Origin of the sequence: Parashewanella curva (assembly GCF_003675895.1) — a bacterium.
Lineage (GTDB): Bacteria > Pseudomonadota > Gammaproteobacteria > Enterobacterales > Shewanellaceae > Parashewanella > Parashewanella curva.
Genome location: NZ_ML014781.1, coordinates 1 through 54,024, shown reverse-complemented (window position 1 = coordinate 54,024; position 54,024 = coordinate 1). Strand labels below are relative to the sequence as shown.

The window sequence follows — 54,024 nt, the reverse complement described above, 5'->3', positions numbered from 1 at the left end:
TTCATGATAACTCTCTAAATTGAGATAAAGCTGTTTTTAGGGTACTAAAGTCTAAAATGAAAATTTATGAGGAACTGCAAAATTCTTAGAAGTTTTGTGATTTAAAAAACTTTTAGTCGGCTACTTACGTCGCTCATTTCTTCCCCATGGATGGTAGATTCCTCGCTGGAGCGTGTAACTTTAGCCGCTGGTTTTACATGTTATTAACGTTAACAGCTTGACCAGATTGAAGATAGGCTCTGACATCGGTTAAGATACCAACAAGCATTTTTTTATTCTCAGACGGTTCGACTTGTTGCCAATAACGGTCAAATAAATCAAAAAAGCACTGCCATGTTGGTTCTGCAGTATTCTCGATCCATTGTTTAAACAACTTAGCTGGCAATCCCTTTTGAATTGGCTGCTCTCGTGGAATATCTCCAGTATGATTGCTGTAGAACATCCCACTCCCAGTGAATAAAACACACAATTCTTGTAAGTTTGGAATACGTTGCTTTTCTAACAGACCAAGAAAACAGCCAGCATCTTCGGTTGGCTGCACAAGATCTTGTAGTTGCTGCATAGTTACATAGCTATGCAGACTTCCCTGTATCGGTCTTACCCTTACTTTCCTTTCGTCGCTGATTGATACCTGCTTTGGTTGAGCGACAGGTTTATCATTATGAATAAGCTTGAGAGACGATCGGGCCGTTGCTAATATTGTGATTAGCATTTGATTATTCTCAGACGGCTCAACTTGTTGCCAATAGCGGTCAAATAAATCAAAAAAGCACTGCCATGTTGGTTCTGCAGTATTCGCGATCCATTGTTTAAACAACTTAGCTGGCAATCCCTTTTGAATTGGCTGCTCTCGTGGAATATCTCCAGTATGATTGCTGTAGAACATCCCACTCCCAGTGAATAAAACGCACAATTCTTGTAAGTTTGGAATACGTTGCTTTTCTAACAGACCAAGAAAACAGCCAGCATCTTCGGTTGGCTGCACAAAATCTTGTAGTTGCTGCATGGTCACATAAGTGTGTAATCCATCCTTTATGGGGGTTACTTTTTTCAATTTCTCGCAGCTGGCTAAATCTGTTTTTGGTGAAGCCACTAGTCGCACACTTGTATCTGGCTCGATATTAGAATTGCCACTTTTTTCATCTCTGATCCTTTTACAATACCGCAGCATTTCACTGGCTTTATGTTGCCCTAGTGTTTGCCATTCTTTATTTATAAACCTCTCTACAACGCCTAAAAAATACCCCCACGACTTATCTTCTGATAAATCATCATGTATCCACAAACTTAGAATTTCGCGAAATGTACCTTCACAATCAGCTTGAAATCTTGACCTCGTTGCAAGAATTTCATCAACATTTCCCCACCATTTTCTAAAAAAAGTTCCTCACCAAAGCTTGATAACATGTCATCTTCTAACACACATAAGTTAACGTGCAAATATCTAACAGCACCTTGACTGACTCCAGTGAGGTTGATTAAATCTACCTCTTCTGCCAATGCATTTGTATAACGGACCGACTTAATTTCTGATGAACCTTCTGAGTGATTATAAGAAAAGCTGTCCAAGTAACGTTCAACTTTTACGGCTAAAACACTATTTCGATTAATTTTTAATGCTTGAATAAAATGCGCCCAATTGATTGTGTCAGTATGGTTTTCATTGACTAGCCATCTTTGTATGTAGCATTCAACCTTCTCCTCGGCACCGAGATTTCGATATTCACGTCCCAGCTTTTTAACTAACTGCCCAGTGTCATCACTCAGCAATGAAGTTACAAAACCGTCTACATTCCCTGTCGCTATCAAAGCACAAATTGGCAATTTCATTTTGAGCGGTTCATGAAGATATTTTATGGTTGCTAACGACAATTCAGGTTTTACTGTGGAAACTTCTGCTTTAACGATACATGGCACACTATGGCTCGTCGTTTTCCGAGGTGAATCTGAAACAGTTCTTGTCGGAGGAAGCGGGTATGGACTTACACATTTAGGCTCAACAGATACAGAATCAGCTTTATGGAATTGCTCAACAGAAGTTCTCTGGTTGACTACTGAATCTGAATGAAACCTCGCTTCATGACCAGTAGGGGTAAGCTTGCTTGTTGTTAGACTATAAGTATTTTCAGAATCAATTCGAGAGCGATTTCGCCCACCAAAAAGCCGACAGGTATTTTGCCAAAGACCGGCTACTTTTTGCTTTATGTTTGATGAATGAAACTCTGTACTCATCACACCACTTAATGGAATACCATACTATTAAGTGTGATTTTCTCATTATGTAGCTGAATTAAAGCTGAATAATTGTATTTTCCAAATAGCTGTACCCGCACTGAATAAAGTTAGCTTTTCAAAAAATCACTTATTACTTGGTATTAAACTATGCTTTAAATTTCAACATATTTGAAGCCTCTGCGAGATCACTTATGAAAAAATGGTTGTTCATTATGTTAATCCTTACCGCTGTCATTTTTGGTAGCGTTATCGGTTTCAATTTTTTCGTTCAGGGCAAAATTAAACAAGCGATTGCCAATATGCCTGAACCTACCATGCCAATCACAGTAGAGGTTGCACAACCCAAAAACTGGCAGTCGACCATTAAAGCCATAGGGTTTATTGAACCGATTCAGGGAGTCGACGTCTCCAATCAGTTATCTGGGCTTATCACCAAAATCAAATTCAATAATGGTAGCCGAGTAAAAAAGGGCCAAGTATTACTGACCTTAAATGCGCAAATTGAGCAAGCCAATTTAAAAAGTAAATTAGCTCAATTGCCTGCCGCTAAAGCTGATTTCGATCGATTAACCAAGCTATACCGCAAAGACTCTGTATCTAAACAAGACCTAGATAAAGCCCAAGCCAACTACCTTTCTATGAGCGCCGATATTCAAGCCTTACGAGCCACTATCGCTCAGAAGGTGATTCGTGCACCGTTTTCAGGATTAATTGGTATCACCGATGTTCACTTAGGACAGTTTATTCAATCAGGAACAAAAATAGTGCGGCTTGAAAGCGTTAAGACCATGAAAATCCGCTTTAATATTACCCAAAAGCAATTGCCTAATGTTGCTATTGGTCAATCGCTAGATATAAAAGTCGATGCTTTCCCCAATAGAATCTTTACAGGACGTATTTCAGCCATTGAACCTGCGGTGTTTTATCAAAGTGGGTTAGTTCAAGTTCAAGCGGAAATTCCCAATCACGATGAATATTTACGCAGCGGCATGTTTGCCAATGTCAATGTCATTCTTCCTCCACTTAAACAACAATGGGTTCTCCCTCAAACCGCAATTAACTTTTCTTTATATGGCAACTCAATCTACATCGTGAAAAGTCAGCAAGAGCAAGGTAAGTCAATCAAAAGGGTTTACCCTGTTGCAGTGGAGGTACTTGAGCGTCATGGCAACCTTGCCTTAGTTAAAGGCGACTTAAAAGCCGGAGAAAACTATGTTACTTCAGGCCAAGTCCGACTCAGTAAAGGCAGTAAAGTCAAAATCATTAAAGATAGAGCGTTGAATTTACCAGCTAAAATGCCAGAACTTTAATGGAGGTTTGCCATGAAATTTACTGATATTTTCATTCGCAGACCGGTTTTTTCTGTATGCATCAGCTTACTTTTGCTGTTACTGGGGTTAAACGCATTAAAAGACATGCAGGTGCGTCAGTACCCCGATATGACCAATACCGTCATCACTGTAACGACAGGGTATTACGGCGCCGATGCCAATTTGATCCAAGGCTTTATTACTCAGCCTGTAGAGCAAGCGATTGCCCAAGCCGATAATATTGACTACATGACATCGTCAAGTTCAATGGGATCTTCCACCATTACGGTGCAAATGAAGCTGAATACCGATCCAAACGGTGCCTTGGCAGACATACTGGCTAAAGTGAATTCGGTACGTTCTCAACTGCCGAAAGAAGCTGAAGATCCCACCGTAGAGATGTCTACCGGCTCACAGACCTCGGTAATGTACATAGCATTTTCCAGCGATAGTCTGAACTCCAGCCAAATCACTGATTACCTTGAACGCGTCATAAAACCTCAATTCTTTACTGTTAACGGCGTTGCTAAGGTAAACCTATTTGGTGGTATCCCCTATGGAATGCGCATTTGGCTAGATCCAGCCCGTATGGCCGCATTTAACCTTTCTGCCACCGATGTTGGGCAAGTGCTACAAGCCAATAACTTCCAGTCTGCGGTCGGACAAACCAACAGTTATTTCACCTTAATGAATGGCTCCGCAGATACCCAAACCACTTCGGTGGCTGAACTAAAACAATTAGTGATCCGCAGTGAAAAGGGAAAAATTGTCCGCTTAGGTGATATTGCCAAAGTCAGTTTGGATAAAAGCCATGATGTGTATCGTGCCTTAGTAAATGGCAAAGAAGCGGTAGTAGCTGGGATTGATGTAACCCCAAAAGCGAACCCGATCGTCGTCGCTAAAGACGTAATGAAACTCATGCCAGAACTGCAAAGAAACTTGCCACCATCAATAAAAATGAAAGTGCAATATGACTCTTCTCAAGCCATTAATGAGTCAATCGACGAGGTCGTGCAGACCATTACCGAAGCCGCGATCATCGTTATTGTGGTGATCAGTTTATTCCTAGGCTCACTAAGAGCAGTATTGATTCCCGTAGTCACCATTCCACTGTCTTTGATTGGTGTAGTACTGCTTATGAGTATGTTCGGCTTTACCATTAATCTAATGACATTATTGGCAATGGTGTTAGCCATCGGCTTGGTTGTGGATGATGCCATTGTGGTCGTGGAGAATGTTGACCGCCATATCAAGCTTGGCGAGTCCCCTTTTAATGCAGCGATTAAAGGTACACGTGAAATCGCCATGCCAGTGATCACCATGACCATTACTTTGGCCGCCGTTTATTCACCGATAGCTTTAATGGGCGGCATCACAGGCGCTTTATTCAAAGAGTTTGCTTTAACCTTGGCGGGAGCGGTATTCATTTCAGGCATTGTCGCTCTCACCTTATCCCCCATGATGTGCAGCAAAATGCTCAAAGCTCATGTCAGTCCTAATCGTTTTGAACAAGGTATTGAACGCTTTTTGACAGGCCTGAGTAATAAATACGATCGTGCATTAAGTGCGGTACTTAATAAGCGTGCCGTTATTCTTGTTTTTGCAGCCTTGGTTATGGTGTCCTTGCCTTTGATGTTTAAGCAAATCCCAACTGAATTAGCCCCTAAAGAAGATAATGGCTTAATTGTGGTGATGGCTACTGCGCCTTCTAGTGCCAACCTTGATTACATTCAAGCCAATATGGCACTGGTAGAACGCATTATTTCTGCTGAAAAAGAAACCGACGATACCTTAACCATGGCGGGCATTCCGAGTTCTAATCAAGCGTTTGGGCTTGCGCCATTAGTACCCTGGAGCCAAAGAAATAAGAGTCAAAAACAAGTTAATAAAGTATTAACCAAACAACTTAAAGACATACCAGGAATCGCCGTAACTACCTTTCAAATGCCAGAATTACCGGGAGCGGGTGAAGGGTTACCGATCCAATTAGTGATCACTTCAGCTAATGGTTTTGAGAATTTATTCACACTTGGCACGCAAGTATTAGCTAAGATACAAAAAAGCCCATTATTCGTATATTCCGATATTAATTTGAAATACGATTCGGCCACCATGAAGCTCCACATAAAACGTGACCTAGCTGGAGCGTACGGTATTACCATGCAAGAAATTGGTTCGACATTAGCGACTTTCATGAGTGACGGCTATATCAACCGCGTCAACCTAGATGGACGCTCATATGAAGTGATCCCACAAGTCGAACGTAAGTTACGTGATAACCCTGAGGCACTTGCCAACTACTATGTTAAAGCTGCCGATGGTCGCTCTATTCCATTATCCAGCTTAATTAACATCAAGGTTGTTTCAGCGCCGAAGTCTCTACCCCACTTTAACCAAATGAACTCAGTGTCTATCAGTGCCGTTAACGCCCCAGGAGTAGCGATTGGAGATGCTATCAAGTTTGTTGAAAATATCGCTAAGACTGATTTACCTAAAGGATACAGTCACAGCTATTTAGGAGAAGCGAGACAATACATTACTGAAGGCAGCGCACTTTACATCACTTTCTTACTCGCCATTGCCATCATCTTTTTGGTACTGGCTAGCCAGTTTGAAAGTATTCGCGATCCTCTGGTGATCTTAATTTCAGTGCCTCTTGCTATTAGTGGAGCCTTAATGGCTTTGGACTGGGCTCATTTAGCACAATTAGCCTCTTTAAACATATATTCACAAGTAGGGATGATCACCCTTGTTGGTCTTATCACTAAACACGGTATTTTGATGTGTGAGGTGGCAAAAGAAGAACAAATAAACCAAGGTTTATCACGCATTGATGCCATAAAACTTGCTGCTTCTGTTCGTTTACGCCCAATTTTGATGACAACCGCTGCAATGATCGCGGGTTTGATCCCTCTGCTTAATGCCATTGGCGCCGGTGCCGCAGCTCGATTTAACATTGGTTTGGTAATTGTCGCAGGTTTGGCTATCGGTACGATATTTACCTTGTTTGTATTACCAGTAATTTACTCTTATATCGCGCAACAACATAAACCATTACCTGAAGTGAACGAATAGAGAGATTAAGCATATGGTAAATGAAGCAAGCCCTCTTATCACCTCAGATGAAATACAACCACCCAATTACAGCGATGTAATGCATGGTCAACCACCACCTTATGCTATGGCAACACAACCTGTTAGTGTCGTCGGCCTCAACGACAATTCATATCGCATTGATGGTGATGAAAATAGCGATGATTATGTTTTGAATGGTAAGTGTTCTCAGTGCTTTCGTAAATTTTGGCGATCGCAAAATAGTAACGACTCTGATGGTTGTTGTATAACCATATTTTGTTGTATGCCTATCATTGTTTATGAAATTTTAGGATTAAACCAATGTTTTGCTAAATTTCAACGCTTACCTAATTCTTTTTGATAGAATCACGCTATTCGTTTTTACTGAGTACAAACTATGCTAAACCCCAAAAAAATTGAAGATATTGCTAAGCAACTTACCGAAACCATGCCAGAGCCTCTCAAGCAATTTGCTGGCGAGTTTGAGCAGAAAAGTAAGCAAGTGTTGCAAAACCAATTAATGAAGCTCGATTTTGTTTCTCGTGAAGAATTCGAGGTTCAACAGCATGTTTTATTAAAAACCCGTGAAAAGCTAGAACAACTCCAGGCTCAAGTGGCTGAGCTTGAAAAGCAAATCAATGAGCGTAAAAGCGATTAATTGTTATATTCGTTATTCAGTTACAACGATTTATAACTTGATGTGGTGGAATATTCGCTGTCTGAGCTGTCATTATCAGTCAATTTGATCCCACGTTCCGACAAAACCTGCAAACAAACCTCAGTAACCACTGGCTTCCAGTGCTCAATTTCACTTTGTGAAACCATAGTTGCAGCGGATTGAGTGTCCGCTGCTGCTCCATCTCTTATTATTACATTTACAACATTCTTAGCCTGCAGACTGGTCTTGGTAATGCTTTCCACCCAAAGTTCAAAGCCACGTTCAGTACGGAGAAACTCTGGAAATGGAAGCTCACGTATCCGATTTAGTAATTCTATATAGTCGAGCTTGCCACCTGTTAGCTCCCTAGTTGATTCTTGCGATTGTAGCTCGCGCATACTTTGACTAACTGATAGCTCTGGTACTTGAGGCTCAACATCTGCTTGAACAGTAATCGTTCGACGCACATGAGCTGGCTCAGTGGGAATAATCGGAGGTGGAGCAGACTGCTGTTGCAGACTTCTATTAGGCTCTGTAACTATTTTTAGCTGTGACTTAACCTTAGAATTCGGATTTGGTTTCTCTATTTTTTTAACGTTTGGCGTTATACCTTGCCTGTCCACAGGCCTAACCTCATCATCAAACAGTCTCGTCAAACATTTTTCAAGCAATCCACATCCTACCGCAGGAACGACTATCAGCCATGAAACAAAACAACAGGTAAGTCCGCAACATAAAAGGCAATCCTCTTGTGTCCAAGGGTCTGGATCTGGAGTAGGCTGTTGATGAAACAACTCTATAGGAACGTTTTTGGATGGCTTTGTGACGACATAGCCATCATCGTAGATGGTAGAGTCTGAGCTATTATCAACTTGGGCAGGAAGGTTGTTGAGAGCTTGACCCGCTGTAATTCGATCTGTTGTCATAAATGTAAAAGCCTGAAAAATTAGGGTTAGTATTCTTTATTTTTCAGGCCTCAACAAGTTAATTAACGTTCATCACTTATGAGGTTCATCTTTATCATCCAAGCGATTCTCAGGCTTCACTTCTTCGGACTTACGTTCGAAATCACCTTCAAATACATCGCCGTCATTTTTATATCCATCTTTTCCAAAGCCTTGTTGATAATGAAAACCAGCCTGACGATTCACAATTTGAACCTTCATCTTGGCTAAAAGGAAGTTAGCGATCGGCTTACGAGTAAACGGGGTTAAAAATAAAACACCAACGAAATCAGTAATAAAGCCAGGTAAAAAGAGCATTACACCGGCAATAGCCAGCATCATACTTTGGATGATTTCTGAGCCAGGCATCTCACCATGATCCACTTTACTTCGAACTTTTTTTAAATTCTCAATACCCTGACTGCGAACTAAAGAGCCACCAATTATGGTGGTAAGAATAATCAATGCTACGGTATTCCATGTTCCTAACACGGTACCAACGTGGATCATCAAGGCTATTTCTAAAATGGGCAGTAAAATAAAGATCCCAAGTAAAGCAAAAATCATTCGTTCTCCAAAAATCAAAACTCTATGAATAATTTATGGGGGTTATTCGGTCTTATTTCAAGTTATATGAATTAAACATAGTGTAACCTATCGGACAGAATTTATAACCTTAGGTTCAATGATGATATCAACAGATAAACAATTACACTTGCTGATCACTAGCGTAGCTGATCTCGATCAAGCCAAAACACTGGCAAAGCTACTGGTTAACAGTAAATTAGCCGCTTGTGTGCAATGTTATCCTCAAGTGAGCTCGATTTATCTATGGAAAGGGGAAATATGTGAAGACCAAGAAGTTATACTGCACATTAAATGTTTGAAAAAACATATGCCTAAGCTTGAAAAATTGATAGAAAATCATCACCCTTATGACACACCTGAACTGATCGCCCTTCCAATCGATCAAAGCTCAGAACCTTACTTGGACTGGATAAAGACGTCGACTCAGCCATGAAAAAACTCATACACACTTTTTTTGCTCTATTTATTAGTATCCCTTTAGGGTACAGCCTTACGGCTCAAGCGGGTATTTTTGATACTCAGCCAGAGCTATTGCCTGTCGAAAAAGCCTTTGATTTAGAGGCCAATCAAGCTGGCGATCAATTGAAGCTCAACTGGGTCATAGACTCAGATGGCTACTACATGTATAAGGATAAACTCAAGTTTTCGATCAAGGGTGCACAAATGGGAGCCGTACTGCTTCCTAAAGGCAAAATGCATCATGATGAGTACTTTGGTGATCAAGAGGTTTATACCAACTTTTTAGAGCTAAGCATTCCACTAAAAGACGTTACTCAAGGCGCCACGTTTTCAGTGACATTTATGGGCTGTGCCGAAGGTCGCTTATGCTATCCACCCACAACACGAACCATTGATTTAAAACCTATTACCTCGGTAGTAAAGTCGGAAGAGGCTACTACAGCGACAGAGCCAGCCAATAAAGCAGAGTCAAAACCTGTTGTAAGCGAACAAGATAGCCTAAGCCAATTGCTGTCTAACAATAACTTATGGCTGACCTTATTGATTTTCTTTGGTTTAGGGGTTGGCTTAGCCTTAACACCATGCGTCTTTCCAATGTATCCCATTCTTTCAGGGATCATTGTTGGTCAGGGTAAAAGTTTGTCATATTCCAAAGGTTTCGCATTGTCGATGGTCTATGTACAAGGTATGGCCATCACCTACTCCATCTTAGGTCTTATCGTTGCTTCTGCTGGTTTGAAATACCAAGCCGCGCTTCAGCAACCAGCAGTATTGATAGGAATAGCACTGCTATTTATTGTACTTAGTTTGTCTATGTTCGGCCTTTACGATCTTAAGTTGCCATCAAAATGGCAAGAGAAGATGAATGCGGCGTCTAATAATCAAAAGGGTGGAAACTTCCTTGGTGTCTTCGTCATGGGCGCAATTTCTGGTTTGGTTGCTTCACCATGCACCTCAGCACCATTATCAGGTGTACTCATTTACATTGCTCAAACCGGTGATTTAGTACTGGGCTTCTTTGCTCTGTATATTCTCAGCATGGGCATGGGACTGCCGCTTCTCATTATGGGAACTTCTGGCGGTAAACTACTACCACGCGCAGGTGGATGGATGAACATTATCAAAACTGTGTTTGGCTTCTTACTCATTTCTGTAGCTATTATGATGCTAAGTCGTATTTGGTCGGGTGTAGTCATTGATGTGATATGGGCATTATGGGGTATTGCCTTAACCGGTTACCTGCTGCATGAAAACCGTAAAACTGAGCATAACTGGAAACACAGTACTCGCGCTGTTTTACTTGCCATGTGCTTTATGGGGAGCTTTTCTTATGGTTTCCAGTCGGTCATGTTTAAATTAGGTTTTATCGTCCCTGTCGCTGAGCAAACGACTCCTGATCAATCAAAAGGGTTTATCAAAGTAAAAACCTTAAGTGATTTACAGCAAGAGCTAACCAAAGCTAAAGCTGCAAACAAAGCCGTGATGGTAGACTTTTACGCCGACTGGTGTGTGGCCTGTAAAGAGTTTGAACACATTACTTTTGCCGACACTAAGGTTAAAGAAAGAATGGATAACATGGTGCTAATCCAAGCCGACGTGACTAAAAACGACGATGACGACATCGAGCTTTTAGAAAACTACGATGTTTATGGTCTGCCGACATTAATCTTCTTCGACACAACGGGCAAGATCCGCGATGAATATCGCGTGACAGGCTTTATGAAACCAGAGCCATTTACTGACCATTTGGATTTACTATTGAAGTAAATTCAGTCGATACCTGAAATGATTAATGCCGAATGATTGCTTCATTCGGCATTTTTATTTTGATATTAATCGATGAAAACTGAAGAGATGATAAAGCTTCACACCGCTTTGTCACTCAGTAACACCGCTCATTATGGCATGCAATTTTGGCCATAATCCATATTTAATGGCTCGCCATAAAATTATTTTGCTGCCCTCTAGCAAAGTTCACAGCATCGGTTGCTCCTGTTAAAGAGTAAGTATTTGCCTTGCTTGGGTCATCGTTATAACTGATAGTAAATGAATAATAAGATGGGTTTGAGCTCGTAAATACGTGTAATATTCTGTCCATGTCCACAGAGTTGGAATCGACCCAACCTTTGTCATTGAAACATTGCAAACTTATTTGGAAAGAGAAAGTATACGGTGCCGCCCTAGCCAGTACTGTAGCTTGTTTGGTTTGGTTCGCCGTACACTGAGCATCATCATCAATGTAATTTAAATCACATTGATTATTACTATCGCAGACTAAAGCGAAAACTCGATCCGTTACTGGACTAGGACCCCTGTTATCACACTTTTACCGTCTGCTTGAATCACTCTCCAGTTACCAAAATATTGAGTAGAAGGTGTGGAAAAAGCAGGGGCGCTAATTGCAGCAATTAATAATAAGGTTTTCATTCAAACACTCCTAAAAGTATGATTGATGCGCTTTTAAGTCCATCTTTTTTATTACCTATAAAGTGAACAGCTCCATATAACGTCCACAGTGACACCATTAAAACTTAAAGCTAAGACACTCTCGTTTCCTTCCCCGATTTGATCTTAAATTGAGCGATGTACAAAGCTGTCTCTATTGCAGATAAATCGATGCAGAAAGTTATATATACTCGTGATACTTGAAGATGCAACTTTCAGGGCTTGTTCAGCGTTGCATTATTCTAGGCGTGAAAGTGAAGAACTAGCGGGCTAATTTAAGCTTTCACAACAAAGAAGAATCAATGCTGAAAAGCCCACGTAGTGCGAGTTTAATTGTCATTTATACTGCGTTACTTTCCCTTGTAATAGAATAACTATTACTACAGGAAAGTGCCTTGCCTAAATGGCAATTAATTCTCGCTGAAATCCTGCACCTTCAGGTATCACGAGTATAACTGCCGATTTTAAATCAAATGGTGAGATTACTTTATATAAACAAAGTATCAACAACGAATGCTGTTTTTATGAATAAACATTAATCATAAAATGCAACGAAAAAGCATACCTTATGTTTTACACTGAGCCAGTATGATGAATAATTGAAGAAGTAACCTCCAATCAAACTATTGTTCATCAACCAAACTCAGAGTGAGTTTACAGGCATCCCCCTGAGGTATGTCATGTCTCTGTGAATCCACACATAGGATGTGTTTTGTTAGGGCGAAACAATGAAGACTTTATTACTACTCGCAGCAATCACCACTCCCGCATTAGCCGTTCCAACCCCAGTAAAAACGTTTGGGGATTGGGAAGTCTTTAATATAAATGGCGTGTTAAGAGCTACTTCTGAAGCACAAAACCCCTCAGCCAATACGTTAAGGGTTTCTTGCAATCCAAGACATCACAATTGTTATATGCAATACACTCAACCCAAAGGTTGTCATTCAAATGATGAGCGCAATATCATATGGACAAGTGACACGAGTACAGAAAGCGATGGCTATATGACAAGGTGTATCAATGGACAATGGACGGATATTTCTTTTTACGAAAATTCTATACCCACTTGGTTACACAGCACAACTGGAACCTTCAAAGTAGGTTTTGCAGATGATAACACATCCATTAATACCTATAGCTTACGTGGAGCACTTAAAGCTATGCGTTATATATGGGCGAATAGAATGACAAATAACTTTAATCAAGGTTAGGGGGCGCCTCTAAAGTAGGTACAAACAATTCCGTTAATTTTTAGGTTGAATTAACAGTGTCTTGAATTTTTAGAATTTAGGCTGGTATGCATCATTTGAGCTGAGAAACTACTTCACCAGCCTGCCATTATCGCGTATTGGTTATATTATTTTTGATTAAAGTTGTTTTGCTTATTAAACATATAATTAAGTGCATCCTCCAAACCATACAAACTGTATGTATTGGTTGTTTTTTTTGAATCAGGAAAATTGACATCAATTACTGGAAACCCTTGATTGAGAAAATTGAGTAATGTTGAAACATAGGCAGGGCCTGTTAACTCCCATTGCTTCGTCTTACTGCAATAAAATAAAAAACCAGCGATGGCCGATGTGCGTGAGTTATAACCACGAACATTCACATAACGATTATCCCAGTTCGTGTTCTGGCAATTTTCTCTGGAGGGATAAGTGTAAGAAACATATCGAGTACCATCAGCATGAATACCAATAACAAAAATTCTGTTGCTGAGATTTCTCGGTATTGAAGTCGTGATGACTTCTTTACCTTTTTGAAAAACCAGCCAATCTCCGAAAACTGTTACGGGTTTGGCAGCGAAAGCTGGTGTGCTTAATGCGACCAATAAGATGAGTGATTTCATAGCAATTCTCCCTAGATAAAGTCATTGGACGTTATCAATAGAAAATTAAAGTGCTAGCCCTTAAAAGGGTTATTCGGATGCTGTGTCCAATTCATATAAGACTTACCCGTCTCTCGTTTTTCCATAGTGATACAGTTGGGCACAGGGCAGGTGATTTGGCACAAATTACAACCGACGCATTCAGATTCAATCACTTCCAGTGTCCGTTTACCTTTGTCACCCATTTTCATTGCAATGGCCTGATGGGCGGTATCTTCACACGCTGAATAACAGCGACCACATTCGATACAGGTATTCTGATCTATACTGGCTACGATTTTGTAGTTTAAGTCGAGGTACTGCCAATCCGTTAGGTTCGGAACTGCCAAGCCACGAAATGCCTCGGTATTTCGGTAACCTTTGCTGTCCATCCAATTTGATAAACCATCACACAACTCATTAATGATTTTAAAGCCGTACAACATGGCCGCTGTACACACCTGTACATTGCCAGCACCTAGTGCAATGAATTCAGCTGCATCTTTCCAAGTGGTCACTCCACCAATACCAGACATAGGTAAGCTTGACGTTTCTGAGTTACGAGCAATTTGGCCCACCATATTTAAAGCGATGGGCTTAACGGCACTGCCACAATAACCACCACTGGTGTACTTACCACCTACACTGGGAGCGCCCGCCATAGTATCCAAATCAATTTGAGTGATGGAGTTGATGGTATTAATCAGTGACACAGCATCCGCCCCACCTTTTAGCGCTGCCGTTGCCGACAACAAAATATTGGTGATGTTGGGGGTGAGCTTAACAATCACAGGTAACCGCGTGTGCTTTTTACACCATGCGGTGACCATCTCCACATATTCAGGTACTTGACCTACAGCCGCACCCATACCACGCTCAGGCATGCCGTGTGGACAGCCAAAATTTAACTCAATTCCATCACAATTCGTTTCCGCCACACGTTGTAGCATCTGTTGCCAATTTTGTTCTTCACAGGGCACCATCAACGACACAATCACCGCTCTATCTGGCCAATCTTTCTTAGTTTGTTTGATTTCATCAAGATTGATTTGCAGTGGTCTATCACTCACGAGTTCAATATTATTAATCCCCAAAATAGAACCCGATTGCAGCTTGTGAGCCGAATAACGAGAACTGACATTCACCACATGCGGATCTTCTCCAAGCGTTTTCCAAACCACACCGCCCCAGCCAGCATCAAATGCTCGATAAACGTTATAGGCTTTATCGGTTGGCGGTGCTGAGGCTAGCCAAAACGGATTAGGAGATTTAATACCAATAAAGTTGTTCGTAAGATCAGCCATGGGATTGTTGCTCTAAATATTGATGAATTGAATAGGCCGCTTGTTTTCCATGCTCCACTGATTGCACAGTGAGATCTTCACCATCGTGATAAATGCAATCGCCACCAGCCCAAACGTTACTCAATGAGGTTTTATAATCTGAATCAACCTTAATTCGATGATGGAGCAATTCAGGGGCTTCACTGCCAGAAAAACACTGACCATCAAATTCTTGACCTATGGCTTTAAAGACTGAGTCCGCAGCTAATTCAAAATGTTCTTGTTTCGATTGTAATTTACCAGCATCATCAAGCTGAGTTCGCTCAAACTGAATAGCGATAAGTTGATGCTTATTATTGGTAAAAATCGAAACCGGCCTTGCCCAAGTGATAATGGCAACCCCGTTTTGACGAGCGAACTCCATTTCTTTATGGGTTGCTGACATATTGTCGACACCACGGCGATACACAAGCGTTACCTGCTCAGCCCCTAACCGCTTAGTTTGGCAGGCAATATCAATAGCCGTGTTTCCTGCACCAATCACCACCACTTTATTACCAACGGGTAGATTGGATAAGTCTTCCGCTTGCCGTATATCAGTAATAAAATCTAGGCTGTTTTCCAGTCCCGATAAATTGTCTTGCTCTAACCCAAGGCGTTTACATTTGGTTAAGCCTAAACTGAGAAACACAGCATCAAACTCTTGCCGCAGCGTATCCAAGTGAACAGAATGGCCTAACTCTGCTTGTGTTTTAAGCTCAATACCTCCAATTTCAAGAATGAACTCTAGCTCTTTTTGAGCAAAGTCATCCTGCATTTTGTAATGAGCAATACCATACTCATTTAAGCCACCCGCTTTAGAATTTTTATCGAAAAGCGTCACATGGTGCCCTTGCCGAGCTAAGTGGTGCGCACAGGCCATTCCGGCTGGTCCAGCCCCAACAATCGCTACTTTTTTTCCACTATTGGGTAGTCGCTGAAACGGATGCTCACTAGGATTAAAATTATCTAACGCATAACGCTGTAAACGGCCAATGTTTATTGGGGCATATTCAGGATCTTTATTGCGAACGCATACACCTTCACACAATATTTCAGTAGGACAAACTCTGGCACAACTGCCTCCAAGAATATTGGCATCAAGAATGGTTTTAGCCGCACCAGCAGTATTGTTATTGGCAATTTTTTGAATAAACGAGGGAATATCGATACGGGTCGGACAAGCCGAAATGCAAGGAGCATCTTCACAATAAAGACATCGATTTGATTCAATATGCGCCTGATATGCCGTGAGCGCTGGTTTTACATCTGAGAAGTTCTGTTGATATTGATCATCGCTCAAACGGTGAGTTTGTATATCAACCTTTCTATCACTAGCCATAGTACTTTTAAACAAGGAATTTAGTAGTACAGGCTAGTAATTCATTACTTTTTAAACAACGAAAATAAAGAAGTTAGTCAGCTTGAATTCAGCACAAGAGTGAATAAGTACCTGACCATAAGTTTCTTAAGCCATTATGTGTAGCCGATGCTTGCTCTAAATTTAGGCGAAAACACCTTTAACATCAGTAATGGAAGAACAGCAAACGAATAAACCATCATCTGCTCTACAGCTGAAAGCGATAGCGCTTGTAACGAGGTCACTAACAGAGCTGATACGCTCATTTGGATCACACCTAACAATGCCGTCGCAACGCCTGCATTGGCTTTAAAAGGCGCCAGAGCTTTACCCACACATGTTCCGGTTACAAATGCAAACCCCATTGAGCAGAGTATCACTGTCAACATATAATAAATCACATCATCAAGATGGCTCAGCCCGATAAACAGAAAGCCTGATATCACAACCATAGCCATTCCAAATCGAATAATGCCGTTTATTGAATGTTTTTCTAACAATTTTGGCATTAAAAAGCTAACAGCAATAATCGCAACGGCATTGATGCTAAACCAAAACGTAAAGGTTTCTGCTGGCAGTCGATAATGCTCTGCAAACAGGTTGGGAGCGGTACTCACAAATGCAGTGATGGAAGCCATAGACAGCATGACAATGGTAGAGTAATAGATAAAACTGGGTGTCACTAATACCTGCTTATAACTGGCTATAGCAAAAATAGTTTTATTCTTTTTAAGGGTTAGGTTTGATTCTTCAAATCCTTTATAAGCCACTAAGCCGAATACTAAAGCAAATAGACCTAGGAAAATAAAGTTACTTTGCCAGCCAAAAGTAGACGTCAAATGATAGCCGAGTATTGGTGCTAAGGCAGGGACACAAAAAAGCACTCCATTTAAGTAACTGTATACCTTGCTACTTTCAACCGCATTAAATCTATCTGTCACACTAGCAAAAACGCCAACCACAATGGCACAAGTGGCTAGTCCCTGAAAAAATCGAACCACCAAATGCAGCGGCAGTGTATTCACTTGACTGATCACAAAAGCAGTTAGCAGATACAAAATAATACCAAATAGCACCACTGGACGACGTCCAATACGATCGGAGATCGGCCCCAAGATCAATTGACCTAACCCTAAACTGAAAATGAACACCGTAATCGACCATTGAGCATGAACAGCATTGGCATTAAAAACATTTGCCATCGTCGGTAATGCAGGTAAAAAAATATCAATGGCCAGAGGGCTAAACATCACTAAGGGGAATAAGATTGCTATCGAACGGAACTGCTTCACTTGTTGTCACCTCATTAAAAATATGACTAATACCAATTACAGTATAATTTCCTCTATTAATGAGTAAAAATGATTTATATTTATTTCAAACATTCCAAATAGGAATAGTATGAACCAAACCTTTGACCTAAACCTATTGAAAGTATTGGATGTTTTGCTTGAGGAAAAAAGTGTAACCCAAACAGCCAAGCGTCTACATGTCACTCAATCTGCTGTCAGTAAACACTTAGCTCGCCTTCGGGAAATGTTCTCCGATCCTCTGCTAATTCGTAGTGGAAAGTCGCTAAAAGCCACTCCAAAAGCATTGAGCTTAGCGGTACAAATAAAGAGCATTTTGCATGACATTAACCAGCTAACTGAAATTGAGCACTTTGAACCTAGCACCTGCTCACGGCGATTTCGATTCGATATGATAGAAGTATCTTATGCGGCCATTTTGCCAGAATTCATGCCTCCGCTTTTATCTTCAGCACCAGAGATCAAACTTGATATTCAAACGTGGAATGCACAAACCATGAAGCGGCTACTCAATTGTGAAACCGACTTTGCAGTACGTTGCTTAGAGTGCGACCCTCGATCTCGCAATCACATCAGTAGTCTGCCAGACGAACTTGAATACGCTGAGTTATGTCGTGATCATGCGATTTGTATCGTGCGAAATCATCACCCAATTTTGCAGTCCAAGCGATCGATGGAGGACTTTTTTTCACTCAAACATATTCAAGTGACCGGGGGTGGCAATCGACACTGGTTGTATGATGAAGTGCTAACTCAAAAAGGGATCAACCGAGAAACCGTAATTGAAATGCCGGATTTTCACGGAGCACTTCGCTTATGCGAGCGCTCTGATTTGTTACTTTACGCCCCATATCATCAAGTTAAGGACATGATAAAAGGCTATGACGTGACTGTCATTGATATCCCTATTGAAATGGAGCCGGGCATATTTGTATTGATTTGGAATCGCTACTTTAACAATGACCCTGCTCATCAATGGGTAAGAAAGCATATAGTGGAGACGGTGTCACTATGAACCGTCTTTATTTTTTGATTGTTTCAACTGCTCCAGAGATAACTCAGCGCCATCAATAAGTCTGAAATATCCATCTTGCGATGAAAGCTGTAAGTCTACCCACATTTTTATGTAACTTGCGTCATTTGGGTAAGATTGAAGCTTGGGCACGACTCGAATATTGATATCAACATTTTGATGCTTTGCTAAAAATTGTTGTAATTCCTTAAAGCTATTCTGGGCTGTTGAATTCAATTCGAGTGTATAAACATTTCGCTGCTCAGATGTTTGAAATATACCACCAGCAACCGTCACGTTTTGATGCCTCACTTCTGTCAGGTAAAATTGACCTTTGTGATTGGCTGATGGCGACTTAATATCAATGCCTAACTAACTTTTATCTGAGTTGAGCAAAACTCCTTCTGGTAATGCTAATTTAACTCGCAATTCTTGAGGATTAAGTTGATAAAAATCATCCCATCCAAAGCTGCTCATTTTTAGCATGGTGGAGAGTGGTATTGAGGAGCACGCACAAAGCAGCATAAACATGCTGCATAATACTATTTTTCTTATCATGTTTAGAGGGAATTCCATACTCTATCAACGCCTAGCGTCAGTCATTACAAGCTGTATTCAAACTCGTAATAATGCTGACCATTATCAACACGAATGTTCATTTGGCCTGAAAGCCCAACTAATTCACCCGTACCAGAATTAGGCACTACCTCTAAAATCAAACGATCTTCACCGTCATTCATGGTACCAAAATGCTGTAGCACAAACGTACCTTGTTTACCTTGCAGTGAACCTGAAACTTGTTCAATCGCTACATAGCCTGCAGAGCCTTTAACAGAGGTCATCGCACTGAGCATTTCACCTTTACTTTCTGCTGCAAGTTCACCATGGAAGATTTTATCTATCGTCATACGACCAAGATTATTACCATTGACGCCTGTAGCGTGTGTGTTCACTGTGCTGAGAGTGACTTCAAATTTACCTGATGCGTTCATTTTCGCTCCTTGATGATTGTTAAACACCATACCGTAAATTGAAACTCTCATAAACTCAATATCTTGTCTCAGGTTGTAAGTAAATCTGTATCTGGACATACGTGACTGAATTCTTAATGTTCAAACCTTGCCAACAAGAACAGAAATTGGACTTACATATTAAGTTAACCTCAGCTCTGCATAAGCAAACCTCTACAGCACAGCTACTTACCCGTATTTCTGTGTTAGAACAGCCCGAAATAGACCAGCTATTACGGACTGTTCTGCCTTGAACTACGTGCAACTAGCAGCACTGTAGATTCAATATTACTTTTTCTTTTTGAAACAAAACCGTTGTTGATTTCTTTATACAGAGCTCAGGTTAAGTTAGTAACGGCCTTTGTCATCAATTTCGAAGGGGTAGTCAACGTCAAGTTAAGATGGCTATAACCTATGGGTTAACTTTATTTCACTGTGAAATAGAGTCTAATTTGTTAGCCTGCCAGCATGACCTCTTTCGCTTCAAAGGTCGGCAAATGGCTACAGCCGCTTCTGGGACTTATTCTCCTTCATCGCTGGATCACACTGGTACTCATGGTGTTTCAGGAAATCAGCAAGAACTCAATCAACGAGAACTATCTAAACGAACGCTGAGAGTCGATACCAGCGATCAAATGATGCGTTTTTTACATCTAAAAGGTCACCTAGGTAACTTTGTTGTGCAATTGGCGGACGGTTGGAGAACCACGCCAAGCTATGGCAAAAGTGGTCTACTCATCAACAGTACCCGCGCCCATTATCGAATGACGAATATTGCCGTATATCGAGGAAAAGCCAGCGATCTTAAACTAAGCCAAGTCATGGTGGGGCCGAATCATTATTTTGGAAGTTTGATAGACATTCATCGTAAAGCCTACAGCATAGAAATTGATAACGGTTTTCCTATCTTTTCTGAAAGCAGATACGAATCTCAAGATGACCTCAAAAACCTTTCAGGCTTACGTGAGCTCAGAACTTACGACATGCTGGAGTTCGATCAAGCACAATGGTCATGGAACAGTGGAAAATGCACCGCTCCAGCTATTGTCCAATTCCTCAGTGATAAAATATTAGACCGACAATCCGCCGCATCCTTAACCGCCGATTTAGGCGTATTAACCTTGCCTAATAGTGTAATTGAAATTCCGCATGTGGATGCCACTCAAGTAGATATATCGGCCTTTGGTGCAACACTTGTCATCAATAACAAACTCTTTACCTTAGCCAGAGAGCGTGAAGATACCATGGATGCCGTGAGCTATTGTTTTGGAGAGGATTATGCGGATTACCAAATCAAACATGGTAACGGTTTGTTTTTAGAAACCCATGACTTTACCCAAATCATGACCCCGCTTACCCCAAACAGTAGTGGGTTTATCACTTTAGGCCGACGAGTGGACACAGCGCCTAACCAAACCCTACAACTCATTGGCGTAAGCGTACCTTTTGGCTATTCGATCATTGTAAAAAGAGGCGCGATGCATGGTGATGCCACTTTTAAAGGGCATTATGCGATGGCGATGACGGTTCAACACACAACAATGGGAACCGCCGATGTTGTATTTCTAAGAACGCCCGATGATCAAAGAGTAAAGTTAACCTGTGATTTTCCGAACAAAGATCGAATCCCCTCTTATGGTGCTGACGATGAGCGTTTAATGCCACTCACTATGCCCCAAGGAAGAGGAGTTGAACGAGAAATTCGTGACAACTCCCTTGCAAAAATGAAACAAACACCGAAGCCTAGGGGAGTACTCACCAAATCGGTATTTAATCCTTCGATGTGGAGCTATTGGCAACAGATTCGTAGTTAATCAACCAATTGATAATCTCGTTTTAGCACCTCAATGATTTCCGCTTTCGGATGAGTCGACACTTGAAGTGGCTGGCCTATGATTTTTTCGGCCAGTTCGGTATAAGTTTTCGATACTTTCATCATGGCATCTAATGGCAGAGCATTATCACGCGCTAACGCTTCACGCTCACCCATGCGATCTTTATTAAGTAGAATATCGGGATCGGGGAAGTGATTTAGTAGCATCTGGCGGAAGCTTTCTTTTGAGTTTTCAACAACACGACCTTGCTGGTACTCTTTGGTATCCCAAATACGAGATGAGTCTGGTGTACCCACTTCATCCATGTAAATCAGTTTCGATTGACCTTTATCATCGGTCACATAGCCAAACTCAAACTTAGTATCGACAAAGGTTTGATCGATCGTTTCAAGCTGCTTACTGATCACAGCAAAGCCTTCTTTGAGCAGCTTCTCATACAAATCAATATCAGCAGCCGATTCAAAACCAAACGCTTCAACGTTCTCTTCGATATTCTTGCGAGAAACATTCACATCGTCTTGCTCAGGCACACCGGAAATATTCTTCAAAATGCCTTTGGTGGATGGGGTGATCAAAATTTCTGGCAGTTTTTGATCTTTTTGCAAACCTTCAGGCAAAGTGATCCCGCAAAACTCTCGCTCACCTTTGGCATACGCGCGCCACATTGAGCCTGTAATGTATTGACGGCAAATAGCTTCTACTTTTACTGGTCGCGCTTTTTGCACTATCCATACTAATGGGTGTGGCACATCTAAAATATGGCTGTCTGCTAATCCTTGCTCGGCAAAGCATTTAAACCAATGGTCCGAAATAGCATTTAGTGCAGCACCTTTACCCGGAATACCTTTCAGCCCCCCTTCACCATGAAAGATGCAATCAAACGCTGAGATACGATCGCTGATCACCATGATCGCTAGTGGCGTATCTTCGGCAACAGGATAATTTTTTTGCTTGATCAAGCGGCGGCTGTCTTCATCAGTCAACCAATACACACTGCGGACTTTACCGCTATGAACAGGTTTATCAGTGCGAATAGGTAAATCATCGTTCACCGCAAGAACAGAATCAGCAAGACTCATTGCAGGGTTTCCTTAACTGTAGGGGCTGGAATTTTTTTGAGCTATTTTACTGATTCAACAAGGTAAGTGCCATCTAAGCTAGGCAAGAATTTATTTTGTCATAAAGAATCACTATTTTTGTGGGACGTATAATCTTTGTGTAATAGATCTCTTTTTAAAATTATTTCCAAAATACCACTTGAATATGCGAAATTTCATATATATTATTTTTCGCATGTAAAGTTTTAGAGGATCAAACATGGATCCATTATTTTTGTTTAAAGCGCTGGCTGATACAACTCGGCTTAACACAATACTGCTCATCACTCATCAGCAAGAATTATGTGTGTGTGAGTTAATGGAGGCATTAGATGAAAACCAACCTAAGATTTCACGCCACCTCGCGCTACTCAAAAAACAACAAGTATTAATGGACCGCCGTGAAGGACAATGGGTGTTTTATAGACTCAACCCAGAATTGCCACCATGGTTCACCACCATGCTCAATGAGCTTATCGCTCAAGCAACACCAATATTTATTCAAACCTTGGCTAGGCTCGATGAAATGGGCGATCGTCCGTCTCGACAAGGCCAATGTTGTAATTAACACGAGAATTTAACCATGACAATTAAAGTAGGAATTAACGGCTTTGGCCGTATGGGACGCTTAGCACTGCGTGCAGCGTGGGATTGGGATAATGTCGAATTTGTTCACATTAACGACCCTCAAGGTGATGCTGCTACCTTTGCTCATTTATTAGAGTTTGATTCGGTTCATGGCCGCTGGAGCCATCAAGTGAGTGAAGAACAAGGAAAAATCTTAATTAACGATCACAGTATCAACTTCAGTCAAAATAGCACCATTGGCGAAACCGATTGGTCAGAGTGTGATGTTGTAATCGAAGCTTCAGGCGTCATGCGTGATAAAGCCAAACTGCAAACTTATTTAGATCAAGGTGTAAAACGCGTGGTAGTGACAGCGCCAGTGAAACAAGATGGCGTATTAAACATCGTTATGGGTGTGAATCAGCATCTTTATAATGCTGACGAACATCGTATCGTTACCGCCGCATCTTGTACAACTAACTGCTTAGCACCAGTCGTAAAAGTGTTGCATGAAAAGATTGGTATCGCTCATGGTTCAATGACCACCATCCATGACATTACCAACACTCAAACCATTTTAGATGCTCCGCATAAAGACTTACGTCGTGCCCGTGCATGTGGCATGAGTTTGATCCCAACCACTACAGGCAGTGCCACCGCTATTACTCATATTATCCCTGAGCTCAAAGGCAAGTTAAACGGCCATGCGGTTCGTGTTCCTCTAGCTAATGCGTCAATTACCGACTGTGTATTTGAAATGAAGCGTGAAGTGACGGCTGAAGAAGTCAATCAATTACTTACCGATGCGACTGAGAATGAACTTGCTGGCGTACTTGGTGTTGAAACCAAACCATTAGTGTCTATTGATTATAAAACCGATCCTCGTTCTGCGATCGTGGACGCGTTATCAACCATGGTGATCAACGGCACTCAGCTTAAGTTATATGTCTGGTATGACAATGAGTGGGGCTACGCAAATCGCACCGCAGAGTTAATGCGCCTTGTGGGTGAGATGGATAAATAAGCGTTAGGTAATTCTCTGTAGATGAAACGTAATAGTGCGCACGCCAACTGAAGCGTACGTCCATGTACTGACGACCGTTACATCCTGTAACGGACGGTTGTATTAGCGCACTATTACTCTTCTGGTTCATGAATAGTAATGTTCAATTGTTTAAGTTAATTTGGTATTTCAGATGTTCAAAACACTTCGCTCTCTCCCCGATGCCATCAAACAATACTTGATCATCACTGGCAACTATTGGGCATTTACCTTAACCGATGGCGCATTGCGAATGTTGGTGGTTTTACACTTCCACCAGCTTGGGTATTCTCCATTAGAAATCGCCATGCTGTTTTTGTTCTACGAATTTTTTGGTGTAGTGACCAATTTAGTGGGTGGATATTTAGGCGCTCGCATTGGGCTGAATAAGACCATGAACATCGGCTTGGGACTGCAAATCGCTGCATTGCTGATGTTGTTAGTACCGAGCGATGTTCTTCCAGCAATTGTCGCAGGTGTGCCTTGGGTGATGGCGGCACAAGCGCTGTCTGGGATAGCCAAAGATCTCAATAAAATGAGTGCTAAAAGTGCCATTAAAACTTTGATCCCCAAAGACGCCGAAGGCCAGCTTTATCATTGGGTGGCAATATTAACTGGCTCTAAAAATGCCCTTAAAGGCGTGGGCTTCTTTTTAGGTGGTTTGCTGCTGAGCATTATGGGATATCAAGGTTCATTGGCTTTTATGGCAATAGCCTTAGCCATAGTTTGGCTTCTCAGCTTGTATTTGCTGAAAGCCGACCTCGGTAAGGCAAAAGCTAAACCTAAGTTCACCCAAATGTTCTCGAAAAGCCAAGAAATCAATGTCCTATCGGCTGCTCGTCTGTGCTTGTTCGCTGCTCGTGATGTATGGTTTGTGGTGGCGCTACCTGTTTACTTTTCAACTCAGCTGAATTGGAGTAGCTGGGAGGTTGGAAGCTTTATGGCTTCATGGGTGATTGGCTACGGCTTTGTTCAAGCCTATGCGCCTAACTTCACAGGAAAGAAATCGGGCAAAGTGCCTTCGGGACAGCAAGCCATTATATGGCTACTTCCTCTGATTTTACTCCCTGTATTAATCGCTTTTTCGTTAATTTATGACTTCGACCCTACTTTGGTTTTAGTGTCAGGGTTACTGATTTTTGGCGGTATCTTTGCTATCAACTCATCTCTGCACAGTTATCTTATCGTGAGTTATGCCTCTAATGACGGTGTGTCAATGGATGTCGGTTTCTACTACATGGCCAATGCCGCTGGTCGATTATTAGGTACGGTTTTTTCAGGTTTGGTTTATCAAGTATACGGATTAGCGGCTTGTTTAATCGCTTCATCAATCTTATTGATGTTTGCGATGCTTTTTTCTTTGGGGCTACCCAAGCACAGCTCTAAATAACCTTCAATAATAGCTTTATTAACCCGATTAAACCGAAAAGGTTTTCGGGCTAGAGCTTATAGCTAACTCATTGGCTTTATTGTAAAAAAATATTTATAAACCTTATGAGATAGGCATATCCTCAAATAAATTCATAAACAGCATGATCTCATTGCTTCGCTTGAACTTAGAGGTATTCCTAATGAAATTAACGGTTTTATTTCTCATCGTAGCTTCACCATTTATCACCTTACCGGCACAAGCCAATGTCACTAGAAATCATGGCAAAACCTCAACCAATTTCGCCGTTTTACCCGTTAAATCATCCAATAATTTTTCAACCATCTATACAGCCCAAACTGGAAAACAATATTGCGAACAAGTGATTGGCAGCGATAAAAACTGCTTTCCTTTTCAAAACACTTCTACAACGTCACAAATGAACGTTCAATTTGATAATGCAGGTATTTTGAATATTGACAGAAATTTTTCCGATGTCATCCAACTAAAAGATTACTCCCAATCAACCCATGTCGTCGTTTCTAACCCCGACACCTATTCAAAAATTTACGATGGATTGGTGAGTGACATGGTGGGATTAACTTGTGATGGTGAGCATTGTAGACCCTGGAATTAACCTACTACAACAGGATACAAATACGACATAAATCTGACATTACTTTAAGAGGTGTAATTATGATTGAACAAAAGTTGCTCAATCAACTTCCTTTAATTATCGGATTGGCCACTTGTTCGATGTTCGCATTTGCAGCACCGTTAAATCAGATGAATGGAACTAAGCATCTACACAAATTCCCGATTGTTTCGTACTCTAAACCATTAGTAACTTTTCGACCACCGATACTCTGAGAACAGGCAGGGACTACTGCTTGAATATTGCTAGGGTCAAAAAAATTGCTTTCCTTTGCTGAATTACTCCTCCCAACCCTACATGAAGGTTACATTTGATGATGGAATAGTAATGCCTTTTGATATGATGCAAGCTAGGTGGTACTGGTTGGATGATTATGAATACAAAACTCAGATTCATGTAATCGTCAATAACACTCATGCTAACAAACAGATTTATGATGGTGAAATTAAAGATATGGTCGGCATAAAGTGTGATTTAACTCATTGTGAACCTTGGGAATGAATTAAGACTTAACACCTTCACGAATACAATCTAACAAGGCAACTATCCAGCAAGCAATTAGCAATATGAGCCCTAGGTTGGCCGTGACTAAAATCTCGCTATAAACCGATTGATGTATCGTCTTCATAATTGCAGCAGGATCTAACGGTAACTCACCACTGACAATTTGATCAGCAATACGTTGGGAAACGTCTAATATTGGTTTGATCAACGTAACAAGACTTATCAAAGTAAGCGCAATAAAACCATATCCTCTGTATTTATACCCTTGCAGCAAATGCCCTGCACCAGGGCACACAAAAGCTGAATACAAAGCGGCTTTAACTGAAAGCTTCATAACTACTTAATAATTTAGATAAAAGTGATAATTAAGAATGTAACACCTCGCCGTTGATCTTGCCAACCCAGTGCTAAGCACGCACAAATTGGCTACCGTCCATCCTCTGCACGGCGCTTTTTAAAGGCGGAATTCTTTGTCCATTTCGGCCAATCATTGTTATTGGCAAGTTTGGCAATAATACTGCTCATTAACGCTAAATCTTGTTGAGCAGCGCCTAAATCCCACGATACCTCATACTGGTCAGCTTCTTTATGATATCGATATTTCACGTAATCAGGATCACCAAGACCCATAAATAATAAACTCGGCACGCCCACTTGTGCTAAGGCAAAGTGATCAGAGCGAAAATATAACCCAGTTTGTGGATTAGGGTCAGGTTTTACTGTTCTACCTTGCGCCTGTGCAGCATCAGCTAAATAATTATCGAGTGTGGATAGGCCTTTTCCATAATCCAATACATAATCCTGTGCTTTATTGGTATTCATGCCATCAATATTCACCATAGCAACCAGATCTTTCGTGGATACTGATGGATTTTGAGCAAACTGTTTAGCGCCAATTAATCCTGCTTCCTCTCCTGTAAAATCAGCAAAAATAATATTGCGTTTAAAAGGCGCTTTATCCGCTTGCGCTTTAAGATTTCTTGCAAGATCCATCACGCCCGCATCACCTGATGCATTATCCACTGCACCATGAAACGTATGTACAGTGCCATTGCTATCAACCTTTTGCCCTAGGTGATCCCAATGGGCATGCACAAGAATAGATTCATTGGTTTGAGTGCTGGCAGGCAACTTGGCGATAACATTGTAAGACGTAGATTGCTCTACGTGATTGTTTAGGGTGAGATTGGCTTGGAGTTTCAAATCTATGGGTTTGAACTGTCGAGATATGGCCGTTTGCTTTAATTTATCAAAATCATACCCCGCCTCTGTAAAAATCTTCTGAGCGGTATCGTGCTGCAACCAACCCATTACGGCAACAGTATCATTGTTATTATCTGCATCGACTAGCGACAACTGAGTGCCACCCACTGAATTTTGCACAACATCCCAACCATAACCCGCTGGGGCGGTTTCATGAACGACAAATACTGCTTTTGCGCCCTGTCTTGCCGCTTCTTCGAATTTATACGTCCAGCGACCATAGTAAGTCATGGCATTGCCGGTAAATAAATTCGGATCTTGAGTAGCAAAGCCGGGATCATTAACCAATACAATGACCGTTTTACCTTTAACATCCACACCTTGATAATCATTCCAATGATATTCAGGGGCATTAATGCCATAGCCGCAAAACACTACATCACTATTGCTTAAATCGATCTGATCACTCAGACGCTCGGTTCTAGCGGTAAATTGGGTCATATTAGTGAACGATTGATCTCCAATATTTAAGCTCATATTCTGATCTGTGGTGATTTTTGCCATTGGTACGGGTTGTAAATATTTACCTTTATAGCCCGGCAATAAACCAATATTTTTATAAGCGTTAACGAGATAATCCGTGGTCAGTTTTTCTTGTGGGCTTAACGGCGCTCGTCCAGCAAACTTTGTGGATGATAAGGTTTGCACATCCTGTCGATATTGCTTTTCGTGAAATTGATACGTTTCAGCTGAAACATTAAAAGCAATGCAACTTATCGCTGCAGCAGAGAGGTATAAAGATGCCTTATTCATAGTAAATAAGCCCTAAAATTTAACCGATTTGAAGCGTCATAATGCTCCTTGCAAGCTGAGTGCTAGCTTAATGTAATGCTATAAAAAAAGGAGCAGCAGCTCCTTTATTTAGAGGGCGTTCCCAATTAGATTTTTGATTGACCGACATACAAAGCTGTCGTTATTACATTGGCTGCTGTTAATTTTTTAGGTTAAACAAGTCGGAAAATGTGAAGTGTAGTAATCTACACGAACATTTGACAACGCAGTTTAAACAAAAAAGAAACGCAGCCCTTCGGGTTACATCTAAAATTCGCAAACTCTTCGTTACTCATCTTTCGTTGACCGACATACACTGCTGTCGTTACTGCGTTTAGTCCACTAAACTTCATTCTTCGTGCCTTGATTTTGCAAATTTTAGGTTGTAACAAATCAAAAAGTCTTTAATTAGGTACGCCCTCTGACCGTGTTAATTACTGGCAGTTCATCAAACGGGTTAAGCCGCCTGTTCTTGCTTCAACCGAGTTTTCTACGTTCGAAGCCAAAGTTGGGAAGAAGTTTAAACCAGAGCGGTATTCAATTTCATCAATCGTCACTTCTGTGCGGCAGTAATCATCACGGCGTCCAGCCGTTTGTTCCATGATAAAACCTGATGCATTAATCCACCCTGTATTTGAAATGGTTGCAACCACTTTAAAGTAGCCTGATGGCACAAAGTGTTCTTCATCTGCTTCAGGCAAAGTAGCAAAATCATATTCGTATAATGGACCGGTAATAACGTATACAGAGTTGCCATTTCTAACTGCACCACGCACGGCATTTTCCAGCTTCACCCAAGGGCCTTGGTTAAGATCGCTGGACTGTGGAGTGATATTACTTAGGTAATTCGTCGTGCTCCAATAATGTGTGTTACTAAACGAAGCCAAAGGCACTTGATGCCCTCTGTCCGTACCAATAGTGGCATGAGCACCTTTGTAATCACTTGGTTCTAGAGTTGCATTCTCAGGCAACTGTGGATCAGCTCGCCATGTGCGAGTGCGAGAGCCACCATCAATCGTTTGTGGTGTGACTTGATAAGCCACCCAGTCCGCAAACTTAGTTTGAGCATTGTTAGAAAGTGTATAGATAGGTCTTTCAATCACTTGGTTAGTGGCAACGCCACCTGTTGGACAACCATATTGACCACAATTATCTGCAGACGCAGAAAAAGAGGCCACAGCCGAAACGGCAACAGCTACCATCATTACGTTTTTCATTTTTACCCCTTGTTACTCCCAGATATCACTCTCATGGTGTTTTCTAGGTTTATTGGTTTCGCCAGAATTGGCGACAACGTATTTTAAGGAGTTAGATTACAGTTTTGTTACAGGAATGATTTGAAGTAGGTTTAGTTTCTTATGATTGGTTGTAAATTTGTATAAAGTTATTGACGGAGATTAAGGTTTTGAGGCTTGTGGTAGTGACATGTGATTGAAAGGCGAAGCATGCCAGCTTCGCCGTAAAACTCAATTAAAAGCGATAGCTTGCTTTAAATTTCATCAATGAATTACCAGATTTCGTTTCTAAATCAAAACCTAAGCCAAAACCATTAGTAAACATATAATCTGTACCAGCCACTAAAAGAGTATCACCATCAGTATGTTTGCCTCCGATCTTGAGCATCCAACCATCAACGACTTCAACTTTATATTTAGCTGTAATAACAAATGCAGAATCATCAACTTTTACTGAACCAACTTTTGCTTCAGCTTTTTGCCAGCCTGCATCAAGGTCGATAACAGAGCTTTCATTAATCTCAAACTGCTTACCCACAACTGCATTTAAGAATGTTGTGTCAACATCGCGCCTAAATGCAGTTACTTTTAAATCCAAATAGTCAGCAGAAACATAGTATCCGTTATCCCACTGGTAACCACCACCAATAGTCATCCCTTTAGGATCTAGTCCAGAAGTATCAATCATGGCATAGCCAGCGTAAACATTGCTATTAGACAAAATAGATTTTTTCTCATCAGCAATAGCATTGAATGATAAACCAAGTGCAAGAGGAAGTAGCGCGAGTTTAAAAAGTTTCATAATAATCCCTTATAAAAAAATCAGGGCTATCGTATTCGATAGTTCAATAATGAGCAATCTAGTTTTTGTAACTTTTATGATTAATTTTCAATAAGTAATATAAATTACCTAAGTTGCGCTTTTCGCCTTCTTCAACCATGGTTTAAACAGATTGAAATACAAATTAAGGAAATAAGTTGTGTCTTTGGTTATACGAAGTGGTATAAATTTGACAAAAAATTTAACCATTGATCAAAAACAGCTGGATACCATCAAAAATGCTCAATCTCTTGAAGAGGCAACCAAACTCGGTTTTATTGATCGTATCATGGATAAACTTTTTTCAAGGAATAAAGCGGAAGTCCATAAGCAGCTATATTTTTTATTCCAAGAACATTCTTCAAGCAGTGCTGAAGGGATCATTCAGAAAGCACAAGCCTTTGATCGCCTCACTCAACTCGTCGATCGCAAATATCGTTCAAGCCTTACTATGTCTGTAACGCAAGCCCCATTAGGCGAACAATCACATAAAGTCTCGTTTAAGTTTAAATTACAAGAACTCCCATTTTCCCTTGAATTTTCATGCAGCAATCTACCTGAAGAACTCAGCCCTAAATCCGTTGCTCAACAATGGTTAAAGGCTGAGCAAGGAAAACACTTAATGCTTCACTGCCCTTGTGACGGTTGGCAACAATTGATGGAGCAGTTTCAGCAGGATTCAGAAGAAGTTATCATTCAGATGTACCAGACTAATCTAGATGATGCTGCAACATTAGAAAGTGACACTGTCTATCCTGATTCAATATCTGAAGAAGATAAATCGGTATTTCAAGAAATGTTACGTGCAAATAAAACTGAACTCACAACTAGCAAGTTGGATCAAATCGATCTAGCGGAAGACACACAGGAATCACCTAGCTCGAAAAAGAGTCAAGCACATGGTTTAACTCCACTCGAAGCCGCAGGAAAAATAAAAAAAGCGTATCGAAACTTCAGAGAAAATAAAGAAGCAGCAATAGAAGATGCAAGAGTTAAAGGCGCAAAGCATGCTGTAATGACCAATAAAGATGGTACGCGATATTTTGTCGATCCCAATGGCTTATTTCCTATGATGAGAAGACCTATATATCGGCCATCACAAGAAGTCACTGGTGCGCATAGTAAGCTTGATAGAGCCGATGAGCAGTATGTAAGATTTACCCATGTATTTGAGAGTAACTTAGATCAAACTCTAACTGATCCCATTGGGGATATTGACTTGCATGAAATTGGCAGACTCGAGGAGCATTTAGAGCAACAAGATTATTTTGCTGATGCGCTTAATGAACTTAAGCATGCCTTGCCTAATTCTTCTTTTCAAGGACGTTCGATACAAGCTGGAATGCAAGGTTTTTTAGATGACCAAGGACGAAGAATTGCGGTAAATGGTGGAGAAAATACCAAACAATTTGTAGATAGAACCAATACTTCCATTCCATTGCAAGCTTTTCATATTGCATGTGAAGATCTCGCGTCTGCTCATAAGCATGGCATCTATTTTCGGGATATAAAGAACGAAAACCTTTTGTACAGAGATCATCAAGTTGGTTCAAATGGGAGAAAAATTCCAATAGAGAACCCTAAAGTGAATTTTATAGATTTAGATGAGATGTATACACCCAATTATGGAAGTGCATATAGAAGATGTGGGGCTGAGCCCTATATGACAACTGAATTACTGGCTGGCAAGGAGGATGGTGACAAAAGTATCATCGAGTCTGCTGATAACTATGCAATGTTAATCTCCTTATTACAAAGTGTATCCGTTACGATAATGAAAAACATACCAACATACTCGCATTCAAGAGCAGATATGTTTGAACATGGAATACTTCATGAGGAAAGTAATTCAGCAGAGCATCGAGCAATGCTGAATCAAGTACTTACACAAGTTATTAAGCCTGAGCACCTCGAACAAGTGCAAAATTTTCTGCGAGAACCAACAGAATACCCATTAGAAAACCCACTTGATAAAGTAATCAATTGGCAAGCCTCTTTATAAAAAAAGTCGTGAATAACACACTCACGACTTCTTAAATAACCTCAGTGCTGTAGAGGTTGGCTTATGCAAAGCTGAGGTTAAATAGCTTCCCTTTAGTTGTAGTTATTCAGCGTTATTTTCTGACAGCTCAGAGACTTTACTATCTTGCGGCAAAATCAAATTCATCAAAATACCCACAACACCGCATAAACTGATCCCAGTAAGTGAAAACGTAGCAGAGCCCACCGACATCCCGCCAATACCTAACACCAGAATCGTCGCCACAATGCATAGATTACGCTGTTTGCTTAAATCCACTTGATCTTTTACTAAGCTGTGCATACCTACCGCAGCAATAGACCCAAACAACAAGATCAAAATACCACCCATCACAGGTGTTGGGATCGATTGCAGTAACGCTCCTAACTTGCCACAAAACGCTAATAGAATGGCGATACAAGCCGCCCAAGTCATGGTAGCAGGATTAAAGTTTTTAGTCAGCATTACCGCGCCAGTCACTTCAGAATAGGTAGTATTAGGCGGCGCACCAAAACAAGCCGCGACACTGGTAGCAACACCGTCACCTGATAATGTGCGATGTAATCCCGGCTTTTTCACATAGTCTTTACCGGTAACATTACCAATAGCGAGCACATCGCCAATGTGTTCTATCGCAGGGGCAATGGCGACAGGCAGCATAAATAAAATCACTTGCCAATTAAACTCTGGAGCGACAAAGTTCGGCATTGCAATCCAAGCGGCATCGGCAACTTTACTGCCATCAAGCATACCTAGGAAACCTGCCGCAATTGAACCAACCACTACACCACATAAAATCGGCACTAAACGGAATAACCCCTTAGCTAAGGTTGCTACAGATAAGGTTGTGATCAATGCCGCCATTGAGACAATTAACGCATCTTGATAGGCAAACAACTCTATCGCACCATCGCCTGTTTTCCCCATCGCCATTTGTACAGCAACAGGTGCTAGGCTTAAACCGATCACCATGATCACAGGACCAACAACAACGGCAGGCAACACCTTCTTTAGCAAATCCGTACCACGCCAACGCACGAATTGCCCGAGCAGTAAATAGACGATACCAACGGCAATTAAGCCGCCCATGGTCGCAGAAATTCCCCAGTTTTGAATACTGAGTGAAATTGGGGCGATAAAGGCAAAAGAAGACGCCAGAAATACAGGTACTTTGCGTTTAGTAACCAATTGGAATAGCAGTGTCCCCAAACCCGCACCAAACATAGCAACACTTGGATCAAGCCCTGTCAAAATAGGCATTAACACCATTGCCCCAAAGGCAACGAAGAGCATTTGTGAGCCAGCAAGGGCATTGTGTAAATTCGAAGGGGGAGAGGTTTGTTCCATAATTCCAACTGTTTCAAAGTGAGATAGAAAAGTTGGAAGGGAATTGTAATCTAAGGCTTAGATAATACAAAACACTATCTGTTAAAAAACGATTTAAAATGTTGCAAAAAGCGATTCGCTAACTATTTTTCCGGTACCATAGCTAAAACCGACTCAAGACTCATACCACCATCAGCTAGACACGGTTTTTCGGTAATAAACCCCCAGCTCGAACAAGACGTTAACGTAGGATAAAAATTATCAAAAGCTTCAGCATTTTTTAGAATAATGTGTTCAGGCTTTCCTCCCCTTGTTCTGACAAAAATCAAAGCAACGATATAACCTTTGCCAAGCTGAATGCGTATTTTATTTATGTCAGACTGACGTGTAGGGCTATTCGTAAGCGGCTCAAAGGCTCCCTGAACATTTAACGGAAGCTGCTGATAACCAGCTCGTGCGAACGCATTATATTGAGAGTGAATCGAATAAGCTTCTAGCGTTTTAATGACCGTTTCAACCAATGCCAAGTCCTTATCTAGATCACCCGTTGATTGATCATTTGTTAATTCAAATAAACTCAACAATTCTTGTTTTTGCTCTTTTGTTCCAATACACCTTACCGCTTCGAGTACTCCGGACATTTCTTTTTGAAGTAATAATGCATTCACCGACTCAGGACTAAAGGCAGATAACCGTGAACAGAAACCTAAATAATAACGTTTTTGCCAAGATTCATCATAATCATGATACGTTTCTTGCTTATCTACACGTCTGTCAAAACATTGATTAAAGTGACCGCTACTAATGATCTGAAACAGCTCGCTGGGTGTTGTAGAGTCATCACGCAGAAAGCTCAGAGTTTGAAATGCGTGGGCTCTCGGACCGTGAACAATCAATGGCGCATCACAAGCATCCAAAAACATGGTATGTTGTGCCACGACATCCCCATACTTAGAAGAAATAAAGCCATTAAATGTGACTAATGTGGCTTGGTGCAAGCCATGCTGTCTGAGCTTGTTGACCAAAATCTTATCCAATAATCGACCTTTTTGGATAGGAGGGCCGCTCAACCAAACATTAAAATCAGGTACGGTTAGTGCCTGCTGGCTTCGCATAGAATAAGGTACATCAGCATTATAAGTTGAGCTTTTTTGACAATGTCTAGGATCATGAAAACTAACAACAGGACAGTCTCTGTGTTTTTGTAACAGCCTTTGCTTAGGTTCATCTTCCATTTGATTATATAGCTCAAAGCCTACTTCAAAAAAGGTTTTAAACATTGCCTCAATCCGAGATCCTTTAAAAAAATATTGACGTAACACTTCATTCAAAGGTTGTATTTCATCATTTTGGGATATTTTAAATTGCTCCAATTGGTGTTGATGAAATTTGTCCCGGACTTTGTGAAAGTCTGGAATAATTTGTGTACCAATACTTTTCAGGATTAATTGATGCAATGGTATGCGGTTTAAATCGTAGATGATCTCATTTTCGAAGTCTTCACTTTTAAACCAATCCTCGGGAGGGGTATCTTTAACCTTCGGGCTCACAATCACCCTCATTCGCCCTAAACGATGTCCACTTTCACATTGTTCAATTGGATTTTTTGGCAAAGAGTTATCTGCAAAAAGTTGCGAAAGTGATACAGATGCATTGCTTAGAGATGCCATTTCGGATTTAAAAGTGTGTATGTTTAAAACCCAAATTCTTGCAAATCCTAAAATAACTGTACAGTTAACATTCGTTTACATAAACACATATCAATGTACTATTGCTTAAGGAAGCCCTACATAAGCAAAAAGGAGCCTAAGCTCCTTTTAATCATCAACTTAATTTAATAATTAAGCTTGCTCTTTTGAACGACGTGGGCGACGTTCACCTTGTGGGCGGTTTGAGCGACCACGATCGTTACCACGACGTTCACCGCCTCGGCGATCACCATTACGGCGACGTGGTGGACGGCTGTTACCACCATCATTGATCACTTGATCGCCTGCTTCACGGATATTCAATTGACGTCCACATACGCGAACCTTTTTCAGGTGTTGCAGTACATCTTTTGGCATACCTTCAGGAAGATCAACCGTAGTTACTGCATCGTATAAGTGGATTTGACCAATGTAACGGCTATCAATATTCGCTTCATTGGCAATCGCGCCAACGATGTTACCTACGCCAACGTTATTATCACGCCCCACTTCAATTAAGTAGCGGCACATTTTCACATCAGGATTATCTTTTAAGCCTTCGGCTTTACCTGGCGCGATTGGAGTACGATCACGGTTACGACGGCCATCACGATCATTGCGCTCACGCTTATCACGCACACGTTCTTGCATTGGCGGAAGCTGTAAAGGACGCTCTTCTTGTACTTTATGTAATAAAGCAGCTGCCAATAAATCGGTATCAACTTCAAGCTGATTACACAGTTCTGCCACCGCTTCTTTCATAAAGTTTAAATCGCCTGCTAAGGTCTGAGCTACCTGCTCACCTAGACGTGATAAACGCTTTTCAGCAACGATTTCAGGGCTTGGGATGCTCATTGGCGCAATACGGCTGTTAGTAGCACGCTCGATGGTGCGCAGCATACGCATTTCACGGTGAGTCACAAACAAAATTGCCATACCTGTACGACCAGCACGACCAGTACGGCCAATACGGTGTACATAAGCTTCAGTATCGTAAGGAATATCAAAGTTGATCACATGACCAATACGTTCTACGTCAAGACCACGTGCTGCAACGTCAGTCGCAATGATGATATCGAGCTTACCGCTTTTCAGCTGATCAACTGCACGTTCACGAGCTTGTTGGTTCATATCCCCATGTAAAGGCGATGATGCATAACCACGCGCTTCCAATTTTTCAGCCAACTCAACACAAGAGTTACGGGTACGAACGAAGATGATGATCCCTTCGGTATTTTCCACTTCTAATACACGAACTAATGCTTCAAGCTTGTTGTGCTGTGAAATTTGTACAAAGCGTTGCTCAATCGACTCAACGGTCGTATGACTAGCCGCAATGCTAACAAGTACAGGATCATTAAGATGTTTCTTAGCCACACGCTTGATCTGCTCTGGCATAGTTGCTGAAAACAGTGCCAGCTGACTGTTTTCAGGCTTATGATCTAGAATCCACTCAATATCATCAATAAAGCCCATTTTTAGCATTTCATCGGCTTCATCCAATACTAATGCTTTTAAGTGTTCAAGTTTAAGCGTGCCACGGCGCATGTGATCCATTACACGACCCGGAGTACCGACGATCACTTGCGGACCACGTTTTAATTGATGTAATTGCTGCCCCATGCTTTGACCGCCATAAATAGGCAGTACATGGAAACCTTTCATGTATTTCGCGTAGCTGTTAAATGCTTCAGCCACTTGCACTGCCAACTCACGGGTTGGAGCTAGGACTAAAATTTGTGGTTGAGACTGCTTGGCATCACAGCTGTTCAATAGTGGTAAAGCAAACGCACCGGTTTTACCGGTACCGGTTTGTGCTTGACCAAGGATATCTTTACCAGCCATTAATGGTTCAATACTGGCAGATTGAATTGGGGTAGGTTTTTCGTAACCTAGCTCGTCAAGAGAGCGCAGAAGGGCGTCGGACAGACCGAGTTCACGGAAGGTTTTTTCATTGGATGACATTAGGTTGTAGCCTTATGGATGCGCAGGAAGCGCAATTTACTTCTAAAGACAGAAAATCAACCTAATATCAGTCGTGTCGATTTCCCGCACCGAAACGAGGGATTATACCAGACTTACTGAAACTTAGCTACGGGTTGTTGAAATTACCTTTAATCGTAATACTAATTTGTGTTCAGCATCTTGTCGCTTTGTGGGTGCTTATTACTTGCATCCAAGAGAGTAGGTTTTTCGCTCGCGACTTGGCTTTCGTCGTGTTCTGACTTCTGTTGACTTGCTTTTGATAGCATATCTCTAAGGGGATCTGCCTTCGAAATTTCTTCTATGCCTCCAAACACGAGTACATTCCGTAATTCAAGAATGAAACTCATCATGCGCCCTTGGGTTATAATTTCAGATTCAGTCATTGGCTCATTAGTTACTGGGTTAACTGGATTCGTTCGCAACGCTGTTTGTAACGCTGAGCTCTCAAAAAGATTACCTGCTTTATCTAAACATGGCTCTTCGAGTTCAAATAAGCCCTTAAGCGTGATAGGGCAAGTCATTCGACTCAAAAAGCTCTGTAAGAATACAGGCCCCATCCGTTGTAAAAACTCATCAGTAAGAACAATCCCAGCCTTTTTTGACCAAGTATAAGGTGCCATCACGCACTCAGTTTGCACTGCTGAAGCTTTAGCATCGTCCCCACGTGTAAAATGAAACTGTTGCCCATAAGGATAAAAAGTGAAACCAACATCTCCCTTTATTTCAGCTTGCGCATCGACCAACTGATCACACTGTTCAAGTGTCCATTTTTGATTGTTAGGTTTACATTCTCCCCTCTTATCTCCCCCCTCAGTTAGCTGCCCAAACAGGGGGATAATATTGAATTGAGTATTCCCTTCAAAGCGTAAACTCAAATTTTTCAATAAAGATAAAGAGCTTGGCTGAATTGAAAAAAATACAACGTTCACTGTTTTACTGGTTTCCTCCGCTAACAAGTCATTAATTTTGGCATGAAATGTCACCTCTTCTTCACTTAACAGTTTGGGCAACAAATACAAATGGCCGTTTTCGGGTAATAACACCGTAAGCACTGCTTGATAATCATTACGTGGAGGTAAAACTAATTGCTGGTTTTCCATAAACATCGGAGATAGTTTATTTTCTTTGGTAAACCTTAGTGCTTCAGTTTGTAACGTTAGATGATCAAATTTATCTAAGTTGACTTTAGGCCGCTTCCGTAGTGTTATTTGGCAGCCTAATAACGGGATACTCAAGCCCGTAGCAGGTCCTCTACCTATAAGATATAAATACAATTCCATACCATCGAGCTGGTTTTGAACAACCCGGCTACGACCTGAAAACCAACGACAGCCAGAATGTGTTGGATCTTCGTCTGTAGATGTTCCACTAGCCTCACTAATCCTAGAACGTTTAAAACTTTTAGGCTCATAATAGTTAATGGTTTTTTTACTATAGGTGAACTTTTCTGGAACTAAATCTTTAAATAGATCGAATATCTCAACTCTAAAAGGACCTGGTGATTCATGTGGTCGAAAAGGAGAAATTAAACGCCTTAAAATAAAACTCCAACTCGTCACTTGAGCTAAATAAGGGAAGACGTGAACTCTGGAATACAAAGGATAGTTTTCTTCGACACAGTCTCCTATCCAATCTATCTTTTTTTGATGAGCTTGATCGGAATTATAATCAAAACTCAGTCGAACAAACTCACTGTATTTATTTTCAACTATTCTAGCGATCAGTGTTTTAACCGTTCTATAAATTGCAGGATCAAGGTTGAGCGTTTTAAAGCTGCCATCTTCATTCCGTTGTGTAATAACTCCCCATTCACCTGATAACAGCGTTTCTGATACTTTGCTGTAGCATTCTAAATGTTCTTGTTCACTGTAGGGGTTATCGAGTAATGCATTCACACTTTGAATAAGCGCTTGTGATGTCGAAAAATGGCTAGACATCTTGTGAGAAGAAGCGATATTGCCAGTACCACTTTTTAATCTATTGGATGTCATGGGAGCATGTGATAAACATTCCGTTTTAAAGCTAACCGTTAGCTTGTCTCCAATGGTGGAATCAACAGCATCATCATTTAAAAACCTTTCCAAAGTCGCTCGGACCTCATTTACTTCATGATCATGAGTTGCAGTATCTGACGCTTTGACAGCCCAACGTGTATGCTCACTGTGGTAAGTTAGAGTAAATGTCCCCAAGTATAATAAACTGTTTTGCCTTGCTACATTAACCCTAACGCTCGAGCCAGCTTTAGAAAGCGCTATAGAAGCCAACCCGCCTTGAGAAATAAATTGATGGGTATTGGCTGACCATAATAATTCTGACGCCATAATTGATTAACCTACTTCTAGCTTTTACTTACTTTCATTTAAAAGAGCACTGGTGATATCTTAGCGGGCAGAATTGTTAAAAAATAGTTAATTATTATTAACTTACAACAAAAACAAACGTCTCCCTACCCGTATCAAAACCTTGGAGTGTAGGGAAAACGCAATGGCGCAGCAATCTTAGGTTTATCTCGAGGTAAAGTAGAAAAGTCTTGGCACCTCATCACGTGACATTCATTATTCTTATCCAAGATATAAAATGCTTCTCTCTCATTGAAACAATGGTGCTTGAATTGAATACGATAATCAAAGCACATCGACTGAAGCTGATTCAATGCCCAAGTACATTTCCGTGGGCTATTTGAAGTTAAAATGGTCTCAAAATGTTCAATGGCTTCGCTGGGTTCCTCGAAATGTCCATCACAGAAATTAAAGAAGTCAATCGCAGTGTTAAATACAATATAATCTTTATTTCTAACTCTAGATGGCGCATCTTCTCGTAAATGTTTCACTTCCCCAAGGGGGAAAGAGCTGCCACCCGAATGTAATTCAAACGATGCACTCGTGGGAATTGTCTTTTTACTACCCAGTGATTCCCCTTCTTCAGGTTTTGATGATTTTGGAATGCATTTTAATTGAGGAGCACTAATTCGATAACGTTCTCCTGCAATAGTAACCAGCCTTTGTTTTGCAAAAGTAGCATCAGGCTCTGCCACAGCGCTCGCTGATGTACTACCAAACGATCTCGCTTGGATAGTATACCCATTTGGAATTTCTTGTGGCTCTTTGGTTCTGAGTAAATTTTGCAATCGATAATAAGCTTGATTGGCAACAGTTAAATCAGTGGTATGCATTATTGTATAAAGCTGCAAATAGGCTTCGTAAGTTCGTAGACCAAAAAAGCGATCTATTTTGCGGTCTAGCCATTTTGATTGAACAGCGGTAACATCAAAACTCTCCCAATTCTGCATTTGTTGTATGTCATCAAAAGGAATTGTGTGTTCCCTTAGTAAACAACAAAATTCCCCAGCAAGAGTAAGGTGTGAAGGATAACAAGTAGTCAAAACTATAAACCAATCAATAAAATAGTGATTACATTATAGCCCGCCACTTTTGTTGATTAAGTGAATTATTGTTCATTGCGTTTATTGGCAGCAGACTGCTTTATGTTCCCAAGACTCATCAAAACCTTGGTAAATTAGGGAAAGAAAATGCTGACATAGTTTTTAATCGTTCAGGCGAATTAACAAAATCGCTGCATCTAATTATTAGAACGTTTCCTTTATTATCTAAAATATAAAAGGCATTCCTTGCTTCAACAGGTTGGGATTTGAACTGTAAACGGAAGTCGTAACAATTGGTTAGAAGTCGCTTTAAAGAAGCGAAACAATCTGGCTCATTTTGAGACCTTAAAATAATATTCAAATCAGACAGTGCTTGACTCATATCATCAAAGCGACCACCACAAAATTTAGATATACCTAAAGCACTCTTTTTTGATACATACTCTTTGTCAGGAATCTTGACATCAACCACTTCAGCTTTTGATGTTTTTATTCCACCAAGGAGAAAAGTGTCGTTATTGGAGTACAGTTGATACTGTGCAGAAGTAATAATCCTCTGAAATTCATCGTCTTCCCACGTTATCAGGATTTCACTTAATTGTATGGCACTGACTCGATAACGCTTCCCTCCGACGATTACTTGCTTTTGTGTAGCAAAGTCGGGATTGGTTGTTGCTTCTGTCATTGCGGGAATCGGACATGCATCAATGGGTTTATCCTGAGTTACAGGAAATTGAGGTATATCAGACTCGAGGGTTCTTAATTTACTCTGCAGCCGATTATAAGCTTTAGAAGCGATATCCACGTTATTCGTATGAATGATGGTATGAAGTTGCAAATACACTTCATCAGTGGGTAGAGAAAAAAAACTGTCTACTATTCGTTTATGTAAACGTGTTCCAACGGTATCCGTGCTATAGCTCTCCCAAGTCAGAGAGTCACGCAGTGACTTAATTTCTTCAAAAGGAATATTTCGCTCAACATAGCGCCCAAAACGTTCACCAACAAGCGTGAGATGTGAAGGGATATATGAACTCAAAAACCTAATCCAATCAATCAAGCATTGTTCAAATTATATTCAACAGCCTAACTTATACCAGTGAAGCATTGTTAATCACACTTCCCTTATCAACTAGGGGTTACATTTACTTCCTTTTCTTTTTGATTTCATCAATTTCGTCAAAGTCCTCATCTGAGCCTGAACCTTCAGGAATTATCTTCGTGGCTGAGGCTTGGTTTCTCTCGACCATTTGTTTTACTGCATCTCCACCGAGCTCTAGCTGCCGTTTTTTTTCATTCATAACACCAGCTAAAGCTGGAACGGTTGTAGGGACCTCTTCAATGCCTTGCTGTAAAAGCAAAGAACGTAATTGTCGAATTTGCTCTAAAAGAATTTCAGGCTCCCAAATATCGGCTTCCGTCATGGTTTCCTTAGTGAGTGGGTTGGTTTGATGCTGTCTTATCCACATTAATAGCAACGGTTTGTCAAAAAGATGACAATGTCTATCAAAACAGGGAGTATCAACACCCATAATGCTTTCTTGTGAAATCGCACAAGTCATACTTTCTAAAAAATTCATGGTGAATATCGTGGCTGAATGCATAAAACTATCGTTGGGTGTTCGCATTAGCTGTTTTGACCAAGTATATGGCGAAATGCTGCACTCTTTCTCAACCAACGACGAACCTTTTGGTTTAAGTGCAAAGTGAAACTGTTGACCATGTTCATAAAATGTAAAACTGAAATTGCCTGTCACATCCGTAAAATCTTCAGCCACCATACTGTAATGCTGAAACGCCCATTTTTCGCCTCTGGGCTTAAGGTTCTGATTATTCAGCAATTGCCTAAAAGGGTTAATGATGTTGAACTGAGTTCTTTCTGAGCATTGAATATTTAAGACATTGAGTAAGGATAGAGAACTTTGTTGTATGGCAATAAATACAATATTCATTTTCTGACTATCTTCATTCGCCAATAATGTATTCATTTTTTTAATAAAAACTGTATCATCTTCAGTCAGTAACTTTGGTAGAACATATAAATGCCCACTTTCAGGAAATAATACAGTCAAAACAGCTTGGTAATCATCACGTGACGGTAAAACGAGCCTTTTACTTTCTAGCCAAATTGGGTTTATTTTATTATCAGCTGTAAACCTCATTAACTCTGCTTCCGTCCTTGGTTGATCTATTTTCACTGCCGATTTATCTGGTCTATGCTGCAGCCTCAACTGACAACCCACTAATGGGATCTCGTTCTGGTCAATTGAGTTTTGGGCGCTTTTCAATCTTCTTTTACCAATTAAAAGCAAATATAACTCAGTTTTTTCAAGATGAACTTGTTTAAGCTTGCTTGGACCATCCTGCCAGCGACAAGAAGAGTATATTGGATCCTCTGTGGTCCATTTTCCACTCGCCTGACTGATTGTCGCTCTATCATATTCTGTAGCGTTATGATACGTATTACTAGTCTTCGAACCTGAATTCTGGCGTGGCACCAAATCAACAAATAAATTGAAAATTCTTGCCCTTAAAGGGCACGGTGACTCAGAGGCAGGAAAAGGAAAAATGGTATCTCTTATGATGAAGCTCCAACACGCTGTTTGCGCAAAATAGGGAAGCCGTTCCTTGTTTCGGTAATGGTCTTCATTCTCAGGAAAGGTATCAGCAAACCATTGTTTTAGTTCTGTTCGATAATGAGGCAAGCCCAAATACTGTCGGTATTTTTGCTCTACGATATTAACGATTAACTTTTTAACCGCTAGGTGTACGGCAGGATCAATGCTTATTTTTACTAAACTGCCATCTTCGCCACGTTCTTTTTCTCCCCCCCACTCTTCGGATAACAGCGTTTCAGAAACTTTGGTATAACAATCTAAATACGCTTGTTCATTATATTCTTGTTCTAATAATGTATTTATGTGTTTGACTATAGCATCTGAAGATGTGAAGTGACTCCGCATTGGACTCTCTTCGATTGCTTGTTTTGCTGGGGGCACTGGTTGAGTCTGTTTTGGTTCTGATTTTGTAACCATCCTAACACTCAAGTTTGTCACTGGGTTGGGAGCAGTACTCCACGCAACAGAAGCTGTTGAAGGTGAGGCGAACTTATACCCTCCCTTGGGAGGTGCCTCATTTAAAAACTCACATAATGCGCCACAAGCCTTAATGATATCAGGGTCTAAACTACCACTACCTTTAAGCTGCCAACATTTATGTTTTTTGTCATAAGCAACAGTATATGTTTGTGAAATCAAGTAACTGGGTACGCCCGAAAGTCGAATACTGACTCTTGATTCTTTTTTTCCGCTTTCACCCCCAACACTGGAGCCAAAGTAGTAAACTGGTTTGTCTGAGAAGACCAAACTAAATCTATCGCCATGAAAGGTATACCAAATATTTCTTCAATCTATCGATACACTATTCTAATCAGTAAATCAGGATGAGATAATGAATTATGGTTTATCTATCATTCTAGGAAAGTTAGGGCGTGCCCTAGTATCAAACGTATGTCTTTGTACTTAGAGGCCGTATATGGCCTCTAATCGAGTGTAAGGAATTACTTTAACATCGGCTTTATAAATCGTGCCGTATGTGACGTAGGATGCTCAGCGACCTGCTCTGGCGTTCCACAGGTCAATATGGTTCCACCACCAGAACCACCTTCAGGGCCAAGATCGACAATCCAGTCAGCCGTTTTGATCACATCTAAGTTGTGTTCAATCACTACCACGGTATTGCCGTGGGCTTTTAAACGATGCAAAACATCAAGCAGTAATTGAATATCGGCAAAATGAAGACCAGTAGTTGGTTCATCCAGAATATATAAGGTTTTACCTGTGTCTCGTTTTGACAGTTCTTTTGCCAACTTCACCCGCTGCGCCTCACCACCTGATAAGGTTGTCGCACTTTGCCCTAGCCGAATATAAGACAAACCTACGTCCATCAGGGTTTGCAACTTACGAGCAATGGCCGGAATGGCATCAAAGAAAACTCTGGCCTCTTCCACTGTCATTTGCAGGACTTCGTGAATGTTTTTGCCTTTGTAACGCACTTCTAAGGTTTCACGGTTATAACGCTGACCTTTACAAGAATCACAAGGCACATAAACGTCTGGTAAGAAATGCATTTCTACTTTAATAAGACCGTCACCTTGGCACGCTTCGCAGCGACCACCTTTGACGTTAAATGAGAAACGACCGACTTGATAGCCACGACTTCTCGACTCTTGCGTACCGGCAAACAATTCACGAATGGGGGTGAATATTCCGGTATAAGTGGCAGGGTTTGAACGAGGCGTACGACCGATCGGACTTTGATCGATATCCACCACTTTATCGCATTTGTCCATGCCAATGATTTCATCGTAAGGCGCAGGCTCTGTGACCGTGGCTTTATTTAACATTCGATGAGCAATGCGATAGAAGGTATCATTGATCAACGTCGATTTACCCGAGCCTGACACCCCTGTAATACAGGTCATTAGTCCAAGAGGAATAGTTAAATCGACATTCTTTAAGTTATTGCCACGCGCACCTTTAAGCTCAATCACTTGCTCAGCATCATAAGGGACTCGCTCGCCTTTGACATGAATTTGCTTCTCTCCAGAAAGATATTGCCCTGTCACTGATTCAGCGCAGCCCATAACATCTTCAAGCTTGCCGCTGGCAATAATACTGCCACCATGGACTCCAGCTCCGGGACCAATATCAATAACGTGATCTGCCATACGAATGGCGTCTTCATCGTGCTCAACCACAATCACGGTATTACCTAAATCACGCAGGTGCTTTAAGGTATTGAGCAGACGTTCATTATCACGTTGATGCAAACCAATGGACGGTTCATCCAATACATACATCACGCCCACCAATCCCGCACCGATTTGACTTGCAAGACGAATACGCTGCGCTTCACCGCCCGACAACGTTTCCGCTGAGCGAGACAGGTTGAGATAGTTCAAGCCAACATTCACTAAGAAGCCTAAACGCTCTTGGATCTCTTTCAGCACCTTTTCAGCGATTTGCGCTTTCTGCCCTGTAAAATTCAAGTGGTCAAAATAGTCTTTAGCCTCACCAATCGACCAAGTGGTGAGCTCAGGTAAATTTACTTTTTCGATAAATACGTTACGTGCTTCTTCTTTTAAGCGTGAACCGTTACAGCTCTGACAAGGTTGAGTGTTAATGAACTTAGTCAGTTCTTCACGCACCGAGTTACTTTCCGTTTCTCGATAGCGGCGATCCATATTGTTCAATATGCCTTCGAATGGGTGATTACGATTCACCACATCACCTTTATCATTCACATACTTAAAGGCTATTTTTGTTCGACCCGATCCATAAAAAACGATTTTTTTAATTTTATCGTCGAGCTGCTCAAATGGTGTTTCTACATCAAAATCATAATGCTCACCCAAAGACTTAAGCATTTGGAAGTAATAAAAATTTCGACGATCCCAACCTCGAATTGCACCACCGGCAAGTGATAACTCACTGTTAACCACCACTCGCTCAGGATCAAAAAACTGCTGCACACCTAGGCCATCACAAGTGCCACATGCTCCAGCAGGATTGTTGAATGAAAAGATCCTTGGCTCTAACTCTGTCATCGAGTAACCACAATATGGGCAAGCAAAGTTGGCCGAAAATACTAATGGCTCTTGCTCATCACCTTCTTGCATAGGCGCTACTAATGCCAAGCCGCCTGACAACTCCAGCGCTGTTTCAAAAGATTCTGCCAAGCGCTGTTTAATGTCGTCACGTACTTTAAAACGATCCACAACCACTTCAATGGTGTGTTTAACGTGCAAGTCTAGCGTTGGAGGGTCGGACAAATCACACACTTCACCGTCAATACGAGCGCGAATGTAGCCCTGCGCTTCAAGGCTTTCTAATAGCTTAACGTGCTCACCTTTACGACCATTTACCACTGGCGCTAACAGCATTTGACGACTGCCTTCTGGAAGCTCTAATACCTTGTCTACCATCTGACTGACGGTTTGCGCGGTTAACGGTTGGTGGTGTGTCGGACAGCGTGGCTCGCCGACTCTGGCGTATAGAAGACGCAGATAATCGTAAATTTCAGTAATGGTACCCACGGTTGATCGTGGATTATGAGATGTGGATTTCTGCTCGATAGAAATGGCTGGGCTTAAGCCCTCAATATGATCCACATCAGGCTTTTCCATCAAACTCAAAAACTGACGAGCATAAGCCGATAATGATTCCACATATCGACGCTGACCTTCGGCATATAAGGTATCAAATGCTAGCGATGACTTACCTGAACCTGACAATCCAGTGATCACGATTAACTCATCTCTTGGAATGGTTAGGTTGATGTTTTTGAGGTTATGAGTTCTGGCGCCGCGTATTTCGATCTTATCCATCAAGCTCTCGTTTTTATCTCAAAAGTACTGAAAGGATATACAGTATGCCAGAAGTAATTTGTCAGTGTAACCTCTCTACCAAAATCATTACCCGAATGGATTCAGCATCAACAGCAACTAATTTCTCTTTCCCATTAATTCTTGTTTATAAACTTTTGCGTTCGAGAATCCTCGTTTACAATAAAAACACTATTAAAATAAAGTGTTAGTTGAGGGTATCTATTAGGGCATGCCCTAAATTTTTAAACTCTCTGTTTCCGTATGCTATTATGCGCTGCTTTTAACTGAATTGAGCAGATTCAACTTTTAATTATCATTCAATTCAAATAGGTATCACTCTTCCATTTTTATCTTCAAGGTTTTTTAACATGCAAAGTAATGGCTTATCTGCAGTTGAAAAGAAAGTAGCCGCTTCTCTTGCCAGCGTCTTTGGTTTGAGAATGATGGGACTTTTCATGATCATGCCAGTGTTTGCCCTTTATGGTCAGCACTTAACCGGATTTTCTCCGTTCTTAGTGGGCGTAGCCATTGGCGCTTACGGATTAACTCAAGCCTTACTACAAATCCCAATGGGGATCTTATCCGATAAATTCGGCCGTAAACCTGTGATTATCGGCGGCTTGATTGTCTTTTCCATCGGCAGCCTAGTCGCTGCCAGTGCCACGAGTATTTACATGGTGATTGTGGGTCGTGCTTTACAAGGTATGGGGGCGATTGCCGCTGCTGTGCTTGCTTTAGCTGCAGACCTAACTCGAGATGAACAACGCACCAAAGTGATGGCCGTTATCGGTATGTGTATTGGGTTTTCTTTTGCACTCGCCTTATTGCTTGGGCCGATTGTCGCTCATCACTTAGGGTTATCAGGCCTATTCATTATGACGGCGATTTTTGCAGTTATTGGTGTTTTGATCGTGCAATTTTTTGTGCCTAACCCTGTCCGTCATGCCCCTAAAGGTGACACTGTGGCCGCACCTGCTCGTTTGCTCACCATGTTAAAAAATCCGCAACTCATTCGCCTTGATGCGGGTATTTTTATCCTTCACCTAACCCTAACTGCAGTATTTGTAGCCTTACCCTTTGTATTGGTTCACGCTGGTTTTGCCAAAGAGAATCACTGGAAGCTTTACTTCCCAACTTTCATTGGGGCTTTTTTCTTAATGGTGCCTTTGATCATCATTGGCGTTAAAAAGAAAAACACCAAAGCCACGTTTCAAATCTCATTACTGATCATGTTAGCCTCCCTTGCTATATTGGCCTTATTTGAAAATCAATTTTGGCTGATTGCATTAGGGATCTTACTTTTTTTTACTGCCTTTAATTATCTTGAAGCATCATTACCCAGTTTGATTGCCAAATTTTGCCCAGCAGGAGATAAAGGTTCAGCCATGGGAGTGTATTCCACCAGCCAATTTTTAGGCGCCTTTTGTGGCGGTTTATTAGGTGGGAGCATGTATCAATGGGTTGGTGCTAACGGTGTATTTATCGTGGCCTTGGTATTAGTGGGAATTTGGCTATTATTATCTTTAGGCATGGAAAATCCCGTACTGTTAAAAAGCTATACGCTCTCCACCAAAATCCGAGATAAAGCCCACGCCCAAGAGATAGCCGCTCAGTTATCAGCTCTGACTGGCGTTGCTGAAGCCATATTGATCACAGAAGAACAAGCCGCCTATCTCAAAGTGACCGATCAATTTGAATTGGAAAGTGCACAAGCAATTTTAAAGAGCTCAGATTGAATTAACTAACAAAAAAGCATACTCTAGCCGTTATGCATGTAAGAAAAAAATATTAAACTCGCAGGAGAAAATCATGGCCAGCCGTGGTGTGAACAAAGTAATTTTAGTGGGTAATTTAGGGCGCGATCCTGAAGTTCGTTATATGCCAAATGGCAATGCGGTAGCCAATTTTACCATTGCAACCAGTGAAACTTGGAAAGATCAACAAGGTCAGCAACAAGAGCGTACCGAGTGGCATAACATCGTTATGTATCGTCGCTTAGCTGAAATTGCAGGTGAGTATCTGAAAAAAGGCGCTAAGGTATACGTTGAAGGTCGCCTGCAAACCAGCAAATGGCAAGATCAACAAACGGGTCAAGATCGTTACAAAACTGAGATTGTTGGTAACGAAATGCAAATGCTTGATAGCCGACAAGGTGGTGGCATGAATGCCAACCAAGGTGGTTATGGTGCCCCTAAACAAGCACCAGCCCAGCAGCCACAAACTTCTGGTTACGGTGCCCCGCAACAACTGCAGCAACAAAGCTATCAACCGCAACAGCCACAGCAGAGCTATCAGCCTCAGCAACAAGCTCCTGCACAACAGGCACCAGCGCAACAAGCTAAACCTGCTCAAGCACCTCAGCAACAGCCTGCTCAGCAAAATTATACGCCAAACTTGGATGATGGTTGGGACGACGATATCCCGTTTTAGGAGTTGTAATAAGTAACACTATAAAGATAAAGCTTAACTCTCTTGTAACCCGCTATTATGGCGGGTTTTTCATTTCTGCAACCAAACTTAAGCTAAAATTAATGTTTATTAATCAATATTTTATTTCTCACCCTATTAAATTACTTTAATTACTTTAGGAGCAATGTTTAAATTCAATCTATTGGAGTCATCATGTCCGCGTCACAAATACCCTCTTCTTCTACCACAGGGGTTCAATGGTCTGAAGAAGCAACACAAAATGCTTCTGTTGGAGGAGTTAACCTTCCAAGAATACTTAATGACACTATGGATGCTTCAAGTCAATGGGATTTGTTAGGGATCATGTTAAAGATTCCATCATATAAAACTGCTAACTTTGCCGATAAGTATTATCATGATACAGAAAGATGCTATTCCGCATTGTTGGAACACTATTTTCAGAGCGCGGAGGGGACTGCTACAAACAAAATAAACCGTTTTTTTGAGCTATTTAGAACTGGCAAAGACTGTGGTTTTCTCGCAAACGGGCCAATTTATACTGTCGTTACAAAAAATATGGCTGCTGACCCCACCTATTACCTAAAAACCTCATCGCCTTATACCGCAGTAACAGCCTCTTCCCACCGCCCCCGTACTCAGGAACAGTTAAGCACTGAAATCGCACAATTAAAAGATTTGAGTTCGGCCAAAAGCGTTGCTCAAGGATACTTAGATGCATATAAGCGGCTTCAAGACACTTTAAAAACAACTCAACAACATCATCAACAAAAGCTTGCTGAAGTAAACAATGTGATCCAAAGACAAAGTTCAACGATTCGTGATTTACAACAAAAATTATCTCAGTCTGAACAAAATAATCAGGTTCTCAAAAGTCATCATAGTGACGGCAAGGTGGAGATCTTTAAGTTTGAGGAAACAATTCAACGATTAACAGAAGAAAATCGGCAATTAAAACTGCACCTTCAAGCACAAGATTTACCGCCTGCTAAACAAGTTCAACCGAGACTGGCAACGTCCGGATTAAGCCAAGAGCAGCATCGACTCGTTGAACATCATGCCTTGCGACTCACTACCAAGTCACTTCCGCATGCTATAAAAGATGTTTATAATCCTCTCGTTGAGGTTTCAATGCTATGGCGACAAATAGGTACAAACCTCAGCATTACTGAAAATGATTTAGAGTCAATTGACTCAATGCACCGTGATCCCAAATCAAAACTTATTGCTGTTATTAACAAAGCGAACTCTGGAATAGCTTACGTGAAAAGCCTTGGGAACGGGGTTCAAGGATTTGCAAGAGGAGTATACACAGCACTACTTCTTAATGGTAAACAGTCGGAGTTTACTCAAATTTCTCAAGAATATGAGAAGCTTTTCTCGAATTAATCTCCCTCAGAATTGGGACATGAGCACCAATAAAATCGGAAAATCAATTTAAATGAAAATATATACTCGTGATACCTGAAGATGCGGGATTTCAGGGCTTATTTAAGTTCACGGGTATATTTCAGTCGAAGATACAACAGACATAGTGTTAATTTCTTAATATTTTGATCAACGACTCTGTTGTTCTTAATGTTAATGCTGCAATTGTTAGAGTGGGGTTAGCTGTACCAGAGGTTGGAAATACACTCGAACCAAGAATATATAAATTTTTATGCTCATGGGTTCGGCCACTAGGTAAAACCACCGAATCCCAAGCGCTTAATCCCATTTTACAAGTTCCCATGATGTGTCCAGACGAGAGCACTTCAGGAATATGCAGAATTTCGGAGGCCTGAAGCTTAGTAAACATGGCTTCAAAGCACAGATTGATATCTTTTAACCCCTTTTGTTCATATTCCGTAAAATGGTAATAAATCTCTGGGTGAGGTAAACCAAATTTATCAGACCGATGTCGACTTAAACTCACTCGATTTCTGTAATTTGGTAATTGCTCAATAGCGCCATCTATCAAGATTTGTCTTTGGATTCTATCTTTCAACACCTGTTGTAGTTCATCTCCATATTTAAATTCTTTAACTGGGTTTTTAAAATCAGCATACGGACTGACGTGAGGAGATGCCCAACCATTATTGTGAATGTTAATCCGATAACTGGAAAAGTGTTTTCGAAAGTCTCCAGTCCTAAACGACTCAATACTCGACGTTGCTATAGGGCCTCTAAAACCATATACAGGCACAGGAGACAGACATTGTGATATCACTAAAGGATGATCCATCAAATTTCGCCCTACCATATCACTTCTATTAGCAAGTCCTTTTGGGTACCTTGCTGACTTTGACATCAGTAGAATCTTGGGAGTTTCGATAGCATTAGCGGCAAGCATAAAATATTTTGCAGTTAGTTTATGCTCATGACCATCCCAATCTAAGTACCTCACACTGCGAATTCGACCATGATGTTCATCCAACCGATGAACCACCGCTTTTGCAATTATCGCCGCCCCATGTTTTTTCGCTAAGTTAATGTGGGTATTCGCCTCATATTTGGCTCCTGTTGGGCATAAAGGAATGCAACTGCCGCTGCCTTTACACCACGGTTGTTTAGCTTGTGGTGCAACGGATACTTTTAGCGGTATATCGTGGTATAACAAGCCATCACAATTTTGCGACAAAACCTGATCCAAATAACTTTGCTTAAGGGGAGGATTCGGATAATCCGTACTTCTATCTGAGCCAGCATCGAAAGTCGAGTCTCCTGACACTCCAAGTGCGTTTTCTGCCTGTCCATAATAAGGCTCAATTTGCTGATAATTCAGTGGCCAATTTACACCCACACCAAAATGTTTTTTGAGGGAGAAATCTTCAGGTAAAAAGCGCGGGCAAATGCCCATCCAATGCCATGTCGTCCCACCTACAATGCGCTGATAAAAACCTTTAAAGGGTTCAGGCCCGGTTTGAACATAATAATTTGAGGTGTCGTTTGCATTTGGCTTTGGGGCTTCAGGATGAAATTGATACGGTGTATCAATCCCTTGAGAAGCACCAGCGATACGAAACTTTTGTGCATGTTTCTCTCTGTCTTTAAAGTAAGGACCAGCTTCAAGCACAATGACTTTGATATTTGCTTGGCTCAACTTCCACGCGGCCAGAGCACCAGCTACTCCCGAACCAATAATGATAACCTCGGCATCATGAGTCATAATGCAATCTTCAAACTAGGCGCTGGTGGCACCGACCAATCTCTGTCATCAGGGACACAAGGTGGCGTTGCTGAAATGATCTGCCAAATCAAGCCTTGTTGATATGCGAGGTCTTGAACGTCCAAGGCAGGTTTAGAATGGAGAAATTTCCCTAAAAACCATAACTTGAGTATAGCTTTAGAAAAAGAGCGGTATTGCTGCAAAATTTGGGTTAATTCGACGGGGGTGCTGGCTTTCCTAAAACTGGATTCAAGGTCTGCAATGGCTTTTTTACAATAAGCATGACCAAACTGAGCGATTAACTCTGTGTGGAAAGGCTTAACCAATGATTCGTTTATCTTGGTAAATCCGGTAAGAAAAGAAGATACATATAGAAAACCTGTCGGCTGATTGGGCTCACCAGCAACAGCCAGATTTATCCACTGAGGAAAAAAAGCCGTAAAGCCGAGGCTTGATGCGATTAAGCTTAATGTTTCTCGTCTCGTCAACATCTCAAGCTCTCAAGTTTTAAATAACTTGATGTTACGCCTTTAAGGCTGACAAATGCCTTTCATTAATTCACTTTAGTCCATCCAACTATTGTCAATTTGACTCTTTATTCAAAATATATATGATAAATATGCCATTAAAATGGCCAACCTATAATTGTAGTTGCTAATTAAAGCTGAAGTAATTTGTCGTAACAGGTTGAATGTTAATGAAATAATAATATTGGAACATCAAATGAAACTAAAACGAGTTACAACCAAAGTTATCAATAGTGCTTTACTGCTGTTTCCCCACAACTTACAGGCAAAATCTAAATTTTGCAGACTGTCGCAAAGCAGGTTTCTTGAGTCACAAACTCTGCTGATGTCATCATTCTGCTTAGCATGTAGAAGCAAGCAAAACCTCAACCCTGTA

The 54,024-nt window shown here is 41.1% G+C and carries 45 protein-coding genes and 1 pseudogene; 20 read left to right on the top strand and 26 right to left on the bottom strand.

The annotated features are described in order from the left end of the window. Positions 1 to 193: 193 nt before the first annotated feature. Together D5018_RS11775 and D5018_RS11770 are read right to left on the bottom strand one after the other, a co-directional pair. Complete coding sequence (locus D5018_RS11775; RefSeq protein WP_121839205.1) at positions 194 to 1,285, bottom strand: hypothetical protein; 1,092 nt, start codon at positions 1,283 to 1,285, stop codon at positions 194 to 196. 2 nt (positions 1,286 to 1,287) lie between these two features. Continuing rightward, positions 1,288 to 2,232 (bottom strand): hypothetical protein, encoded by a 945-nt coding sequence (locus tag D5018_RS11770; RefSeq protein ID WP_121839204.1) that lies wholly within the window; start codon positions 2,230 to 2,232, stop codon positions 1,288 to 1,290. Positions 2,233 to 2,447: 215 nt separating this feature from the next. Here D5018_RS11770 and D5018_RS11765 point away from each other — a divergent pair, with 215 nt between their 5' ends. From D5018_RS11765 to ubiK, 4 genes are read left to right on the top strand one after another with little or no spacing between them, the layout of a single operon-like run. Continuing rightward, positions 2,448 to 3,545 carry an efflux RND transporter periplasmic adaptor subunit gene (locus D5018_RS11765; RefSeq protein WP_279386886.1) on the top strand — a complete coding sequence of 366 codons (1,098 nt, stop codon included), beginning with the start codon at positions 2,448 to 2,450 and terminating at the stop codon, positions 3,543 to 3,545. Positions 3,546 to 3,557: 12 nt separating this feature from the next. Further along, positions 3,558 to 6,620 (top strand): multidrug efflux RND transporter permease subunit, encoded by a 3,063-nt coding sequence (locus tag D5018_RS11760; protein WP_121839203.1) that lies wholly within the window; start codon positions 3,558 to 3,560, stop codon positions 6,618 to 6,620. A 13-nt stretch (positions 6,621 to 6,633) separates the two neighbouring features. Beyond that, entirely contained in the window at positions 6,634 to 6,981 is a 348-nt protein-coding gene (locus D5018_RS11755; protein ID WP_121839202.1) for a hypothetical protein, read from the top strand. A gap of 36 nt (positions 6,982 to 7,017) precedes the next feature. Then, positions 7,018 to 7,278 (top strand): ubiquinone biosynthesis accessory factor UbiK, encoded by a 261-nt coding sequence (gene ubiK / locus D5018_RS11750; protein WP_121839201.1) that lies wholly within the window; start codon positions 7,018 to 7,020, stop codon positions 7,276 to 7,278. Between the two features lie 20 nt (positions 7,279 to 7,298). On the opposite strand, the gene D5018_RS11745 is transcribed toward ubiK, so the two are convergent. After that, positions 7,299 to 8,204, bottom strand: a complete 906-nt coding sequence (locus tag D5018_RS11745) for a hypothetical protein (protein WP_121839200.1) — start codon at positions 8,202 to 8,204, stop codon at positions 7,299 to 7,301. Between the two features lie 72 nt (positions 8,205 to 8,276). Continuing rightward, positions 8,277 to 8,789 carry an FxsA family protein gene (locus tag D5018_RS11740; RefSeq protein WP_121839199.1) on the bottom strand — a complete coding sequence of 171 codons (513 nt, stop codon included), beginning with the start codon at positions 8,787 to 8,789 and terminating at the stop codon, positions 8,277 to 8,279. Positions 8,790 to 8,907: 118 nt separating this feature from the next. On the opposite strand from D5018_RS11740, the gene cutA reads away from it, so the two are divergent. Together cutA and D5018_RS11730 are read left to right on the top strand one after the other, a co-directional pair. After that, on the top strand, positions 8,908 to 9,243 hold the full coding sequence (gene cutA, locus D5018_RS11735) for a divalent-cation tolerance protein CutA (RefSeq protein WP_243637427.1): 336 nt from the start codon (positions 8,908 to 8,910) through the stop codon (positions 9,241 to 9,243). Then, positions 9,240 to 11,036 carry a protein-disulfide reductase DsbD gene (locus D5018_RS11730; protein WP_121839197.1) on the top strand — a complete coding sequence of 599 codons (1,797 nt, stop codon included), beginning with the start codon at positions 9,240 to 9,242 and terminating at the stop codon, positions 11,034 to 11,036. Before cutA ends, D5018_RS11730 begins: the two co-directional genes overlap by 4 nt. Before the next feature lie 528 nt (positions 11,037 to 11,564). Here the strand turns inward: D5018_RS11730 and D5018_RS22260 are convergent. After that, positions 11,565 to 11,696 carry a hypothetical protein gene (locus tag D5018_RS22260; protein WP_279386885.1) on the bottom strand — a complete coding sequence of 44 codons (132 nt, stop codon included), beginning with the start codon at positions 11,694 to 11,696 and terminating at the stop codon, positions 11,565 to 11,567. Positions 11,697 to 12,442: 746 nt separating this feature from the next. Between D5018_RS22260 and D5018_RS11725 the strand changes: the two genes are divergently transcribed. Continuing rightward, the gene (locus tag D5018_RS11725) at positions 12,443 to 12,925 is read left to right on the top strand and encodes a hypothetical protein (RefSeq protein WP_121839196.1); all 483 of its coding nucleotides are present in this window, start codon (positions 12,443 to 12,445) and stop codon (positions 12,923 to 12,925) included. A gap of 146 nt (positions 12,926 to 13,071) precedes the next feature. Here D5018_RS11725 and D5018_RS11720 read toward each other — a convergent pair whose 3' ends face one another. From D5018_RS11720 to D5018_RS11705, 4 genes are all read right to left on the bottom strand, one after another. Continuing rightward, positions 13,072 to 13,566, bottom strand: a complete 495-nt coding sequence (locus tag D5018_RS11720; protein ID WP_121839195.1) for a hypothetical protein — start codon at positions 13,564 to 13,566, stop codon at positions 13,072 to 13,074. 53 nt (positions 13,567 to 13,619) lie between these two features. Further along, complete coding sequence (gene preA / locus D5018_RS11715; RefSeq protein WP_121839194.1) at positions 13,620 to 14,888, bottom strand: NAD-dependent dihydropyrimidine dehydrogenase subunit PreA; 1,269 nt, start codon at positions 14,886 to 14,888, stop codon at positions 13,620 to 13,622. After that, the gene (locus tag D5018_RS11710; RefSeq protein ID WP_121839193.1) at positions 14,881 to 16,248 is read right to left on the bottom strand and encodes an NAD(P)-dependent oxidoreductase; all 1,368 of its coding nucleotides are present in this window, start codon (positions 16,246 to 16,248) and stop codon (positions 14,881 to 14,883) included. Before D5018_RS11710 ends, preA begins: the two co-directional genes overlap by 8 nt. Positions 16,249 to 16,382: 134 nt before the next feature. After that, complete coding sequence (locus D5018_RS11705; RefSeq protein WP_121839192.1) at positions 16,383 to 17,558, bottom strand: multidrug effflux MFS transporter; 1,176 nt, start codon at positions 17,556 to 17,558, stop codon at positions 16,383 to 16,385. 109 nt (positions 17,559 to 17,667) lie between these two features. Here D5018_RS11705 and D5018_RS11700 point away from each other — a divergent pair, with 109 nt between their 5' ends. Next, positions 17,668 to 18,591, top strand: a complete 924-nt coding sequence (locus D5018_RS11700; RefSeq protein ID WP_121839191.1) for a LysR family transcriptional regulator — start codon at positions 17,668 to 17,670, stop codon at positions 18,589 to 18,591. On the opposite strand, the gene D5018_RS11695 is transcribed toward D5018_RS11700, so the two are convergent. Together D5018_RS11695 and D5018_RS11685 are read right to left on the bottom strand one after the other, a co-directional pair. Beyond that, on the bottom strand, positions 18,586 to 18,885 hold the full coding sequence (locus tag D5018_RS11695) for a hypothetical protein (RefSeq protein WP_121839190.1): 300 nt from the start codon (positions 18,883 to 18,885) through the stop codon (positions 18,586 to 18,588). The two genes, D5018_RS11700 and D5018_RS11695, sit on opposite strands and share 6 nt — an antisense overlap. A 305-nt stretch (positions 18,886 to 19,190) precedes the next feature. Next, entirely contained in the window at positions 19,191 to 19,580 is a 390-nt protein-coding gene (locus D5018_RS11685) for a DUF3224 domain-containing protein (protein WP_121839188.1), read from the bottom strand. A 515-nt stretch (positions 19,581 to 20,095) separates the two neighbouring features. On the opposite strand from D5018_RS11685, the gene D5018_RS11680 reads away from it, so the two are divergent. Further along, a complete protein-coding gene (locus D5018_RS11680) occupies positions 20,096 to 21,412 on the top strand; it encodes a hypothetical protein (RefSeq protein WP_133309283.1) in 1,317 nt (438 codons plus the stop codon). On the opposite strand, the gene D5018_RS11675 is transcribed toward D5018_RS11680, so the two are convergent. After that, on the bottom strand, positions 21,409 to 22,512 hold the full coding sequence (locus D5018_RS11675; protein ID WP_121839186.1) for a phosphoribosylaminoimidazolesuccinocarboxamide synthase: 1,104 nt from the start codon (positions 22,510 to 22,512) through the stop codon (positions 21,409 to 21,411). The genes D5018_RS11680 and D5018_RS11675 overlap by 4 nt on opposite strands. Before the next feature lie 238 nt (positions 22,513 to 22,750). On the opposite strand from D5018_RS11675, the gene D5018_RS11670 reads away from it, so the two are divergent. The 6 genes from D5018_RS11670 (at position 22,751) to D5018_RS21685 (ending at position 26,664) form a co-directional block, all read left to right on the top strand. Then, on the top strand, positions 22,751 to 23,098 hold the full coding sequence (locus D5018_RS11670) for a metalloregulator ArsR/SmtB family transcription factor (protein WP_121839185.1): 348 nt from the start codon (positions 22,751 to 22,753) through the stop codon (positions 23,096 to 23,098). Positions 23,099 to 23,113: 15 nt separating this feature from the next. Continuing rightward, entirely contained in the window at positions 23,114 to 24,121 is a 1,008-nt protein-coding gene (locus D5018_RS11665) for an ArsJ-associated glyceraldehyde-3-phosphate dehydrogenase (RefSeq protein WP_121839184.1), read from the top strand. A gap of 172 nt (positions 24,122 to 24,293) precedes the next feature. Continuing rightward, positions 24,294 to 25,529: an organoarsenical effux MFS transporter ArsJ gene (gene arsJ, locus D5018_RS11660; RefSeq protein WP_121839183.1), complete on the top strand. Its 1,236-nt coding sequence runs from the start codon at positions 24,294 to 24,296 to the stop codon at positions 25,527 to 25,529. A gap of 181 nt (positions 25,530 to 25,710) precedes the next feature. Beyond that, on the top strand, positions 25,711 to 26,145 hold the full coding sequence (locus D5018_RS11655) for a hypothetical protein (RefSeq protein ID WP_121839182.1): 435 nt from the start codon (positions 25,711 to 25,713) through the stop codon (positions 26,143 to 26,145). 59 nt (positions 26,146 to 26,204) lie between these two features. Beyond that, entirely contained in the window at positions 26,205 to 26,378 is a 174-nt protein-coding gene (locus D5018_RS21690; protein ID WP_165905049.1) for a hypothetical protein, read from the top strand. Between the two features lie 112 nt (positions 26,379 to 26,490). Then, positions 26,491 to 26,664, top strand: a complete 174-nt coding sequence (locus D5018_RS21685; RefSeq protein WP_165905048.1) for a hypothetical protein — start codon at positions 26,491 to 26,493, stop codon at positions 26,662 to 26,664. A 1-nt stretch (position 26,665) separates the two neighbouring features. Here the strand turns inward: D5018_RS21685 and D5018_RS11650 are convergent, their stop codons facing one another. The 4 genes from D5018_RS11650 to D5018_RS11635 all read right to left on the bottom strand — a co-directional run bounded on the left by D5018_RS11650 (position 26,666) and on the right by D5018_RS11635 (position 30,738). Beyond that, positions 26,666 to 27,001 carry a hypothetical protein gene (locus D5018_RS11650; RefSeq protein ID WP_121839181.1) on the bottom strand — a complete coding sequence of 112 codons (336 nt, stop codon included), beginning with the start codon at positions 26,999 to 27,001 and terminating at the stop codon, positions 26,666 to 26,668. Between the two features lie 92 nt (positions 27,002 to 27,093). Continuing rightward, positions 27,094 to 28,683 carry a M28 family metallopeptidase gene (locus tag D5018_RS11645; protein WP_121839180.1) on the bottom strand — a complete coding sequence of 530 codons (1,590 nt, stop codon included), beginning with the start codon at positions 28,681 to 28,683 and terminating at the stop codon, positions 27,094 to 27,096. Positions 28,684 to 29,135: 452 nt separating this feature from the next. After that, complete coding sequence (locus D5018_RS11640) at positions 29,136 to 29,918, bottom strand: DNA/RNA non-specific endonuclease (protein WP_121839179.1); 783 nt, start codon at positions 29,916 to 29,918, stop codon at positions 29,136 to 29,138. A gap of 253 nt (positions 29,919 to 30,171) precedes the next feature. Then, positions 30,172 to 30,738, bottom strand: a complete 567-nt coding sequence (locus tag D5018_RS11635) for a hypothetical protein (protein ID WP_121839178.1) — start codon at positions 30,736 to 30,738, stop codon at positions 30,172 to 30,174. A 208-nt stretch (positions 30,739 to 30,946) separates the two neighbouring features. Between D5018_RS11635 and D5018_RS11630 the strand changes: the two genes are divergently transcribed. Continuing rightward, a complete protein-coding gene (locus D5018_RS11630; RefSeq protein ID WP_133309282.1) occupies positions 30,947 to 32,758 on the top strand; it encodes a protein kinase family protein in 1,812 nt (603 codons plus the stop codon). Positions 32,759 to 32,860: 102 nt separating this feature from the next. Here the strand turns inward: D5018_RS11630 and D5018_RS11625 are convergent, their stop codons facing one another. The 8 genes from D5018_RS11625 to uvrA all read right to left on the bottom strand — a co-directional run bounded on the left by D5018_RS11625 (position 32,861) and on the right by uvrA (position 47,546). Beyond that, on the bottom strand, positions 32,861 to 34,123 hold the full coding sequence (locus D5018_RS11625) for a uracil-xanthine permease family protein (protein WP_121839176.1): 1,263 nt from the start codon (positions 34,121 to 34,123) through the stop codon (positions 32,861 to 32,863). A gap of 122 nt (positions 34,124 to 34,245) precedes the next feature. Further along, complete coding sequence (locus D5018_RS11620) at positions 34,246 to 35,772, bottom strand: hypothetical protein (protein ID WP_121839175.1); 1,527 nt, start codon at positions 35,770 to 35,772, stop codon at positions 34,246 to 34,248. A 171-nt stretch (positions 35,773 to 35,943) separates the two neighbouring features. Further along, positions 35,944 to 37,755 (bottom strand): DEAD/DEAH box helicase, encoded by a 1,812-nt coding sequence (locus tag D5018_RS11615; protein ID WP_121839174.1) that lies wholly within the window; start codon positions 37,753 to 37,755, stop codon positions 35,944 to 35,946. Between the two features lie 161 nt (positions 37,756 to 37,916). Further along, entirely contained in the window at positions 37,917 to 40,097 is a 2,181-nt protein-coding gene (locus D5018_RS11610) for an RING finger protein (protein WP_121839173.1), read from the bottom strand. A gap of 134 nt (positions 40,098 to 40,231) precedes the next feature. After that, on the bottom strand, positions 40,232 to 41,065 hold the full coding sequence (locus D5018_RS11605) for a hypothetical protein (protein ID WP_121839172.1): 834 nt from the start codon (positions 41,063 to 41,065) through the stop codon (positions 40,232 to 40,234). Between the two features lie 211 nt (positions 41,066 to 41,276). Then, entirely contained in the window at positions 41,277 to 42,197 is a 921-nt protein-coding gene (locus tag D5018_RS11600; RefSeq protein ID WP_121839171.1) for a hypothetical protein, read from the bottom strand. 106 nt (positions 42,198 to 42,303) lie between these two features. Then, a complete protein-coding gene (locus D5018_RS11595) occupies positions 42,304 to 44,523 on the bottom strand; it encodes an RING finger protein (protein ID WP_121839170.1) in 2,220 nt (739 codons plus the stop codon). A 194-nt stretch (positions 44,524 to 44,717) separates the two neighbouring features. Next, positions 44,718 to 47,546 carry an excinuclease ABC subunit UvrA gene (gene uvrA / locus D5018_RS11590; protein ID WP_121839169.1) on the bottom strand — a complete coding sequence of 943 codons (2,829 nt, stop codon included), beginning with the start codon at positions 47,544 to 47,546 and terminating at the stop codon, positions 44,718 to 44,720. Positions 47,547 to 47,863: 317 nt separating this feature from the next. Here uvrA and D5018_RS11585 point away from each other — a divergent pair. The 3 genes and pseudogenes from D5018_RS11585 to D5018_RS11575 all read left to right on the top strand — a co-directional run. Further along, positions 47,864 to 49,282, top strand: a pseudogene (locus tag D5018_RS11585) (MFS transporter); the annotation flags it as partial. Between the two features lie 73 nt (positions 49,283 to 49,355). Further along, the gene (locus D5018_RS11580) at positions 49,356 to 49,976 is read left to right on the top strand and encodes a single-stranded DNA-binding protein (protein ID WP_121839167.1); all 621 of its coding nucleotides are present in this window, start codon (positions 49,356 to 49,358) and stop codon (positions 49,974 to 49,976) included. Positions 49,977 to 50,168: 192 nt separating this feature from the next. Beyond that, positions 50,169 to 51,362, top strand: coding sequence for a coiled-coil domain-containing protein (locus D5018_RS11575; RefSeq protein ID WP_121839166.1), 1,194 nt, complete (start codon positions 50,169 to 50,171; stop codon positions 51,360 to 51,362). Between the two features lie 148 nt (positions 51,363 to 51,510). Here D5018_RS11575 and D5018_RS11570 read toward each other — a convergent pair whose 3' ends face one another. Together D5018_RS11570 and D5018_RS11565 are read right to left on the bottom strand one after the other, a co-directional pair. Beyond that, positions 51,511 to 53,121 carry a GMC family oxidoreductase gene (locus D5018_RS11570; protein WP_121839165.1) on the bottom strand — a complete coding sequence of 537 codons (1,611 nt, stop codon included), beginning with the start codon at positions 53,119 to 53,121 and terminating at the stop codon, positions 51,511 to 51,513. Beyond that, positions 53,118 to 53,612: a sugar dehydrogenase complex small subunit gene (locus tag D5018_RS11565; protein WP_121839164.1), complete on the bottom strand. Its 495-nt coding sequence runs from the start codon at positions 53,610 to 53,612 to the stop codon at positions 53,118 to 53,120. The genes D5018_RS11570 and D5018_RS11565 overlap by 4 nt, the downstream gene beginning before the upstream one ends. 232 nt (positions 53,613 to 53,844) lie before the next feature. On the opposite strand from D5018_RS11565, the gene D5018_RS21990 reads away from it, so the two are divergent. Continuing rightward, positions 53,845 to 54,024, top strand: a 180-nt coding sequence (locus D5018_RS21990) for a hypothetical protein (RefSeq protein WP_207819285.1), incomplete at its 3' end; no start/stop codon positions are given.

Coding starts and splice junctions, on each gene's coding strand:
- D5018_RS11770 (WP_121839204.1), bottom strand. CDS start 2,232: ATGAGTACAGAGTTTCATTCATCAAACATAAAGCAAAAAGTAGCCGGT.
- D5018_RS11765 (WP_279386886.1), top strand. CDS start 2,448: ATGTTAATCCTTACCGCTGTCATTTTTGGTAGCGTTATCGGTTTCAAT.
- D5018_RS11760 (WP_121839203.1), top strand. CDS start 3,558: ATGAAATTTACTGATATTTTCATTCGCAGACCGGTTTTTTCTGTATGC.
- D5018_RS11755 (WP_121839202.1), top strand. CDS start 6,634: ATGGTAAATGAAGCAAGCCCTCTTATCACCTCAGATGAAATACAACCA.
- ubiK (WP_121839201.1), top strand. CDS start 7,018: ATGCTAAACCCCAAAAAAATTGAAGATATTGCTAAGCAACTTACCGAA.
- D5018_RS11745 (WP_121839200.1), bottom strand. CDS start 8,204: ATGACAACAGATCGAATTACAGCGGGTCAAGCTCTCAACAACCTTCCT.
- D5018_RS11740 (WP_121839199.1), bottom strand. CDS start 8,789: ATGATTTTTGCTTTACTTGGGATCTTTATTTTACTGCCCATTTTAGAA.
- cutA (WP_243637427.1), top strand. CDS start 8,908: ATGATGATATCAACAGATAAACAATTACACTTGCTGATCACTAGCGTA.
- D5018_RS11730 (WP_121839197.1), top strand. CDS start 9,240: ATGAAAAAACTCATACACACTTTTTTTGCTCTATTTATTAGTATCCCT.
- D5018_RS22260 (WP_279386885.1), bottom strand. CDS start 11,696: ATGAAAACCTTATTATTAATTGCTGCAATTAGCGCCCCTGCTTTTTCC.
- D5018_RS11725 (WP_121839196.1), top strand. CDS start 12,443: ATGAAGACTTTATTACTACTCGCAGCAATCACCACTCCCGCATTAGCC.
- D5018_RS11720 (WP_121839195.1), bottom strand. CDS start 13,566: ATGAAATCACTCATCTTATTGGTCGCATTAAGCACACCAGCTTTCGCT.
- preA (WP_121839194.1), bottom strand. CDS start 14,888: ATGGCTGATCTTACGAACAACTTTATTGGTATTAAATCTCCTAATCCG.
- D5018_RS11710 (WP_121839193.1), bottom strand. CDS start 16,248: ATGGCTAGTGATAGAAAGGTTGATATACAAACTCACCGTTTGAGCGAT.
- D5018_RS11700 (WP_121839191.1), top strand. CDS start 17,668: ATGAACCAAACCTTTGACCTAAACCTATTGAAAGTATTGGATGTTTTG.
- D5018_RS11685 (WP_121839188.1), bottom strand. CDS start 19,580: ATGAACGCATCAGGTAAATTTGAAGTCACTCTCAGCACAGTGAACACA.
- D5018_RS11680 (WP_133309283.1), top strand. CDS start 20,096: ATGGCTACAGCCGCTTCTGGGACTTATTCTCCTTCATCGCTGGATCAC.
- D5018_RS11675 (WP_121839186.1), bottom strand. CDS start 22,512: ATGAGTCTTGCTGATTCTGTTCTTGCGGTGAACGATGATTTACCTATT.
- D5018_RS11670 (WP_121839185.1), top strand. CDS start 22,751: ATGGATCCATTATTTTTGTTTAAAGCGCTGGCTGATACAACTCGGCTT.
- D5018_RS11665 (WP_121839184.1), top strand. CDS start 23,114: ATGACAATTAAAGTAGGAATTAACGGCTTTGGCCGTATGGGACGCTTA.
- arsJ (WP_121839183.1), top strand. CDS start 24,294: ATGTTCAAAACACTTCGCTCTCTCCCCGATGCCATCAAACAATACTTG.
- D5018_RS11655 (WP_121839182.1), top strand. CDS start 25,711: ATGAAATTAACGGTTTTATTTCTCATCGTAGCTTCACCATTTATCACC.
- D5018_RS21690 (WP_165905049.1), top strand. CDS start 26,205: ATGATTGAACAAAAGTTGCTCAATCAACTTCCTTTAATTATCGGATTG.
- D5018_RS21685 (WP_165905048.1), top strand. CDS start 26,491: ATGCCTTTTGATATGATGCAAGCTAGGTGGTACTGGTTGGATGATTAT.
- D5018_RS11650 (WP_121839181.1), bottom strand. CDS start 27,001: ATGAAGCTTTCAGTTAAAGCCGCTTTGTATTCAGCTTTTGTGTGCCCT.
- D5018_RS11645 (WP_121839180.1), bottom strand. CDS start 28,683: ATGAATAAGGCATCTTTATACCTCTCTGCTGCAGCGATAAGTTGCATT.
- D5018_RS11640 (WP_121839179.1), bottom strand. CDS start 29,918: ATGAAAAACGTAATGATGGTAGCTGTTGCCGTTTCGGCTGTGGCCTCT.
- D5018_RS11635 (WP_121839178.1), bottom strand. CDS start 30,738: ATGAAACTTTTTAAACTCGCGCTACTTCCTCTTGCACTTGGTTTATCA.
- D5018_RS11625 (WP_121839176.1), bottom strand. CDS start 34,123: ATGGAACAAACCTCTCCCCCTTCGAATTTACACAATGCCCTTGCTGGC.
- D5018_RS11620 (WP_121839175.1), bottom strand. CDS start 35,772: ATGGCATCTCTAAGCAATGCATCTGTATCACTTTCGCAACTTTTTGCA.
- D5018_RS11615 (WP_121839174.1), bottom strand. CDS start 37,755: ATGTCATCCAATGAAAAAACCTTCCGTGAACTCGGTCTGTCCGACGCC.
- D5018_RS11610 (WP_121839173.1), bottom strand. CDS start 40,097: ATGGCGTCAGAATTATTATGGTCAGCCAATACCCATCAATTTATTTCT.
- D5018_RS11605 (WP_121839172.1), bottom strand. CDS start 41,065: ATGCAGAATTGGGAGAGTTTTGATGTTACCGCTGTTCAATCAAAATGG.
- uvrA (WP_121839169.1), bottom strand. CDS start 47,546: ATGGATAAGATCGAAATACGCGGCGCCAGAACTCATAACCTCAAAAAC.
- D5018_RS11580 (WP_121839167.1), top strand. CDS start 49,356: ATGGCCAGCCGTGGTGTGAACAAAGTAATTTTAGTGGGTAATTTAGGG.
- D5018_RS11575 (WP_121839166.1), top strand. CDS start 50,169: ATGTCCGCGTCACAAATACCCTCTTCTTCTACCACAGGGGTTCAATGG.
- D5018_RS11570 (WP_121839165.1), bottom strand. CDS start 53,121: ATGACTCATGATGCCGAGGTTATCATTATTGGTTCGGGAGTAGCTGGT.
- D5018_RS11565 (WP_121839164.1), bottom strand. CDS start 53,612: ATGTTGACGAGACGAGAAACATTAAGCTTAATCGCATCAAGCCTCGGC.